The following is a 53959-nucleotide window of genomic DNA, read 5'->3' on the forward strand; positions in this document are numbered from 1 at the left end:
GGCCAGAGCCGAAACTTCCGGAACTTGCGCGAGACCTTTCTCCCAATTTTGAAGAAGGACAGGAGCAATTCCGCGCGCGAGTAGCCGACGCAATTGAGGTGCCTCTTCCCGAGGGCGAATTGATCGAACTACTTATAGAGCAAGGTTTTAGATTGAGCGAATCCGATCGTATGGCAGGCGTTACGCGTAGCCGTTTCCCCTGTCAGCTGCATTGGAGGATTCGCTGGAATGCACAGGCTGGAATTGTACATGAAGTTGCAGCGAACTACGGGTCAGCCTGTTTGTAGGTCGTGCAACTATCTTTTCGGCAATAGTGGTTATGCCTCGATCATATCCACGCGTGTGGCATGACGACCGCCTTCGAATTCGGCAGTCAGAAAGGCATCGACGATATCCAACGCTTGGCCCTCGCCAACAACGCGTGCGCCGATGGACAGCATATTGGCGTCGTTGTGCTGACGGATCATGCGGGCCGAAAACGCGTCTGAGCAGACGCCACAGCGGATACCGGGCACTTTGTTGGCGGCCATCATGATGCCCTGGCCAGTGCCGCACAGAACAATCCCCAACTGGCAATCGCCCGAAGCCACAGACTGTGCGGCGGCTTTGCCGTGCAGGGGGTAGTGGGTGCTTTCAGGGGTAGTTGGGCCGATATCGACCACGTCCCATCCCTGCGCTGCAATGTGATTGGCAACGGCCTGGCGCAACTCGATGGCGGCGTGGTCGCTGGAGAGAACGATGCGTTTGGTGGCGGTCACGGGAATGTCCTGCCTTTGTTTCTGTGAAAGCTATATGGGCGGCCTACAGGGCCGCCCACCCGAATTAGTCCATATTGTACATGGATTCGTAGATCGGGATCAGGGTCTTGTCCTCGAACAACGACGACACGCTGGTGCCGTTCCAGATGTTCAGGATCGCCTGCGTAAAGATCGGTGCGGTCGGTACAATGCGGATGTTCTCGGCCTTACCAATCTCTTTGGTGGGCTGAATCGTGTCGGTCAGCACCAGCGACTTCATTACCGAGTTGGTCACACGTTCGACCGCCGGGCCGCTCATGACGCCATGGGTGATGTAAGAGTGCACCTCTTTCGCGCCATTATCCATCAACACCTGCGCTGCTTTGCACAGTGTTCCGGCAGTGTCGCACATGTCGTCCACGATCAGGCAGATCTTGTCTTTGACGTCGCCGATCACGGTCATTTCGGCCACTTCACCGGCCTTTTCACGGCGTTTGTCGACGATTGACAGCGGGGCGTTGATGCGTTTGGCAAGCTCGCGCGCGCGGGCTACGCCGCCCACGTCGGGCGAGACGACCATAAGCTCATCCAGGCTGTCCTTGAACTGATGCTTCACATCCAGCGCAAAGATCGGCGAGGCATAGAGGTTGTCGACAGGCATGTCGAAGAACCCCTGAATTTGCGCGGCATGCAGGTCCATGGTCAGAATCCGCTCGATCCCGGCACCGGTCAGCATGTTGGCGACCAGTTTGGCACTGATCGGCGTGCGTGCCTTGGTCCGGCGATCTTGACGGGCATAGCCGAAATAGGGGATCACCGCGGTGATGCGCTGTGCCGAAGACCGACGTAGCGCGTCGGCAATGATCAGCAGTTCCATCAGGTTGTCATTGGCGGGGTTCGAGGTCGGTTGGACGATGAACATATCCTCGCCACGTACGTTTTCGAACACTTCGACGAAAATCTCGCCATCATTGAACCGTTCGACCCGCGCATCGACTAGACCCTGATCGACGCCGCGATACAGGCTCATGCGGCGAGCAATGGATTCGGCAAGCGGAAGATTGGCGTTCCCAGCGATAAGCTTGGGTTCGTTGAGTGTCGGCATCGGCTGAGGTCCCCGGGCAGCAAAGGCAAATGTGACAGATTCGTGATGTTGACACCGCTTAGCATGGCCTTACCGTCCAGCAAAGGTAACGCAGCGGAGAAAGTGCACATGCCCACCATTGACTACTATTTTGCGACAATTTCGCCATTCACCTATTTGGCAAGTGAGCGGCTTGAGAAGGTCGCGGCCAAGCATGGTGCAACGATCAACTACAAGCCGCTGGATATCATGGCGCTGTTCGGACGAACGGGGGGTACACCTCCCAAGGATCGGCATCCGTCGCGCAATGAATACAGGGCGCAGGAATTGCTGCGTCAATCTAGGAACCTGGGAATGGATTTTAATCTGCAGCCAGCGCATTGGCCGACTAATATGGCGCCGTCGTCTTATGCGGTGATTGCGGCGGTGAAGGATGGGTCAGGCGATGTAGGCAAGTTGGTACAGTCGCTTTTGCGTGCCTGCTGGGCCGAACAAAAGGACATCGCGCAGGATGACGTGATCCGCGATTGCCTTTCGCAGGCTGGGTTTGATCCGAACCTTGCCGATAGTGGCCTGCTGATCGGGGCCGAGACCTATGCCGCCAATCTGGAAGAGGCCGTTGAACGTGGCGTCTTTGGGGCGCCGTTCTACATTACCGAGGATGGGCAACGCTTTTGGGGGCAAGACCGCCTGGATGATCTGGACCGGCACCTGACCGAAGCCAAGAGCTGAAGGGCGCGACCGTTAAAGCAAGTCGAGGAAACGGTCGATTTCATCGCCTTTGATCGACCAGTCGCAGACCAGACGGCAGGCGAGGATCTCTTGTTCATCCGCCCCGTCCAGTTCGGCACCCCACAGGTGATAAACCGCCCCGGCCTTATGCAATTGCTTGTGCCGGGCGCGGGAAAACTGGGCGAAGATCATGTTGGCTTGCGGTTCGTGCAGGAATGTTGCGCCCTTGGCGCGCAGGCCGTCTGCCAGCCGGGTACAGTTGGCATTGGCCTGACGCGCCATGGTCAGCCACAGGTCGTCCTGCAGATAAGCCGCCATCTGAGCTGACAGATAGCGATGTTTCGAAAACAGATGCGCGCCCCGCTTGCGCCGCAGTTCAAATTCCCAGGCTTTGGATTCATCAAAGAAAACAACCGCCTCGACCCCCATCAACCCGTTCTTGGTGCCGCCAAAGCTGACGGCGTCCACGCCCGCTTTCCACGTCATTTCGGCCGGGGAACAGTTCAGTGCCACCAGAGCGTTGGTGAATCGCGCGCCGTCCAGATGGACAGGCAGATCGTACTCCTTCGCCACGCTACACAGTGCCTGCAATTCCGCCAGCGAATAGACCGACCCGCGTTCGGTCACCTGTGTGATCGACACCGGTCCGCGTTGGGGGCCATGCACGCCGCGGGTTTCCTCTGCCAGAATAGAGCGACGCAGGGCGTCGGGGTCCATCTTGTCGCCTCCGGGCACCAGCGTCAGCTTGGCGCCGCTGTAGAATTCCGGGGCGTTGCATTCATCCTCGTGGATATGGGCGACGGGCGAGCAAAAGATCGTCTCCCACGGATTTGCAAGCGTAGACAGCGCCAGCACATTGGCCGCTGTCCCGGTGGCCACCAGGTATACCGCCGCCCCGGGCGCTTCGAAGATGCCGCGAATACGATCCCGCACCTCGTTCATTAGCGTGTCGGCCCCATAGGCCATCTGATAGCCCTGATTTGCTTCGTTCAACGCGGCCATGACCTGAGGATGAACTGGGCCGGAATTGTCAGAAGCGAAATACATCAGTTGGGCTCCTCGATAATGTAATCTTCCCATTCTTCGATGGGCGTTTCGAACTCGGATACCGTGCGCCCTTGAACCGAGATCCCGGCGGCGTGCACGCTATCTGGCGTACCTGATATCAAAGGATGCCAGTCGTAAAGAGGTTTCCCCTCCCACAGCAACCGATAGGCGCAGGTCTGCGGCAACCAATAGGCGTGATCGTCGATATTGTCGGGTTTCATCACGATACATTCCGGCACGAACTGGTGGCGGATGTCATACTGCGTGCAGCGGCAGGTCTCGTCATCCAGCAGGCGGCAGGCGACGCAGGTCAGCGCAACTGCGCCGGTGTCTTCGTCTTCCAGCTTGTTCAGGCAGCACTTACCGCAGCCATCGCACAGCGCCTCCCATTCCTGCTGGTTCATCTTGGTCAGCGGCTTGCGTTCCCAGAACCGGGGAGACAGGCCGTTGCGATCAATCGGGTCGGCGGTCATAGCGCCGCCAGCACAGTGCGGGCCTTTTCGCAATCGGCATCCATCTGCGCGATCAGGCCGTCCAACCCGTCAAAGGTCATCTCGGTCCGCAAATATTCGACCAGTCCAACCGACAGGGTCGAGCCATAAAGATCGCCTGAGAAATCGAACAGGAAGGTTTCAATATTTGGCACTTCACCATTGAACATCGGGCGTGTGCCAACCGAGGCCGCTCCGTGATAGCTTCCTTGATGCGGGCCGTCCAACACGTCAACCAACACGGCATAGACGCCGAATTTCGGTGGGTGCATACCTTCGATGGACATGTTGGCGGTGGGAAAGCCCAGCTCGCGCCCACGCTGTTCGCCTCCGATCACTTCGCCCTCGATCCGGTGCCAGTGGCCTAACATAGTGGCCGCATCGTGCGGGCGGCCTTCGGTCAGGGCGGTACGGATGGCGGTGGACGACACGACATTCTCGGACCGTTCCATCAAAGGTGCAATAGTGACGCCAAAGCCCATCTGTTGCCCGAACCGAACCAAATCATCTGCCGTGCCGCTGCGCCCTTTGCCAAAACAGAAATCGGAGCCAACAACCACATGGGACAGGCCCAGCCCGTCGCAAATCACGCTGCGCGCGAACTCTTCCGGCGTCAGACCGGCAAGTGCAGCGTTGAAGGGCAGCTCATATAATTTTTCAACGCCTAGCTTTTCCAGCCGGTGCGCGCGGGCATTGTCGCGCATCAGGCGAAAGGGTGGGGCGTCAGGTGCGAAATATTCACGTGGGTGTGGTTCAAAGGTCAGCACGCCTAGGGACGCATCCGGCGCGGTACTGCGCGCCAATTCGATCACCGACTGGTGGCCGACATGGACGCCGTCGAAATTCCCGATCGCGACGCTGGCGCCGCGGTCCTGAGGCTTGATGAACTGATAATCCCGGATAATGCGCATAGCGCCTGCCTAGCGGGACTGCGGGGCGGGTTCAAGCATCTGATTGCCCCGTCATAGCGTGGGCTGGTCGGTAAGAAACCGTCTGACCCAATCCCGGTTCGTCTCATCCGCCAACTTGGCTGTGGGAGTTGCGATCTTGGCAGCTTGTGCCGGATCAAGACCTATCAGGTTTAGTACTCTGCTCAGTTCGCCAATTGGATCGCGTGCAAGATGATCGTACCGTATGGTGTAGGGTGTGATGCGTTGCGCGGCGAACCAATTACGCCAAGCAGCATGCAACGATTCAAGCTCTGCCTTGCGATGGGCTATAGCGATCGGATCATAGATCGGATCTGCAGGCGGAGAGAGGCGCTCAAACTCGGATCCATCTGAGTTTTGGTGCCACAAACCGGTCTGTTCGGCCTTCACCAGCGAAACAGCCTGTTCCAGTTTGTCGCGACGAATGAGGTAGATGAAGCAGATGCGACCAAAGATGGCCTGCAGGTGGGTGAGATCGTTACAGGAGCCGGGATAAAGCTTTCGTATTTGCTGAAGAAAAAAGCCCGGCTTTTTCCTTGCAGGCGCAAACCGAAAAGGTCGGTGCCCGATTTTCCCTGTCGAATGACCTCGGCAAAGATCGCACTCAGGGTGCTCTCTGTGTCAGGAAAATCATCGTCACCCAGATTATAATACGCCATCCAATCCTTCAGAACTGGAGAGTGAAAATACGATTCTGGCGTGCCCGCGCATCCTGTTGCCTTCAACATCTGGCACAGCAACGTGCTGCCGCTGCGGGGAGTTGTACAGATAATGTAGGTCTCAAAACGGCTCATGGCCCGGGTTTAGGCCGGGCCGATGAACGAAACAAGGCAGGTATAGATTTGCTTTGGATCAGTCGAATTTGCGCGACGGGGCCAGAACCATCGCCTCACCCACCAGCACCTTTTTGCCATCCACGGCGCAGTGGCAATCCAGTTTCACCCGACGCTTTGCAAAGTCGATGTCGATCACTTTGACTTCGGCATAGACCATGTCGCCGGGGCGCACGGGGGCCAGGAATTTCAGCGACTGGCCCATATATACCGTGCCGTGGCCGGGCAGCTGTTCGCCAATCACGGCCGAGATCAGGCCCGCCGTCAGCATCCCATGGGCGATGCGTCCCTCAAAGATCGTGTCGCGGGCATAGTCATCATCCAGATGAACCGGATTCCGGTCGGTCGAAACCTGCGCAAACATCTCGATATCCTCGTCGGTCACCACTTTGCGCAGGTGACGGGTCATGCCCATTTCGATGTCTTCAATACAGATCGTGCCGCGCGGAAGATTGTCCAACATGTCGCCCTCACTAGTATCCGGTGAGCAACAAAAAGATCAACGTTGCCCCTGTTCGGCAACTTTATTACTTCGCAAGCGCAGAAAATCAAGCCTTTTCTGCTTATCTCAGGCGGCCGATTGTATAGGTAGGATTTATTTTTTCCCTTGAGATGTAGTCGGTTAGCGATTCGTGGTGCGGATGATGCTCAGTTTTTGTTTCTGCAGCGGCCAATCCTCCCGAGATAAACAGAGAATCAATCCCCTCACCCATGCCGCCCAGAATGTCGGTATGGGGGCCGTCACCGATCACCAAAATGTCGCCGTCGGGAGTATCGTGGCCCAATTCTTGCAACCTACGGCGGGCCAAATCATAGATCGGGGGGTGGGGCTTGCCGAAGTACAGGCTTTCGCCCCCCATCTCGGTATACAGCTTGGCCAGCGCGCCGGCACACCATTCCCGCACCTCGCCCCGGTCGACCACGATGTCTGGATTGGCGCACAGCAGCTTCATGCCCTTTTGCTTGGCATAGAGGAAATCCGCGCGGTTGACGGACGGGTCCGCCATCGGATCAAACGGACCGCAACAAACGATCCCTTCGGCTTCGTCCAGCGGGACCCGTTCGATGTGGATCGGGTGGTGCAGAATTTTCAGCGGCTCAAAGAACCCGGCGTCGCGCTGCCATTCGCCCATGAAATAAACCTTTTCCCCGACAGCTCCCCGGAACATCGCCGACCGCGCTGAGTCGCCACTGGTGGCGATGGTGTCATAAGCATCTGCGGGCACGTTGAATTGCCCCAGTTGCTGCGCCACGCCCGCGCGGGGTTTCGGAGAGTTCGTTACCAGCACCACGATCCCGCCCTTCGCGCGGTAGGCCTGCAAGGCAGCGACGGCCTCGGGGAAGGCGGTGATTCCGTTGTGGACACAGCCCCAAAGATCAACAAACAGCGCTTTGTAGCGGTCGGATACGTCGGACAGGGCGTGGATGATCTGGGTCATTGAGGGCCTCGGGAGAGTTAAAAGCGGGGTTGTGTCAGCTATTGCAAAGCTGACAGGTTTTGGCCATCCCGCAAGGCCATTTGCTGCCGCAATATGGCTGAACCGGTCAGTTTTCTTCGCTGATCTCCTCGACATCTGGTGCTTGCTGTACTGTGTCAGTGCCCAGAATGATCTGTGCGCCAATCCTGTTCTGGAATCGCACCACCACCAGATAACCCGGACCCAGCTGATCCTGAAGGACATCGACCAAAGGTGTCTCGCGCAGGTTCTCTGGAAGCAATCCCGCGATCGAGGAAACTTTGTAAGCCGCCTCGATCGGCAGGTCGACAATCAGCCAGATATCTGCCTGTTTGCGTTTGGCGTTCACGTCGATGCGGATGACCTCGACCGATACCGGGTCAGCCCAATCGCGGATGGCTTGCGCGACCTGAGCCTCGGTCCGGGTTTCGAGATAGCGGTTATATGTGGATTTGCCCAATTGCAGAACGACAAGGGCCAGAAAGGCCAATGTCACCGTCACGCTGGCGGTAAAATTCAGTTTCCGGCGACCTTTGCTAAATACCATCGAGCGGGCCGCGTACACGATGTAAACTGCGCAGGCAGAAAGGATGATCGCGCCAAGGTTTGTGGCGAACAGCAACCCGGCCTCATAGGCCTCACCCGGTTCGCCGAAGTACAACAGTATGCCCGAGGCGGACAGGGGCGGCACCAGCGATACGCCGATGGCGGCACCGGGCAGCAAGCTGGCCTCGGAGCGGTTGATTTGCACGTAAGCTCCGGCCACACCCGCAGCCAGGGCGACGATCAGGTCCTCGGTTCCGGGATCGGTCCGGGCCAAGACCTGATCAGGGATCAGGATACCGCGTGGGACATCGGCGACATAAACGAGAAGCCATGCCAACAGAACGCAAAGAATGGCTGCGCCGCAAACAATCAGAGCCAGATTGAACGCACGTCCCAGCCAGCCCATGACCATTGCAGCCGCCACGCCCAAAATGGGGGTCATCAGTGGGGCCACTAGCATCGCGGCAATCACCACCGCGCCTGAATCGCGCAGCATACCCATCGTGGCGATTATGACCGACAGGGTCAGCAACATGGCAAAGCGCCGCCAATAGGCGGCTTTGTCCTTACCTTCGAACCGCAGGATGTCCCGGGTGGTGCTGAACTTGCGTGTACTCATATGTCGGATCTGATCCGCTACTTGCTGTCCTGATCAGAGTAACAATGGAAGCGGTTCGCGCAAATCCTTCACTTCAATGAAAAAAGGCGCCCTATCAGGACGCCTTTTCTTTGAAATTTCCGAAGATCAGACTTTGAGGTTCGGAATGATCTGTTTTTTTCGGCTCATGATACCCGGCAGAACCACGGCATCGCCGTTGACCGAGGCGCCAAAGCTTTTCTCGGCGACGCTTTTGACCAGATCGTTCGGCACCAGAAGGGTGGCTTCTTCGTTCAGGATGTCGACCACGAACAGAAGAACCTGATCCACACCGTCTTCCTTGGCGACGTCAACCATGGAACCTGCCAAGCTCGCCTTACGGTCCAGCACAACGCCCGGCGCGGTGGTTTCCAGAACCGAGACGCGGAATTTTGTGCCGTCGACTTCGTATTCCTTACTGTCCATGCGGATCAGTTCAGCGTCTGAGAAGGACGATACATCCGATTTGGCCGCAAACATGTCAGCGGCATAGGCTGACACGTCCAGACCCAGTTCAGCGGCCAGCTTTTCGGCCACTTCGCGGTCGTGCGGGGTGGTGGTGGGCGAGCGGAACTCCAGCGTGTCCGACAGGATGCAGGTCAGTGCTGCGCCTTTGATGGCGTCGGGCAGCTTAGCCGCGTCGTCGCCCATCAGGTCAACCATGATAGTGGCGGTGCAGGCCAGCGGGCGCACGGTGATGTCGATCGGGCCTTTGGTTTCCAGGCCGCCGACCAGCTTGTGGTGGTCGATGATGGCGCGGATATCGGCGCCGTTGACGCTGGCGGGCAACTCGGCCGGGTTGTTGGTGTCGACGATGACAACCGGCGTGTCTGCTTCAACGTCGTCAATGATGCGCGGCTTGGGCAGGTCCCAGCGCTGCAGCATGAACGCCGCTTCGGTGTTGGGCTCGCCCAGCAGAACGGGCTCAGCCTGTTCGCCTTTGACTTCGTTCAGGTACCACGACCACAGGATGGGTGAGCCTGTGGAGTCGGTGTCGGGAGATTTATGGCCAAATACAAGGGTTGTCATGTCAGCGTCCTGAGGATGATAATTTGCGCGCCTTATAGGTCGGTCTACCGGTGTTGTCACCCAGCAGACTTCACGCTGCGACGGTTGGTCTGACTTTCGCCCACAGCAGTCAAAAAGGTGCGCGGCTCAGGGTGTAACCGGCCCGCTGCAATTGGTTCAGCAACCCGTGCGGGCCACTTAGATGACCGGCGCCTACAGCGATAACTGCGGTCTGATCCTGTATTTCCAGAATGCGTGGCATCCAATTGTTGTTTCGCTCGATCAGTAGGTGCTGCTCGAACGCATTCCATTCTGCGTCAAACATTTCGTGTGCCATACCCGAAGCCTCGCGCGCAATGATGCGGCCCAGCTCCATGGATTGTGCGTGATTTTCGTCGAAATAGGCGTTTGCCATTGTGGCCATCTGGTCATCGGTGTTTTCGTATGCGTTGACCATTCGTGCCAGAGATTCCGCCTGCTCTTCGATGGTGTGGATTTCGAACATCGCCATCAGTTCCTTGATGCTCTCAAGCGAGAATTGCTGGATGCCGTACGCTTCTGCCACCTCAGTCAGGCGCGCATCCAGACCATGATTGGCTGTGGGGTCCTGCATCAAACATGCAGGCATCGCCAGTGTCATACCTAAAAACCAGGGGCGCATTTTCGCCCCCATCCAGCTGGGAATTCCTCGCTCGACCATTGCTGAAGACAGGGTCGCCCATTCCTCTTCGGGTAGAAGGTCAATCAGAGTGGGGCCGGATGTGATCAAGATAGGGCTCGGATCAAGGGCCAGTTCCTTTTCCCAGGCCTTCATTTCGTCCTGTGTCACTTCGAAATAGAAAGCATCGACCTGGCTGAGCGTTGGTGTCAGGCGCGCGACAATTGCATCCATGCGCGGATAGTTCACGTGCAGCGTGCCGATCAGATGCAGTACTGCGTTACCCTTTGTGGCGACCCAGTGATTGCCTTCCGGATACGGCCAGTCGATCAGAGCCTGATCCAGTTCTGTTCGTATTTCGGGCGTAAAATCTTCTCTCAGATCACGACCCTCGCAAGCGGCGTGAGCAGTCGCTGGCAGCAGCAGTCCAATCAGAAACAGGAATAGGCGCATGTGTGTCATCCTGGTGGTATCGTCTTTGCCCTGAACTTGCCGTGGCGGTGGGTGGTATGCAAGGCGGATCAGAGGTTTGCAGGTGCCCTCTGGCATTTCGCGGCAATTTGCCTAGCATGCGACCATGGACCGCGAGCAGGATCTTTATCCCCCGATCAAAGCGCTGTTAGAGCGTCAGGGCTATACCGTCAAAGGCGAGGTCGGCGCGGCCGATATCGTCGCCGTGCGGGAAGGGGATGAACCAGTGATCGTCGAGCTTAAGCTGCGGTTTTCGCTGGCATTGTTCCATCAGGCGATCATGCGACTGAAAGTGTCGGATCAGGTTTACATCGGTGTCTGCAAGCCCAAAGGGCGTAGTGCGCGGCGGGCCCTGAAGGACAATCTGGCGCTTTGCCGACGTCTGGGGCTGGGTCTGATCACCGTGCGCGCCGATGGTACGGTCGAGGTGCAATGCGACCCTGGCCCGTATGCACCACGCAAGAGCAAGGTCAAAACAAAGCGTCTGCTGCGTGAATTCGACCGGCTAGAGGGCGACCCTAACGCAGGTGGTGCCACGCGGCACGGGATCGTCACAGCCTATCGTCAGGATGCCCTGAAATGCGCAGCGCATCTGGCTGAATGTGGGGCGACCAAAGGTTCCGAAGTGGCCAAGGCAACCGGAGTCCCTGAAGCCACGCGCCTGATGCGAGACAACCACTATGGCTGGTTCGACAAGGTTGAAAAGGGTGTCTACGACCTGACGTCGGCCGGGCAGGACGGTTTGAAACATTGGGCTTACAGCTGGGAACAGTCTGACTGACGCCTATTTGCAAAAAATACTTCACGGCTTGTTGACTCGGGGTTTTGAACTCCCTAGCTATGCGTCGTTATCACTCATGCATACCGAGTGATAACGCCTCGCCGACCGGTGAGGGGAGGATAAACAAACTTTGAGCCCAAGGAGCTGCAAAGATGGCATTGAAACCGCTTCATGACCGCGTGCTGGTTCGCCGTACCGAAAGCGACGAAAAAACCGCTGGTGGTCTGATCATTCCCGATAGTGCAAAAGAAAAGCCCAGCGAAGGCGAAGTTGTTGCAACCGGCGAAGGTGCACGCAAAGACAGCGGCGAGCTGATCGCAATGGCTGTTGCAGCCGGTGACAAGATCCTGTTCGGCAAATGGTCGGGCACCGAGGTTCAGGTCAACGGCGAAGAGCTGCTGATGATGAAAGAAAGCGACATCATGGGGATCATCGAGTAAGCCGCGCGCTTTCTCTGATCTTCATTTCCAACTTATTTCTCAAGGAGAAACAATATGGCTGCTAAGGACGTCAAGTTCGACACCGATGCCCGTAACCGCATGCTGGCAGGTGTGAACATCCTGGCCGACGCTGTCAAAGTGACCCTGGGCCCCAAAGGCCGTAACGTGGTTCTGGACAAATCCTTCGGCGCACCGCGCATCACCAAAGACGGTGTTTCGGTTGCCAAGGAAATCGAACTGGAAGACAAGTTCGAAAACATGGGCGCGCAGATGGTGAAAGAAGTCGCCAGCCGCACCAATGACGAAGCCGGCGACGGCACCACCACCGCAACCGTTCTGGCACAGGCAATCGTTCGCGAAGGTCTGAAGCAGGTTGCAGCGGGCCTGAACCCGATGGACCTGAAGCGCGGCATCGACCTGGCAACCGCCAAGGTTGTTGAAGGCATCAAAGACGCCTCGCGCGAAGTCAAAGACTCGGCCGAAGTTGCTCAGGTTGGCACCATCTCGGCCAACGGCGAAGCCGAAATCGGCCAGCAGATCGCAGACGCGATGCAGAAGGTTGGCAACGAAGGCGTTATCACCGTCGAAGAAAACAAAGGTCTGGAAACTCAGACCGACGTTGTCGAAGGTATGCAGTTCGACCGTGGCTACCTATCGCCTTACTTCGTCACCAATGCCGACAAGATGATTGCAGATCTCGACGACTGCATGATCCTGCTGCACGAAAAGAAACTGTCCTCGCTGCAGCCGATGGTTCCGCTGCTCGAGCAGGTGATCCAATCGCAAAAGCCGCTGCTGATCATCGCGGAAGATGTTGAAGGCGAAGCGCTGGCAACTCTGGTTGTCAACAAACTGCGCGGCGGCCTGAAAATTGCTGCTGTCAAAGCACCGGGCTTCGGCGATCGCCGCAAAGCCATGCTGCAGGACATCGCAATCCTGACCGGTGGTCAGGTCATCAGCGAAGATCTGGGAATGAAGCTCGAGTCCGTCACCATGGACATGCTGGGCACCGCCAAGAAAATCGAAATCACCAAAGACGAAACCACCATCGTCGACGGTGCTGGCGAGAAGGCCGAGATCGAAGCACGTGTTACACAGATCCGTGCGCAGATCGAAGAGACCTCGTCGGATTACGACCGTGAGAAGCTGCAAGAGCGCGTTGCAAAACTGGCAGGCGGTGTTGCCGTTATCCGCGTCGGCGGTATGACCGAAGTTGAAGTGAAAGAGCGCAAAGACCGTGTCGATGATGCTCTGAACGCAACCCGCGCTGCCGTTCAGGAAGGCGTTGTTGTTGGCGGTGGTGTTGCTCTGGTTCAGGCCGGTAAGGCACTGGAAACTCTGACAGGCGCAAACGCTGATCAGGACGCAGGCATCAACATCGTTCGCAAGGCTATCGAATCACCGCTGCGCCAGATCGCTGAAAACGCAGGTGTCGACGGTGCGGTTGTTGCTGGCAAAGTTCGCGAAAGCGACGATGCAGCATTCGGCTTCAACGCTCAGACCGAAGAGTATGGCGACATGTTCTCGTTCGGCGTCATCGACCCGGCCAAAGTGGTTCGTACCGCTCTGGAAGATGCGGCATCGGTTGCTGGCCTGCTGGTCACCACCGAAGCAATGGTTGCTGACAAGCCCGCCAAAGAAGGCGCGCCTGCTGGTGGCGGCATGCCCGACATGGGCGGCATGGGCGGCATGATGTAAGACGTCGAATTCGCATTCGCGAATTCTGACGTTCCCGACTGGCGCTTGGCCTGCAGGCCAAACTGCCGAACGGGCCGCACAGAGAAATAAGAACGGGGTCGCCTTTGGGTGACCCCGTTTCGTTTTGCAGGGCAGGTGTGTATGCAAGCGCTCGCGAAACCGCTATGCGATTGATATGAGATTGTTTCTGCTCACCACCCTGACCATGTGCGCTTTTGCGGCGAACTCGATCCTTAATCGTATGGCCATTGACAGCGGGGCCAGCGACCCTGCCGGGTTTGCCATTGTTCGCGTGCTGTCCGGGGCCGTGGTATTGACCGGCCTGGTCTGGCTCAGATCAGGGCATCTGCCACTGCGCAACCGGCGCAGGATTGCGGGGGCGGGATCGCTGTCGATTTATATGATTGGGTTTTCCGTCGCCTATCTGACGCTAGACGCAGGGCTTGGGGCGCTGATCCTGTTTGGCGTTGTACAGATTACGATGTTCGCAGTGACCTCGGTGACCGGAAATGCACCGACTGCGCGACAAATAGCTGGGGCGGCCATCGCGCTGATGGGGCTGGCCTATGTGCTGTGGCCGTCCGGCACGGTACAGGTCGACCTAACCGGAGCGGTCTTGATGACAGCCGCAGGGGTCGGCTGGGCAATCTATTCGCTGGTTGGGCGGTCTGAGCCGGACGCTCTTGCCGGAACGGCGGCCAATTTCGTCGTTGCTCTGCCGGTCACCGTGCTGGCACTGATGCTGGCCGCGGGGGGCTGGGATATGAACGGCGCTGGCTATTTGCTGGCTATCCTTTCCGGCGGCGTCACCTCGGGGATGGGCTATTCGCTATGGTATCGCGTTTTGCCGCAACTTGCGCCAAGCACAGCGGCTGTGGTTCAATTGAGCGTGCCAATCATCGCCATTCTGGGCGGGGTTCTTCTGTTGGGAGAAGTCGCCAGCCTGCGCCTGATCCTTGGCGCGGCGCTGGTTCTTGGCGGCATTGCGCTGGCCGTCCTGCGCCTGAAGCCGCGCTAGGGGTTTCAACGCAACCGCTTAACGCTTATCTGGCGGCTATGAGATACCTGTTCGCCCTGTTTCTGTTCCTAATCCCTGCCGTGGCGCAGGCGAAATGCGTCGTGCTGCTGCACGGGTTAGCGCGGACCGAGGCGTCGTTCACCGTGATGGAGCAGCTGTTTCAGGCGCATGGATACACCGTGGTACGCCCCAGTTATCCTTCGACCGACTTGCCGATACCCGAGCTGGCGAACCAGACGCTACCGGACGCCTTCGCGGCCTGTGGTGATGACACCGTGAATGTGGTGGCGCATTCGATGGGCGGCATCCTGCTGCGCCATTGGTTGCAGGACCATCACCCAGAAAATCTGGGCCGCGTGGTCATGCTTGGCCCGCCTAATCAGGGCAGTCAACTGGTTGATGAACTGGGCGCGTATGAGGTGTTCGGCATGCTGAACGGCCCCGCAGGGTTGGCCTTGGGTACGGGCCCCGAGGGTATTCCACGCCAATTGCCGCCTGTTGATTTTGAGGTGGGCGTGATCGCCGGTGAAAACTCGTTGAACCCGCTGTTTTCATCCCTGATCGACGGCAAGGATGACGGTAAGGTTTCGATCAAGACCACAAAGGTTGAAGGCATGACGGACCACATCGTCCTGCCGGTGACCCATACCTTAATGATGAACAACCCCCGCGTGATGGCGCAGGTACTGCATTTCATCGAATTCGGGCAGTTCGACCCGCAGATCACCTGGTTGGACGGGGTGATGGATATCATTAACGAAATCTGTATCGGGCAGGATTGCTCGGAACCCGAGTCGGAGCCCACACAATGACCGCATTGAGCCTGACCCTGACCGGTGCACAGGTGCTGTTACCGGAAGATGGCCTTGTGCCTGCCGATCTGTCTCTGGCGGATGGCATCATTCAAACCGACCGGGCCGGGCGGCAGATTGACCTGTCCGGCTTTCTTGTTCTGCCCGGCATCATCGACCTGCACGGGGACGGGTTCGAACGCCACATCGCGCCACGCCGCGGGGCGATGAAACAGATGGACGAAGGCATTCTCTCGGTCGAGGCCGAATTGGCTGCCAATGGCATCACCACTGCCGTTCTGGCCCAGTTCCACAGCTGGGAGGGTGGGGTGCGTGGTCCGGAATTCGCGGATCAGGTGTTTGGTGCCATTGCCTCGGTCAAGGATCGCATCGTGACCGACCTGATGCCCCAGCTGCGGTTCGAGACACATATGCTGGATGATTATACGGATCTGCCCGAACGTATCGCGGGTTGGCAGGTGCCTTATGTGGTGTTCAACGACCACTTACCGCATGACCGTCTGGCCGAAGGGCGCAAACCGCCGCGTTTGACCGGGCAGGCGTTGAAAGCCGGACGCAACCCGGACGCGCATTTCGAGATGCTTTTGTCGATGCATGCCCGCCGTGACGAAGTGCCAGCGGCTCTGGACACGCTATGTGCGGCTTTGGACACGCAGCGTGTGCGCATGGGCAGCCATGACGACGCCACCGCACAAATACGGGCTGATTGGCGGGCGCGCGGAGCGCAGATCTCGGAATTCCCCGAAACGCTCGAAGCTGCCGAGGCCGCGCGTGCCGCCGGGGACTACATCATTTTGGGGTCGCCCAACGTGGTACGCGGTGGATCGCACAAGGGTAATGTCAGCGCGCTTGACCTGATCACTATGGGATATTGCGATGCGCTGGCCTCGGATTATCACTATCCCAGCCCACGCCGCGCAGCGCTGATGGTGGCGAAATCCGGCCTGGTGGATTTCGCCGGGGCCTGGGCGCTGGTGTCATCCGGTCCGGCCCGTGTGCTTGGGCTGCAGGATCGGGGCGCGCTGGCCCCCGGCCAACGCGCCGACCTAGTGATACTGGATGCGGAAACCCACCGTGTCGTCGCCACGCTGGCAGGCGGGCGGGTCAGCTATATGTCAGGCGACATAGCGGCGCGGTTCGTCGGCTGATTTATCGCGAAATGCGGTTGAAGTGCCCCATCTTGCGACCTGCCATGACCTCGGCCTTGCCATAGAGATGCAGGGCAACATCGCGTTCCTGTGCCAGCTCGGGCACGCGGTCCATGTCGGCACCGATCAGGTTCTCCATGACTACATCTGAATGCCGCTGACCGTCGCCCAAGGGCCACCCGGCCACGGCGCGGATATGCTGTTCGAACTGATCCACGGCGCAACCATTCTGCGTCCAGTGACCCGAGTTATGCACACGCGGGGCGATCTCATTCACGATCAGACCGCCGGACGTGACGAACAGCTCAACCCCCATGACGCCGACATAATCCAACGCGTTGAGGATATTAGCGGCCAGCAGAACCGCATCTGTACGCTGCGTCGGGCGCAGACGGGCAGGGACCGTTGTGGTGTGCAGAATACCGTCGCGGTGTATGTTTTCACCGGGATCGAAACAGGCAACCTGACCGTCCAACCCGCGGGCCGCGATGATCGAGACCTCGTGGCTAAACTCAACAAACCCCTCAAGGATCGCAGGTGCCCCTGCCATATCAGATAGTGCGGTCTCGGCGTCCTCGGGCACGCGCAGACGGGCCTGCCCCTTACCGTCATAGCCAAACCGACGGGTTTTCAGGATTGCGGGCGTGCCGATCTGCTCGATCGCCGCATTCAGGCTGTCCAGATCAGTGATATCTGCGAAGGGAGCAGTTTGCAGACCCAAACCTTGCAGGAAATTCTTCTCGGTCAGCCGGTCCTGACTGACGCGCAGCGCCTCGCGCCCCGGGCGGATCGGGCAGTGCGTTTCAAGCAGGTCCAACGCTTCGGTCGGGATGTTCTCGAATTCATAGGTGATAACATCAACCGACCCGCCAAACGCCTTTAGCGCGTCGATATCGTCATAGGCAGCTGTGGTCACATGATCGGCCACTTGACCGGCGGGTGGGTTGGCACCGGGTTCGAAAATGTGGGTTACAAAACCCAGACGGGACGCCGCCACGGACAGCATCCGACCCAGTTGGCCGCCGCCCAGAATTCCGATCCTGGCGCCGGGTTTCAGTGCTTCAGTCATCGACGGGCTCCTCGGGGATCGAGGCCGATAGTGCCTCGCGCCACGCGTCCAGCCGAAGGGCCAGAGCATCATCCTGCAGGGCCAGAATACCGGCCGCCATCAGACCTGCGTTGGCACCGCCGGCCGAGCCGATGGCCATGGTGGCAACGGGGAATCCCTTAGGCATTTGCACGATGGAATACAGAGAGTCGACACCGGACAGCGCCCGCGTTTGGACCGGAACGCCAATCACCGGCACTCGTGTTTTCGAAGCCATCATGCCCGGCAGGTGTGCGGCCCCACCGGCCCCGGCAATGATCACATGCAGCCCGCGCGATGCAGCGGTCTTGCCATAGTCCCACAAGCGATCTGGCGTACGGTGGGCCGAGACGATGCGCTTTTCATACGCAATGCCCAGCTCATCCAGAATGTTTGCGGCTTCTTTCATCGTGGGCCAGTCCGATTGGCTGCCCATGATGATCCCCACTTTTACATCGCTCATCCGCTTGCTTCCCTGCCGTCCGAAAGAGCGCGCACTATAGCCAAATCGGCCCCAGAGGCAATGTGGTTTGGCGACCGTATTACCCCTCTTAGGCCTTGCTGAAAATACATTCAAATTAGTGTATACTTAATGGCGGGACAGTGGTCCCCGAGGAGGAACCCATGACAGATACAGTTTTGAAAAATCGGGACGGCCAAGCCGTGCCGCCAGACAGAATTGAGGCATTCCAATCGCAAATTCGCGGGGCGCTGATATTACCCGGCGACCCCGAATATGACAGTGCGCGCAGTATATGGAACGCGTTGGTCGACAAATATCCCGGCGCAATCCTGCGCTGCCAAGGTACCGCCGACGTCGCCACGGCTGCCAAGTTTGCTTTTGAGAACAACATACTGGTTTCGGTGAGGGGTGGCGGCCACAATGTAGGTGGGCGCGCCGTCTGCAATGACGGTCTCGTCATAGACCTGTCCAGAATGCGCGCGGTTCATATCGATCCCGATGCTCAAACCGTGAGGGCGCAGGGTGGAGCCACGTTGGGCGACGTAGATTGCGAAACACATCTACATGGCCTTGCTGTGCCATTGGGCGTTGTCTCGCAGACGGGTATCGGCGGATTGACGACGGGCGGAGGATTCGGCTGGCTAGCGCGAAAATACGGGCCAACTTGCGACAATGTCATCGAAGCCGAAGTCGTAACGGCTGATGGTTCGATTAGAACCGCCAATGCGAACAGAAACTCGGATCTCTATTGGGGAATCTGCGGCGGCAGTGGCAATTTCGGCATTGTGACGTCTTTCCTTTATAAGGCCTATCCTCTTTCAACGGTGTTGGGTGGAATGATTGCATATCCGCGCTCTGCCGCCGCTGAAGTTCTGCGTGGTTTTCGGGATATTGTTTCGCGGGCACCTGATGAGCTTACGGTTTATGCAGCGTTGCTCTGGGGGCCGGATGGAACACCGCTGACAGCTTTTGTGCCGTGTTGGATCGGTGACGATAAAGAAGCAGGGCGACAGGCCATACAGCCCTTGGCAGAAATCGGAAATCCGCTGGTCGTTGATTTGCAGGAAATGCCCTTCCCGGCGATGCAAAGTATGCTCGACGGAGCCTATGGCCCGGGAAGCCGGAACTACTGGAAATCTGCGTATCTCAACGCGCTGCCGGACGAGGCCATTGATACGATCGTTGCGCAATCAGAGGGAATGACAATACCCGGTTCGGGTATTCTGATCGAACATTGCGCCGGGGCGGCAAAATCTAAACCGAACGGGGACAACGCCTTTGCGCAACGCGGCCACGACTATCTGATCGCGATACTGCCGCTGTGGACTGATCCGGCGGATGATGCGGATCAGATCGCCTGGGCCCGCACAATGCACGATGCGCTGGCGCACTATTCCGCGGGTGGAACATATCTGAATTATTTAGGTGCTGACGAAGACAGTGCGATAGAGACGGCATTTGGTGAAAATCTGGGCCAGTTGAAGGAAGTCAAACGGAAATACGATCCGACCAATTTCTTCAGTGCGAATACAAACGTTTCACCCTGAACAAAGCGTCAATTGTTCAAAAATGTGACGCAGCACATCACACTCGGTTCAATGGCGCTTTGAATGTGCTTATGAACCGGGTGGCCGAGTTTTTACGCAATAATGTCGGGCGTTAAACGATCCTCGATCAGGCGAATGATGTCCTTTAGCCGAAGTTTCTGCTTTTTCAGTCGCTTAATCGTCAGCTGATCGGCTGTGCCGGTGGACTGCAGCGCCTCGATCGCCTCGTCCAGATCGCGGTGCTGGCGGCGAAAAACCTCCAACTCAACCCGCAAAACCTCGTCTGTTTTCATCGAAAGATCGGTTGGCGCATTCATGAGCGACTCAGTGCCTTTTGTGGTGCTTGTGACACAAGATAGTGTGTCAGGGTTTATCCGGCCAGACCTTGTGGACATCCCGCCATATTCCCATATTCTATTGTAGGCGGTTGCCAGAATGGGGCCGATCCACACGTCGCTTTGGCAAAAAAGGACGAAAATAAGTGTCGAAACTTACTCTCGGCTCATACCCGCATCTTTTGGGGTTCGAGCAATTGGAACGCCTTCTGGAACGGTCTGCAAAGGCCGGAAACGAAGGATACCCGCCTTATAATATCGAGCAGACCTCGGACTTTTCATACCGCATCACCCTGGCAGTGGCGGGGTTCGCGGAACAGGATCTGTCGATCACAATCGAGGATCGCCAACTGGTGATCCGGGGGCGTCAACGCGACGACAGCGAAGGGCGCATATTCCTGCATCGCGGCATCGCCGCGCGTCAGTTCCAGCGCATGTTCGTGCTGGCCGATGGTGTCGAGGTGGGCGAAGCGATCATGGAAAACGGTCTGCTGCATGTGGATCTGACCCGCGCTGTGCCTGAAACCGTGGTGCAAACGATCAACATAAGAAAGGGGTAAGAGCTATGAATACACCGATTGAATATAACGCCGAAGGCGACCGTATTGTTTATGTGAAAACCGTCGATGTTGCCGATCTTCCGCGCGATGTCCGCGACAAGGCAGGCGATCTGGACCATCTGTATGCGGTTCACGATTCTGACGGTCAGCAAATTGCACTTGTGACAGACCGCAAGATGGCCTTCTTCCTGGCTCGTGAACACGATTTGTCCCCGGTGGCCGTTCACTGAACGGCCTCGCCGGTTACTTTTCGGCGTGACAATCCCAACAACAAGCGCGACACATACGAACCGGCATCACTTGCCCGGCTGATTTACTCTGCATCAGGGGATTTTGAGTATGAGCTGGTTCGATTTCGATTGGGTAGACGCGTTCAGTGATAGTGCATTCGGTGGCAACGGCTGCGCCGTGGTGCATGGCGGTGCTGTATTGCCCGAGGACGTATGCACGGCCTATGTGCGCGAGACCTCTTTGGTAGAATGTACGTTCACAGGACCGTCCGATGTGGCCGATATCCGGGTGCGCTATTTTCTGGCCAGTAAGGAAATCCCTTTTGCCGGGCATCCTACGATTGCAACCGTCGCCGCGATGCGATCCCGCGGCATGGTTGAAGTCGATACGCTGACGTTGGAAACTGGTGCGGGGATCGTCTCGATCCAACTAAACAGGGATGAGATCGAGATGATGCAGGTCGCGCCGCAATTTGGAAAGCTTGTGCCCGCTGGTCTGGTCGCTGCCGCCGTCAACTTGTCTGAAGATGCAATTATCTCTCCGCCGCAGTTTGTTTCTACCGGGTTGCCGTTCTGTATTACGGTGTTGCGCGATCATAAGGCCTTGCGTGCGGCGAAATTGAACCTTGAAGCTCTACGCAAAGTTGCCGCTGAGGCCGGATTCTCTAGCACGGACATGGCAGAGCCGTTCCTTGTCACGCTGCAGGGAGCGACTGCGGTTGGCGACACGTTCTCGCGCCTGTTGATGGCACCGCCCAGCCCGCCCGAAGACCCGTTCACCGGATCGGCGACCGGTGCCATGTCGGCCTATCTGTGGAAACACGGGCTGATGCCAAAGGACAGCTTCATCGCCGAGCAGGGTCACGATATGGGTCGCCCCGGTCAGGCCGTTGTCACGCGCGTCGGCCCGAGCGATGCGATGATCGGCATCAAAGTCGCAGGGCGCGGCCATGTGCTGATGCGGGGGCAGGTCGATCTACCCGAGACAACACGATGACCCAACCTGCCATTGCCATTCTGCCATACGGGCATCGGTTGGGGCCGAAACTGGCCTCGGTTCCGTTGTCTGAACTGATCTGGCCCGAGGGTTGCCCGGATCGCCTGATCGGTAAGACGATAGGTGAACTTGAGCGTACCGATCACCTGATCATGTATCCGAACTCGACCGTGCATCTGCGCCTGCGTCGCGGCACCCACGCACGGATTTCGCTGATGATGGGCGAGCCTTCGGCGATTCACGCCAAGCACGACCGGATGCTGCGGTATACTTGGCGGCGGTTCTTTCGAGTTCTGACCTTTCACGACGTGCTGCTGCAAAGCATCCCGAATGCAGTGTTCCTGCCGTATGGCGTGACGATGGTGCCCGACTGGCAGAACCTGAAGGTCGAAAAAACCAATTCCTGCTCGCTGATTGCTTCGGCCAAGCGCGACCTTGAAGGACACCAGCTGCGCCATTCGGTGATCGACTGGGTGCGCGAAACCGGTGCGGATGTGGATATCATGGGGCGGGGCTATACTCCGTTCGATCTTAAATCTGACGGGCTGGCATCGTATCGCTATTCCGTGGTGATCGAGAACGTGCGTGAGAAGAACTACTTTTCTGAGAAACTGACAGATGCGATACTGTGTTCTACGATCCCGATTTATTGGGGTTGTCCGAATATTTGTGATTTCTTTGATACATCCGGCATGATCCTGTGCGAGACGGAAGAGGATATCCACCGCGCGGTTCAATCCGCCTCGGTCAAGGATTTCGCCGCGCGTCTGCCGCGTCTTCAAGCCATTCAGCAGCAAGCGGCGGAGTATGGGGATTTCGAGGGCAGGGCCGTGAGGGCTCTATGTGCTGAACTGGGCGCGGCCTCGGACTAGTCCTTGGAACCAGTGGGCGCCAGCCAGCCTTTGGGCAAGATCGGGCGGGCGTTGGGATCAATTCCGTGCCGGTCGCACAGCCGCTGCAGATACGATCCGCGCACCGGCAAACCACCCGTGTTCTGGGCCATCATCCGTTTCTGATGACCATAGACGTGGACGGAATGAACCATGTCGCCTTCAATCTGTTGGTTCGGGATGAACGGGTCGTGTAATTTCCACAGATCATGCTTGGACAGAGGGTAAAACACCTCCGCTTGCATGGCATGGCTGTCTTCTTTGGTCTTTCGCAGGAAATGCGCAAAGGCTTTGGGGCCGGAACTGCCCCAGGGCAGGGTCTCGATCCCCCAAGTCTCGCCGTCTCGAATGCGCCGGCGGTTGCGCCGGCGTAGCGGGCCGCCCCGCCATGGCTGCGTGGGGTTGGCCGTGGTCACAAATTCCAGCATCAGCGACAGTGTTTCCGAGTTCGCCGGTAGGCGCAACACACCGGTCAGAATGTTCCCGGTTTGGGATTGGCCAAAGATATATTGCGATGGAAAGTTGAACGGCCTGACGCAATAGGCGTCCAGATCGACCCAGATGAAACCGGTTGCCTGCATCAGCCGCAGACGGAAAATGTCGGAAAAAACCGCGACGCTCAGCCGGTCACCGGCAAGCATATCAAATGGAGCGGGCCAAAGGATATCTTCGGCATGCCGCAGTTCGGCCCCTGCGGGGACGCCTGCAATCTCGTGCCCGGCATAAAGAACGAAATGATGACCCCGATCCAGATAAGACTGGATGCACAGCGCTTCTAGCCAGCTTAGGTCTGATCCGAACCAAAAGCTGGTAATGGTGGGCAGGGCAGGGGGCATAGAAGTGTCGCGTCCAATTCAGGTTGGGCAACTGCACCAACTGGGCCGCATCTTGTCAATCGCCGCCAATAAAAAACGGCCCCCGGAAACCGGAGGCCGTTCTTTTGAAAAAGTTTGCCTTTAGGACGCAGCGATCAAACCCATGCTTTCCAGCTTGAGCAGCACCTGATGGGCGCAGTTGTCGACGTCGACATTTTCGGTTTCGACGCTCAGCTCGGGGTTTGCCGGTACATCGTAAGGGTCTGAAATGCCGGTGAACTCTTTGATCTTGCCTTCGCGCGCCAGCTTGTACAGGCCCTTGCGGTCCCGGCGTTCGCATTCCTCGATGCTAGTGGCAACGTGGACCTCGCAGAAGGCTCCGAACTGCTCGATGTCTTCACGCACAGCGCGGCGAGTGGTGGCATAAGGCGCGATCGGCGCACAGATGGCGATACCGCCATTCTTGGTGATCTCGGAAGCCACATAGCCGATGCGGCGGATGTTCAGGTCGCGGTGCTCTTTCGAGAAACCCAGCTCAGAGGAAAGGTTCTTACGAACGATATCACCATCCAGCAGCGTCACGGGACGGCCGCCCATCTCCATCAGCTTGACCATCAGCGCGTTCGCGATGGTCGATTTGCCCGAGCCCGAGAATCCGGTGAAGAACACGGTAAAGCCCTGCTGGCTGCGTGGCGGTTTGGTCTTGCGCAGCTCGGTCACGACCTCGGGGAAGCTGAACCATTCGGGAATTTCCAGACCTTCGGCCAAACGGCGGCGCAATTCTGTTCCGCTGATGTTCAGGATCGTGACGTTGTCCTTGTCCGCGATCTCGTCATTCGGCTCGTACTGGGCGCGTTCCTGCACATAGACCATGTGTTTGAAATCGACCATTTCGACACCGATTTCATCCTGGAACTGGCGGAACAGGTCCTGCGCGTCATAAGGCCCGTAGAAGTCCTCACCGACCGAGTTCTTACCCGGGCCAGCGTGATCGCGGCCAACGATGAAATGAGTGCAGCCGTGGTTGGCGCGGATCAGGCCATGCCAGACCGCCTCACGCGGGCCAGCCATGCGCATCGCCAGGTTCAACAGCGACATCGAAGTGGTGGATGCGGGGTATTTGTCCAGAACCGCCTCATAGCAGCGGACGCGGGTGAAGTGATCGACATCGCCCGGTTTGGTCATGCCCACAACCGGATGGATCAGCAGGTTGGCCTGCGCCTCTTTCGCAGCGCGGAAGGTCAGTTCCTGGTGCGCACGGTGCAGCGGGTTGCGGGTCTGGAACGCAACGATACGGCGCCAGCCCAGCTTGCGGAAATAGGCGCGCAGCTCGTTCGGGGTGTCGCGGCGACCGCGGAAGTCATAGTGAATCGGCTGTTGGATGCCGACCACGGGGCCGCCCAGATAAACCTTGCCAGCGACGTTGTGCAGATAGTTCACTGCTGGGTGCGCATCGTCATCGGCACCAAAGACCTTTTCGGCCTCACGCGCTTTGTTCGGGGTCCAGCGGTCGGTCACAGTCATGGTGCCGAGGATGACACCTTCCTGATCGCGCAGGGCAATGTCCTGACCCAGTTCGATGGTCTCGGCGAAATCTTCGCTGACATCCAGCGTGATGGGCATCGGCCACAGGGTGCCGTCAGCGAGACGCATGTTTTCGACGACGTTGTCGTAGTCAGCCTCGCTGAGGAACCCTTTGAGCGGGTTGAACCCGCCATTCATCAGCAGTTCCAGATCGCAGATCTGACGCGGGCTCAGGTCCCAACTGGTCAGGTCGGCAGCTTCCACTTTCAATTTCTGCGCCGACTCGTACGAAACGTACAGTTCGGGGATCGGAGCCAGATTGCTTAACATCGTCATAGGAATACTCTTGTCGAAGTGCGGTTTTATCGGTGATTCAGGGGTGCTTGTGGGGCATGTGCCCCGGCTGCTGGTCGAAGTCCATATACATTCACGAAATTAAGGACGATATGCGCGGTTTTTGACCGGAATGGAAGGATTTTTCGTCTTAAACGGGTTTACCCGACTTGTATCCCGCTGACAGGCGCTTGTCGTGTGAATTCGGTACATCCGTTCCTAAGCAGCCTTATCCGGTAAAAGGTCCGCAGCACTGGTCACCGGCAGAGCCGGAACCGGATGTGTGACACCGCGCAGCTCAAAGGATTGCAGGCCTGTCAGGTCGCCATCGTATCCTGCCGACTGCAGCAACTCGGCCGAGACCAGCAGTTCCGCCCCCAATGCCTTTGTCTGGCCTTCAAGGCGACTTGCCACGTTAACTGCGTCGCCGATAATGGTTCGGGCGGAACTGCCTGCGGCACCGATCTCACCCAGTACCAGATCGCCCAGATGTAAGCCCATGCCTATGCGTATTCTGGGGCTTCCTTCGGTTTGAAGCTGTTGGTTGAAACGTTCTAGCGCGCGGCTCACATCGGCAGCGGCCTTTAGTCCTGCCCGAGCCGAGGCTTCGGCATTCGGGGTTTCAAACACGGCCAGCAGACCGTCGCCCATGTATTTGTCGACCACCCCGCCTTCCGCCGTGATTGCGGGAACGATCGCATCAAAGAATCGGTTCAGCAGAAATACAATATCATATGGCAACTGGCCGGTGGTCCGAGAAGTAAATCCGCGCATGTCCAGAAACAGAACTGCCAGTTTGCTTTCCTGCCCCTGACTGGCATGGGCCCGTCCGCGTTTGCCATTGGGACGGAACATGCGAAACGCCGTAAGAGGTGCAGTTGGCCGAACCTGACAGGCCAGCCGTGCGCCTTCGGGGGCACTGACGGCGGCAAGGCTGCGGGTTTCAACCTCGCCTGGCGCGGGCAGCTGATCTACACCCTCTTCGATGATCACGCGGCAGGTGGTGCATCGCCCTTTGCCCCCGCACAAGGCGGTGTGGGGGATGCCATTAGCCTGCGAAATCTCAAGCAGTGTCATGCCCTTTTCGGCCACAACCTCGGGGCCGTCGACGTATTTTACCCGCACCGAATGCCTGCGCCGCCACAATTTGCGGATTACAAATACCGCCAGCGAAGCCCCCAGTGTTATCCAGAAGGCCATCAACGCATTGTCTTTGACGCTGAACATGGTCTGAAAGGCCTCGGATGAGGGCCAGTTGTAGTGTTCGATATACTGGTCGCGCAGGAACGGATCGGCGAAGTCCACCCAAAGCCGGCGCCCCTCGGTCAGCAGTCCGGCCAGCGCGAACGAGGGTACAAACACCGCCAGACCGATCAGGTAAGGCACCCAGCTGGACCACCAGCGGGTCAGCCGAAGCCACATGTGCAACCCGATGCAACTGTGAACCCAGACCACCAACAGCAACAGGCTTTGCATCCAGATCGCTGAATTGGGCCACATCAGAATGATAATGTACCCCATCTCATCATTGACGTTGTAGATTTCGTGGGCATAGCGCGTTTGCACGATATGCGAGATCAGTTGCAGTGGGATCAGCAGACCCAGAAGCACCTGCAGGCCAGTGCTGAAAGGCATCCGCAGTGTTCTGCGCTGAATGATGGAATACAGCGCAAGGCCGAAATGGACGAATAGCGCCAGATACAGGATGATACTGCTCAGATCATGCCGGGTGACCGCTTGGCGACCATCCTGCATGCCATGCAAATAATCAGTGTGGAATAGACCCAGCCCGATATTGATGAAATGAAAGAAAGCAAAGGCAAACAGGACCAGACCGCTAACGATCCTCAGCCGGGTTGCCCACCCGCCTTGCCATAGAACGCTTTTCAATCAAGCCACCTGTATTCGCCGTGCGTTTGCCCGAGTCTGGTACGCTGATGCCGACGGGTCAAGCTATGGTTGTGCATAGGACGGAACCCACGGGGCAGCCTGCCCATCGGCACGGATTATGGTCGGGGACAGGCTGAATAACACAAGATGGCTGAGCTCGGGGCGGGACCGAGAGCTATAGATCAATCCATCAGCGCCTTTGTCGCGGGCGTGATCGGAAAATCGCCATGTTGGTGAAAACCCGCGTTCTTCGTGGTTGTCCTGCCAGACAATCGACACCTCGGGTCGGCCCCTTAGATCGACCAACTTTGCACCAGTTACCTGGGCCTGCTGCACTATCCGAGGCGGATCGTCGGGTGAGATATAACGCCGAATAGCGATCCCAGCGCCCTCTGCGCTGAGAGAGGCGTAGAGCGCGACTTGCCCCGAATGATGAAAACGCCCCTCGGGTGCCCGGGCAGGGTCTAAAGGGGCGTCACTTTGGGATAAAAAAAGAATTCTCCAGACCGGACCGGAGAATTCCAGCATTGGGTTATTCCTGTTCCGCCAGGAAACGCTCGGCGTCCAGTGCGGCCATGCAGCCCATACCTGCGCTGGTAACGGCCTGACGATAGATATGGTCGGTCAGATCGCCTGCCGCAAACACGCCGGGCACCGAGGTTTCGGTCGAGCCCGGCTTGGTCACGACATAGCCGCCCATATGGGTGTCCAGCGAGTCCTTGACGAGTTCGTTTGCCGGCGCATGGCCGATGGCGACAAAGACGCCCTTACAAGGAATTTCGGTGATTTCGCCGTTCTTGACGTTCTTGACGCGTACAGCTTCGACGCCCAGCGGGGTATCTGTGCCGATCACTTCTTCCAACTCGTGGAACCACAGCGGTTCGATCTTTTCGTTCTTCAGCAGACGGTCCTGCAGGATTTTTTCGGCGCGTAATTCATCGCGACGGTGGATCAGAGTCACCTTGCTGGCAAAATTGGTCAAGAAAAGCGCCTCTTCAACGGCGGTATTGCCGCCGCCAATCACCACGATTTCCTGCCCGCGATAGAAAAAGCCGTCACAGGTGGCGCAGGCCGATACGCCAAAGCCCTTGAATTTTTCTTCCGACGGCAGGCCCAGCCATTTGGCGCGGGCACCGGTGGCCAGAATGACAGCATCGGCCGTGTAGGTCGTGCCATTGTCGCCCTTGGCGGTGAAGGGGCGCTTGCTGACGTCCAAATCGCTGATGATGTCGCCGATCACTTCGCAGCCCATTGCTTTGACGTGGTCCTGCATACGCACCATCAGGTCCGGGCCCTGAACCTCGGTATCGCCGGGCCAGTTCTCGACCTCGGTAGTGGTGGTCAACTGACCGCCGGGTTCGATGCCCTGAACCAGGATCGGCTCAAGCATCGCGCGGCTTGCGTAGACGCCCGCAGTGTAACCGGCCGGTCCCGACCCGATGATCAGAACCTTGGTGTGACGTGTTTCGGTCATGGTACCCCCAACTCGATCTGCCTGTTTTGGGCGCGTGGCCCTTGGCGGATGGATATAGCGACCCCTGTGCTGCGCTTAAAGCCCCTTACTGATTTGCGCCTCTTAATGGCCCGACAAAGGGCAATCGAAAAAGAACATTGAAAATAAACAATATTGCGCACTCACGAAAGATTATTGCGCATCTGCCGGGTGCTGATATAACAACCGAAAAATTCAGGAGTATTTGATGGTCGCGATACGGCTGGACGAGATTGACCGCAAGATTCTGGCGGAACTGCAGGCAGACGGTCGCATGACCAATGTCGAATTGGCAAAACGTGTGGGCATTTCGGCCCCACCTTGCCTGCGGCGCGTGCGCACTCTGGAAGAATCAGGCCTGATCCGCGGCTACCACGCCGAGGTAAACTCGCGCGAGTTGGGGTTCGAGGTTCAGGTCTTTGCCATGGTCGGCCTGGAAAGTCAGGCCGAATCCGAGCTGAGCGCATTCGAGGAACGCTGCCGCGAATGGCCCCTAGTCCGCGAATGCCACATGCTGAACGGCGAAGTGGATTTCATTTTGAAATGCGTGGCGCCTGACCTCAGCAGCTTTCAGCAGTTCCTGACCGGCGAACTGCTGACCACGCCGAACGTGGCCAGTGTCAAAACATCGCTTGTTATCCGCGGCGCAAAAGACGAACCAGGCGTGCCATTCGACGTTCTCGAGGAACGTATGAGCCGAACCGCCTGAATTCCAGATATTTCGGGTGTGGTTTCATCGGTGGCAGGAGTGCCGCCACTGAAACAGAGACCATCCAACTGATTAATAACTGCATAATGCCCCCACATTGCAGAACTCGATTTTAGACTAGGCGGATATTGCGTCCACCTCACCATCCCCCGCACGCGGCATGACCAACGGGCCGAAGTCATTTAGTGATTCGACATGCGAGAAGAGGTTCAGATAGACCGATCTTAGCGACCGGCTAACATGGCGAATTGCATTGGTACCAGGGTGATAAGATTCGAATTGCAATCCATCGACCCGAATTACCGAGTGCCGTTTCAGGCAAATGTGAAACAGCTCGACCGGCGTTGGCGGCAGGGTTTCAATGACGCCCATACCATCCTGAAATTCGTGGACCGGGGTTAGCACCTGTTCGTCCCCGTGCAGATGACGCAAATGCGCGGGCGTGCCCACGATTCGTGCGGCAGGGCCAGCGATCACGCCGGACATCGGTTTTTGCATCCCGAACGTGTCAGCCATGATCCGCGTCAGCGGGCGGGTTCGGCCACGCGAATCTACGCGCCCAGGTATCAAGGTGACGGACCCTTTCCATAAAACCGTTTCCGATTTTCCTTCTTGCGTCAGGACCGTATCGCCAGGCAACAGGTCTTCGATCGCCATTGGACCATATTCTGTTTCAACCAGCGCCCCACGCGTGAATGCACAAAATGCGTCCTCGAACATTGGCAGGGCAGGCGCGATGTGGCGTGTCTGAACCACGTCGCCGTCTTTCATCAGCGTGCTGACTTCATAGCGCCGCAGCTGCGCTTTTTGTTGTGTTGTGGGTCTTGGCGCGTCACGCAGTAATGCCGTGGTTTCAATGGCATTTCTGGCAGCGCGAGAAAAAGAATGTGGGAGAGCCATTACAATTCCGTCCCTTCTAAAAACCGCGCAGACGGGCTATACCCCCGTACAGGCCAGCCTGATCGGTCATTTTCTTGTCGTGGAAGAAGGCGGTGACGCGCAGTGCGACAGAAACGCTGAGCGTAAGTCGCGACGGATATTCCCATATCTTTGGTCAGCACATTGACCCCCCAGACAAACTCATACAAACGCGGGCAAAATTACCGGCGTACACATGCCCCAATATTGGACCGCACGAAACTTCGGCGGATGCTCGCACAACAGACCGGAGCGCCCCTCCACTGTGCGTATTGTGTCCCGGAACCGGCAGCTTGGTTCGCGAGATATTCATGATCAGCGACGAGCCGCCAAGCGGCGTGCAACTCTGACCGAGTCACTGGAAACCCGCTTCCACGGCATCTCTAGCTTATGCTCTCTGGTCGCCAACAGTACGGCGCTAAGAAAGCGTGATTTCGTCTTCATAATTGTGTCCTGCTCGCTAGGGGACTGACGCCCCATCTCCTCTGAAGCCTTAGTCTGTCCGGCCAATACGGCGGCGATAAGGCTGATCCGGGATGAATTCAGGACAAATGAAGCTTTGCGTTTCCTCTTATCTAATCGGGTCACGCTCTGGTGGAATATCGGCTGATAAACATCTGAGAGCGGACAATAAATATCAAATTGTCGAGACTCGAATAGACAAAATAATTGTGGCGAAAAAGCGGCGATTTCGCCACAATTCGGGCTTAGGTTTAAAGTTTTATGGCGGAAATAAGGCGGCCGTAGTCCGCCTCTTTCGCATGGGTCGACCTACGATACGAATAGAATCTGTCGGGGTCCGAATAGGTGCAATGGCGTGTCCACTCAGCCTGACCGACCCCTGCCTGACGCAGTCTGTGCAAGCCAAAAGCAGGCAGGTCAAACTGCAGCCTGTCGCCGGTTCCATTCGCAAAGAACTGCAGGTTTTCAGGTGAATCTGCAACAAACTCGTCCAAGAACTCAGGCCCGACCTCATACGCTGCCTGCGAAATTGAAGGGCCTATTACAGCCACGGTATTTTCCCGCATGGCGCCAAGGGATTCCATTGCGTTCAATGTCGCTTCAAGCACCCCGTCCAATGCGCCGCGCCAACCGGCATGTGCGGCTCCGATCACGTTTGCGTCAGAATCGGCAAACAGGACCGGTTGGCAGTCCGCCGTGAGAATCGTTAGGGCAAGATCGGGGGTTGCCGTGACCACCGCATCTGCTTTGGGTTTGTCGCCGTTGATTGGTTTGTCGATGGTCAGAACGGTGGGGGAGTGGACCTGATGAATGCCAACCAGGGCTTCGGGTGTGACGTCCATCGCTTGCGCCACCCGCTTGCGATTCACCGAGACAGCCTCGGTTTGATCGGACGAGCCGTAGCCGCAATTGAGGCCGGCAAATATCCCTGATGACGCGCCGCCGCGACGGCTGAAGAATCCGTGGCGCACGGGGGACAGCAAATCAGAGGTCAGAATTTCCAAGGTCATGGCTCTAATCCCGGTGGTGGTGCGCAAGGGGAGGGGTACAGGCCCAGCACTTTGAACAGATTTCCCATTTCCTCGGGATGCGTCAACCGGCGATGTGCGGCGATCAGTGCTTCAAGCTCGGACCCGCCGAGAGACGCGGCAAGCGCCTGTGCGCGGGTGGCAATACCCAGCCGCTCCAGAAACACACCCTGCGGTGTCAGGCGTGAATGAGCGCTTCCGGCGGCGCGGGCCGCCAGCGCCAGCGGCTCGAAATCTACATGTGCTGTCAGATCCGCCTGACCGGGCAAGGTCAGGGGATCCGTACGGTTATGCGCCTGCAATGCCTGCAACGTGTCGCCTAGCGAATGCCAGTCGCCGTAATCCACGATCAGCCCTGCGCCGCCAAAGCTGCCGATCTGACCGGCGATGACGGTGATGATGGGAATGGCAGCCGCGCATAATTCGACCAGATCGCCATCTTTAGTGTCGGCCAAACGATCCTTTAGCGCGATCTGTTCCGCCTGCGGTCCCAATCCCCAACTCAGCATGTTTCTGTCGCTGCCGATCAACCGCTCGCGCCAGCCATCGCCGTCGCGCAGATACTGGCGGATCGGCAGGGCGTCGAAAAACTCATTTGCCACTAGAAACAATGGCGCTTCGGGCAGGTCGGTAACCGAGTCGATCCAGCGTGGTTTAAAGCCTTTCAAGGTCTGCGCCTGTATGTCCCGCAGAGGGGACGAGACCTCAAGCAGCACGATCTCGGCTGCATCGTTGAAGCCCGGCACATGGGACGTGGCGCGCAGCATATCAGCCATCAATGTGCCGCGCCCCGGTCCAAGCTCGGCCAGCACGAAATGTTCGGGGTGACCCTGATCCAGCCAGCTTTGGGCCAGAGACAGGCCAATCAGTTCTCCAAACATCTGACTGATCTCGGGGGCGGTGGTGAAATCGCCTTGTGTGCCCAGAGGGTCCCGAGTGGTGTAATAGCCAAGCGTCGGGTGCAGCAGGCATTCGGTCATATAGTCGGCCACGCTCATCGGGCCGTCTTGCGCAATACGCACCAGCAGATGATCCAGCAGACTCATGCCTTCGATCTTGCACGCAAGGCGAACCACAAGCCAAGCGCGATCATTGGCAGCGACAGCATTTGGCCCATGGTCAGGCCATAGCCGCCCACATGCCAGGCCAGCCCAAGCGGGTTCCCGGCCGAGATGAACTGAGCGTCAGGCTGTCGGAAGAATTCGACAATGAATCTTGAAGCCCCATAGCCAGCCAGAAAGACGCCCATGATCAGGCCGGGCTTGTGAAACGCTCCGCGCCGGTAAATGAGCCACAGTAGCGCAAGCCCTAAAAGCAGGCCTTCCAATGCGGCCTCATATAGCTGTGAAGGATGGCGCGCGCACATACCGGCAACAACACCGGGACAATCCTGCGCCGCTCCGCCGGGAAAGATCACGGCCCACGGCAATTCGCTTGGGCGTCCCCACAGCTCGGCATTGGTGAAATTTGCCAGCCGCCCGAGCAATAACCCCGGCGGCACAGCATGCGCGATCAGGTCAGCCATGGAAAGAACTGGGACTTGGTGACGTCGCGCGTATAGGTAAGAGGCGATCACAACACCCAACAGCCCACCATGGAACGCCATGCCACCCTGCCAGACCTTGAGAATCTCAAGCGGGTTCGAAAGGTAATAGGCAGGCTGGTAGAACAGCACGAACCCCAGGCGCCCGCCCAGAATCACGCCGAGGATGATCCAGGTGATCAGATCCTCAAGCTGTTCGGGCTTCATCGGAGGTGTCTTTTCGGGCCACAAGTTTGGGCGCCGCAGCGCTGCAATGCCCAGCCGCCATGCGATCAGAATGCCGACGATATATGCCAGCGCATACCACCGCAGCGCGAACTCCATCCCAAACAGTGAGATCGAGAACAACTCGGGCGACAGATCGGGGAAATTCAGAACAGCCTGCATGTGCGTCTCATTGCCCGGGGTTTGCAGGGCAAGTCAACCTTGAGCCCGGCGTAATCATTCCCCATATAGAGACCAACCGCGATTTCGGAGTAGAACCATGCAAACCCGCAACAAGATCCTTGACGATGTTTCCCAATTGATGACCAACGCCATGGGCGTGGCGCAGGGGGCACGGGAGGAGGCTGAGAATGCGATGAAGTCGATGATCGACCGCTGGCTGGCCGACCGCGATTTTGTCACACGCGAAGAATTCGACGCTGTTCGCGCAATGGCCCAAAAAGCGCGTGAAGAAAATACCGCGCTCGAAGCCCGGATCGCTGCGCTTGAGGCAAAGCTGGACAAGTAACGCCCTAACATTTTTGATTTTTGGCTAAAGATATCCGCCGCGCAATCCAGACTTGGGTTGTGCGGTGATGTGTATCTTGCCGCCTTGCGGAGTTTAATCAAGACAAAGCTACAATTTGTGCCAATATTTTGATCGCCGTTGCCAACTGTCCACAACTTATTGCTGTTATCCCCAATAAATAGGGTTGCCAGAACCCATCTCGCATCGCACCATATTTAGTACAGGCAGACGGGGTAGACCCCGGCTTGTAGAGTAAGCAACTAGCATTGGGGCGCTGCCAGCCCTTAAAAGGCTAGAGATTAGTGAGGTGGCATTATGGCCCTTTCCGAGCAGTTTCTCGAAGAAGACCTTCATCCGATCGATATTGTTGAACACTTGGCGGAACATCACGACTGGGACTTTGACCGGATCGGGGATGATCAGATCGCCATGGCTGTCGAAGGGCAGTGGCGCACATACTCGATCACTTTGGCCTGGTCGAACTATGACGAAACCCTGCGCATGGTATGCTCGTTCGAGATGGAGCCACCATCGGATCGCGAAGCCAAGCTGTATGAGCTGCTGAACAAGATGAACGATCAGTGTTGGGCCGGGGCGTTTACATACTGGGCCAATCAGAAGCTGATGGTTTATCGTTACGGATTGGTTCTGGCCGGTGGTCAGGCGGCCAGCCCGGATCAGATCGACACGATGATCAACGCCGCGGTGCTGAGCGCCGAGCGCTACTATCCGGCGATTCAGTTGGTCACATGGGGCAATCGTACCCCCGAAGACGCGATGCAAGTCGCCATTGCAGAGGCCTACGGCCGCGCGTAAAGCTTTGCCCCGAACCGAATGAGGAGAGGGGCAATCATGGACATGTCACGGGTCGTCGAGCAGGGGCTGGTTCTTCTGGGATGCGGCAAGATGGGATCGGCCATGCTCGCCGGATGGTTAGAGCATGGCCTTCCTGCGTCAGCAGTCTGGGTGATTGATCCGAACCCCTCGGACTGGCTGAAGGCGCAGGGTGTCAATATCAACACACCGCTGCCCGAAGCCCCCGCCGTGGTGCTGGTCGCCGTCAAGCCGCAGATGATGGGCGAGGCCCTGCCTGCGATCAAAGCACTGGGCGGTGGCGACAGCCTGTTTGTATCCATAGCGGCCGGAACGTCGATTGCCACGTTTCAGGCTGTTCTGGGTGAGGGCACCCCAATCGTGCGCGCGATGCCGAACACGCCGGCTGCAATCCGGCAGGGAATCACAGCACTTATTGGCAATGCGAATGCTTCCGACCCGGATGTCGCGTTGGCCGAAAACCTGCTGTCCGCCATTGGCGAGACCGTTCGGCTGGAAGATGAGGCACAAATGGACGCCGTTACCGGGCTCAGCGGTTCAGGGCCAGCCTATGTTTTTCATCTGATTGAAACGCTCGCCGCTGCCGGTCAGGCTCAGGGCTTGCCGCATGAGCTGGCGATGAAGCTGGCCAAGTCCACCGTAGCCGGGGCAGGGGCATTGGCCTTGGCGGCCGAGGAAGATCCCTCGCAACTGCGCGTTAACGTCACCTCGCCCAACGGCACAACGCAAGCCGCGCTTGAGGTTCTGATGCACGAGGACGAGGGCTTTCCCGACCTGCTGCACCGCGCGGTCAAAGCAGCAACTGACCGATCCAAGGAGCTGTCCCGTGAGTGAGATTACATTCGACGAATTCCTCAAGGTCGACATTCGCGTGGGCGAGGTGACCCGGGCCGAGCCTTACCCCGAGGCCCGCAAGCCCGCGATCAAGATGTGGATCGACTTTGGCGATGAGATTGGGGAGCGTAAAACCTCAGCCCAGGTCACCGCGCATTACGATCCATCAACTTTGGTCGGCAAGCAGGTGATGGCCGTCGTGAACTTCCCGCCGCGCCAGATCGGTCGGTTCATGTCCGAGGTCTTGGTGCTGGGCCTGCCCGATGAAAACGGAGAGATCGTCCTGATCGGCCCGGATGGTGAAGTTCCTATCGGCGGGCGGATGCACTGATGAAACTGCTGATTGCCCGTCCAATGACTGCCGCCGTCGAGGCCCGCGCTCGCAGCGCGTTCGATGTTGAAATCCGTAGCAACACCTTGCCTATGTCGTCCGAGGAAATGCTACGTGCATTGAAGGATTTCGATGTTGTCGTGCCAACATTGGGTGACCAGTTCTCGGCTCAGATTTTCGCGGATGTCCCCAACCCTCGTTGCAAGCTGCTCGCCAATTTTGGCGTCGGTTACAACCATATCGACGTTAACGCCGCCCACGCGGCTGGTATTGCGGTCACGAACACCCCTGGCGCCGTCACCGATGCGACGGCCGATATTGCTATGACGCTGTTGCTGTCCACGGCCCGCCGCGCGGGTGAGGGCGAACGGCTGGTCCGCGTAGGTGAATGGCAAGGATGGCACCCGACGCAGATGCTGGGCCACCATGTTACCGGCAAGTGTGTCGGCATCGTTGGTATGGGCCGGATCGGTCAGGCCATTGCCCGACGCTGTCATTTCGGGTTCGGGATGCAGGTTTCGTATCAGTCGCGCAGCCCGAAAGACATGGAGTTTCCCGCAGAATACATCGCCGATCTGTCGGCTTTGGCGGCCTCGGTCGATTTCCTTGTGATTGCCGTACCCGGCGGGGCCGAAACCTGCCACCTGATCAACGTGCAGGTGCTTGAGGCGATGAATCCATCCGGCATCCTGATCAATATTGCCCGCGGAGAGGTCATCGACGAAACCGCCCTGATCGCTGCACTGCAATCCGGTCAGATCGCGGGCGCTGGGTTGGATGTCTATGAATTCGAACCCGTTGTTCCGCAAGCGCTGCGCGATATGGAAAACGTGACCCTGTTGCCGCATTTGGGAACAGCCACCGAGGAAGTGCGCAGTGACATGGGCCATATGGCGCTTGATAACGTGGCGGCCTTTGTCGAAGGTCGGACGCTGCCAAACCCGGTTTAAGACCCGACCGCCTCACGCCAGTGTTTGCGGCAGAGCGAGACGTAAGTCTCGTTCCCGCCGATCTGCACCTGTGCGCCCTCGGTGATGGTGTTGCCGTTTTCGTCCTGACGAATCACCATCGTCGCCTTGCGCCCGCATTTGCAAATCGTACGGACCTCGCGCATCTCATCGGCCAGCGCCAGCAAGGCGGCTGAGCCCGGAAACAGATGCCCCTGAAAATCCACCCGAAGCCCGTAAGCCAGAACCGGCACTTTCAGGTCATCCACTGCACGGGCCAATTGCCAGACCTGATCTTCCGTCAGAAACTGCGCCTCATCAACAAAAACGCAGGTGATTTTACTTTGATCCAGCCGTGATTTGATCATGGCAAAGACGTCATCTTCGTTTGCGAATGTATCGGCTTCGGCGGAAATCCCTATCCGTGACGCGATCTTTCCGACACCGGCGCGCCCGTCAAGCGCTGCGGTCATCAGATAAGTGTCCATGCCCCGCTCACGATAGTTGTGCGAGGCCTGCAGCAACACGGTCGATTTGCCCGCGTTCATGGTGGAATAATTGAAGTATAGCTTTGCCATGCGCCCGGGTCTAAATGGCAAGACCAGACGGGGCAAGGTATCAAAAGCCGTTAAAGAAGCGACGTCGCCGTTGTCATTGCAGGGACTGAGCTTACGCTCAAAAGGGGATGGACCCCCCACGCCTACAACAGCGACGCCGTCGGCCAACATGCGGCCTATACAGAGCAAGGCATAATGACGCCCCGCAATCACTCGTTACCGGCCGGAACGGCCGCCACTCACTCACAAAACCCCTGCATATCTGAGGGATAGCCAATTTATGACATTTCAATTATGAATCGAATATGGGAATTTTCCTGTCCCTTTCCCCCACAGGGGCAGATGTTGTGGGCGAGGCAGGCAGCAAAGGTAAAAACATGGCAGATATCGGGGCCTACCTGAAAAAGCACACAGAGGCGTTGGTCAAAGACGTCGGCATTGAATCCGCGTGCGAGATCACCGGGAAATCCAAGGCAACTCTGGGGCGGTATTATTCAGACAATGCCGAACATGCCGACCGGTTCATGCCCGTGGATGCCGTGGCCCGGCTTGAGGCTGTGTCGAACTATCCTCATGTGACATCGGCGCTCGCCGATCTGAAGAATATTACCTTGTCCTATGACGGCCGTAACTCGGACAAACCGCGCACTGGCGGGGTGAATTCCGACGTCATTGCGCTGAGTCAGCGGTTTGCTATGCTGATGACCGAATACCAGGCTGCCATCGAAGACGGCATCATTACCGTGAACGAGGCCAAGCGATTGCTGAGGGAAACCAGTCAGCTGCAACAGGTGCTGATCGAGATGAAGCTGCATCTAGAAGAGGAAAGCGTGAGTTAGGTCTGATCGCTAACCTTCCCGCGAAAAATACCTGCAGTCACGGGCTTCAAAGGTCCGCTTTGCGGACTTTGCTGTCATTCGATCTGTGGCTTTCGCTGACGCAGCATCGTCTCGCAGGAGCAGCACTGAATTAGTCTTGTCACAGCAAGCCTCGCCACAGCGGCCGTTCAAACCGCGTACAACGACCATGATCGAAAACGTACCTTCGCCACGTGGCCGGTTATGCGAACGACGTGGGACTTTGCCGCCATCGTCCCCGCGGGTATTGGCTGGCACAGTACTTGCTCGCGTGTGCAACACCTTAGTTTGGGCTTCCCGAAGCGTCGGGAGCGCATCGATCAGCAGCTTGTGCCACAAACTCGGTTCGGCATCGATTTCCAACGACATGTCACAGGCGACCGGCAGAGAGATATTGAGCCGTGCTTGAGACCAGGTTCGCACCAACGCCCGGGTGTGCGAAGAAACAGGCTTCCTGCGGGCGTTAACTTTGCTCCGCTCTTCCCGCATTCGAAGACAGGCTGACCTAGCTGATATTCCAGAGGACGAACGCGAATGCTGACCGTTGATTGTGTGATGTGCACCATTTCAGCGGCACCAAAGAAGCTGCCGGTCTCAACCTCCAAGGGGGTTGTTCGTGCAAATTCAATGTCCATACTTACCTATTTGTAGTTCCGATATCATCGTCAACATAAATTTGTTTTTCAAACCATTCGATTGACCCCATATTGTCTGTGTAGCGGTCAGTAGCAGTCACATGTTCGGAACACGATCCATGATATTGTGAGAAGTGTCGCACCCGATCTCTCGTGACGCCGACGCCTGTGTGAGGAGTTTTCACGGTCCCGCGCTTGGGCCGCTACATCAACAATGAAGATCTCAACCTGGGATCCCTTGGATGCCCCATTCATGGAGAAAAACATGAGCCGCGTATCAATAGGTGCACTACTCGCGATGCTGATGGTGACATCGGCTTTTGCAATGCCCGCCGAAATCGATACCGATGGTGATGGAATGGCGTCTTTTGCCGAAATCCAGGCGTTTTATCCTGAAGTGACAGAAGAACTATTCGGAGAGATCGACCTTGATGACGACGGATACGTCAATGATGAAGAATTCCTGGAAGCGGTCGGAGAAGAACTCATCCCTGATCCGGTAACTGACGCGTAGCCAGGAGGTCGCAGAGTGTTTGACACATGTCTAACAGCACACGGATCAAAAGACTGTTCTTAGCTGCTGCAGGCTTCTCGCTGCTCCTGTCCCCCTTCGTCATGCTCAGCCAGGCCAGCACGTCCGCTGGAACCTCGGCCCTGGTAGTTCTTGTTTCGATGTCCATAGGTTTTCAGGCGTTGGTGACCGCAGTATTGAATTCGCAACATTATTGCTGGGTTCGTGGCGCCTTGGGAATGGCATTGGGAATTGCAATACTGGGAGGTACGTCGGCGCTCGGCGACGCCGAACAGTACACGGTCGCACTAAGTGCCAGCATCGCAGGGGTTACTATCATCTCAATCGCAGTTGCCGAGTGTTTTGGTAACAATCAAAACGGCCGCTCCCAGGCAGGTGAAGGGCGGGAAATTGCCCTGTATTCATTGCGCTACTGGCACCGGCTGGGTGAGCCACGGAAGGCTCCAGAGACGATCTTAGCCTTCAGGTCAAGCTGTCAGAGGTCAGGTAAGCCGACAAAATCGATCCACCCTGTGACGATCAGCGGTTGACGTACTGGTAACTGGTGTTTTGCCGTCAAGAGACCTCGTAAGAAAACCACGCCGACAAGTTCACCGAGATCGTTAATTATGTATCGGGAACTTTCTTTCACCCCGTCAACTTAGGAGCCAGATGTCCGAAAATAGACTGCGTCCAAGGAGGATTTATTGACAAAACGAATATCAACGCGCAGATAAATTCGCTTTTCAGAATTCCGTGGCGCGCGTAGCTTTGAGCAATGATGCAATCGTTGGTCTAAGGAATCAGAGATGGCCAAGCAGAAACCCGTAGATAAGTATTTCCGCGACCAGGATCGCAGCCCTACGAGCATCTTGTCTCGCTTGAAGTCAAAAAAACAGATGCGCAAGTTTGCCAAGAAACACGCCAAAACCTGGCGTGAAGATTTTTACGGTTCACCCGCCCAGAACTAGCTTTCCGGCTACTACTTGAGTCCAACAGGGGGCATGAAGCCTGCATGCCGCTAAAAAGCGCATGCAGGTATCTTTTGCTGCATAATCCGAAAATTTGGCTTCAGCGATTGGCACACTCACATACCAAACGTCCTTGAAACACCAAAAGGAGACACTGCAATGACAACACTCACCATGAAAGACAGACGTCTTTGGATCGCGGGTGTCGCGGCGACCGTTGTTCTTGTCGTCGCTGTCGCTTACGTCAGCGGCTACTTTGGCGACGGACCAACTGAGACACTGATACCTACCAGCCCTGAGGTTTCGTCACCGGAGGGATGATCGACTAGCTTAGTGATCGGATGCGCTGACGCAGTATGCGTCAACGCATTCACTTTGCACCGGTCAGCAAGGATCGTGCGACTTCCTTCAGGTAACTGGCCGCCTGGCCTGGAAAGCTGTCACTTTGTTCTCTGTTAAAAACAGCATGAGCTGCGTAGGCAAACCTAGGTGCACTATTTACGATTCGTAGCGATCCGTCCTTGATCCCTGCTTCAACAATTCGGCGCGGAAAGTAACCCGACGCTGGTGTGGACATCAGGTATTGCAGCCCGAGTGTTCCGATTTCCAGGTGCAAGCCTGGCGTGACAAGGTCAGGAAAATTCAGTAGGTGATCCGCCCGAAATTCGGGTCCCCAATCAACAAAAATGTAACGGCCGCCGAGTGGATTTCCCAATTCTTCCATGTCGCTGCTGACGAGGACAAATTCGTCTTCAAAGAGCTGCAGTGCAACAAGCCCAACCGTATTTCTGGGACGGTACATGACTGCGAGGTCTAGAATGCCATCTTCGACTTGCTGGTTCAGATCAACTGCATTGGCCCAGGACGCTTTGACGGCCACGTTTGGCAACGTGTTCTCCAAGCCTGGCATAGCTGTGGTCAAGAACCCATCCCACAGGCTGGGGAATGCACCGATTTCAAGTGAGGCATAGAGTTCGGCAGGCAATGCGGCATCCAGCTTTGCCTGCGTCCATGTTCGCACAAGCGTGACTGCGTGCCGCTGAAAATGCACGCCTGCTGGCGTCAAAGTTGCCCCTGTCTTGCTCCGTTCAAAGACGGGTTGCCCAAGCTGTTGTTCAAGGGTTCTGATGCGCATGCTTACCGTCGATTGGGTAACGTGCACCTTATCTGAGGCTTCGAGAAAGCTACCGGTTTCGACGACGGCAAGGAAGGTTCGGGCGAGTTCGATATCCATACGGCACCTATTTGCATTTACGATAATATCGTCATGTTAAATTCGTTATTCAAGTTTGAACGAATGTGAGAATTTGATCCTGCGAGCGACTCTCGCTCGCTGTGATCAGGAGCATTTCACATGAAATCGACATCCAAACCCAAGCCCAAACCCTCGTCGAAACCGGAGTCCAAGGACAAACCAACGGTCGGCGCTGCCAAAGCCGGACACAACTCGGATCGCTAAGCGCCTCCGAGATCGCCCCAAAAACAACAAGGGCTGCTTGAGGGCAGCCCAATCGAGAAAGGAGAATACAATGAATCGCTTTTTCTACGCTGTTTTCCTCGCCTCTATTCTTGCCACAACGGCTGGCGCAATGACCGCCGATGTTGACACGGATGGCGATGGCTTCGCTTCGATGGCGGAACTTCAGGTGGTCTACCCTGACCTGACAGAAGAGGTGTTTCAGGAAATCGACACTGATGGTGACGGCCTCGTCAATGACGAAGAGATGCTCGTTGCCATCGATGCCGAACTGATCGCTGATCCCGAAGGCGACACGTAAAAGCCGACCGGTGAACGCTTGCCATGCAAACGTCTGATCTGTTCCGATGGCTCTATACCACAACTGGACTCTGGTTGATCCTGTCCCCCTTTTTGATCTTCAGTCGGTTCGCCCTATCCCAAGGTGTGGTAACCAATGAAGCGGTGACCTTGATGGTATTCGGCCTGCTTGCCCTTGTTATCTTATCGCGAGTCTCTGCTGCAAGAGGCACGGTGCAATTCAAATTGCCATTGGCAGCGTTCTCGGAGACGGACTGATCATGTCGCCCTGGTTGTTTGGATTTTCCGGCAATGTCGTGGCGGCGTGGTACACCGGACTGATCGGTCTTGGTGTTTTGGTGACAACTCTGTTTGCATTGGTGAATTGCACCGGTGAAGTCTCAAACCGAGTTGAGTACTTAGTAAGTTTGTTACCGAGGGGTGGGAAACCGCCCCTCACTCCTTTGGACCATTCCGGAACGCATGGAAGTAACTAGATGGACATAGAGTTTGCACGAGCATTTGTCGCGATTGTCGAAACCGGCAGTTTCCGTAAGGCCGCGGCAAGACTGAACCTGGAAGAAGCGACGGTGCGCGATCAAATCGCAGCTATGGAACGTCTGCTGGGCAAGCAGATTTTCAAGGAAAACGGATCTGCGCCAAACCTCACGTCAGCTGGTCGGCATTTCCTGCCGCATGCTAGGGCGTTGATACGCACCTGGACAAAGGCAAAACTGGAAGTTGCGTTACCAGAAGACATCGAAGTTGCGCTGGAGATTGGAACGACCTCCTATCTGTGGGAGCATCTGCTCTTGCCTTCCTTCTTCAGGATCAGAAAAGAGCTACCAAAGATTGCGATCAAGACAATCGTTGGCACTCCGGAAATGCTTGCCCAACAGTTCAAATTTGGAAGCCTGGATGCTGTCATTACGCATGATGCATCGCTCTTTGATGTTGGTGAACGTGCACATCTGTTTCGTGATGAATATGTCTTGGTGGGTCATGACAAGAAGCAGTCATCGCCAGACAATTCCTATGTGTTCCTCGACTGGGGTCCGCAGTTCAGGGCCGAGCATCTTCTGTACTTTCCACATCTTGTGACACCGAACTTGCAGTTGGATGCTAGCCCGGCCGTTGTCGATTATGTGGAGGACGTTGGAGCCAGTGGTTATTTTCCGCATCGTTTGATCTGCGAAGACCTGTCAGATTTGGAGTTCGATGTTGTCACGGACGCACCACGCATTCCCTATTCCGCCTACGCAATTTTTGATCGCGAGATGAGCCAGAATGTGATGGCCGTTCTGAAAGCGATCCTAACCGAGACGTCCAACCCTGCAGTGACAGCAATCCAACGCAAGATGACACTCGTTCATTAGGGTGCTGACGATGGTCAGCCACTGTTCTGGCACAAGCCATCGTCAAAGAGGGCATGAACCCCATGGGTATCAAACGCGGGATCGACAAGGTCGTCGCGGCTGTTGTGACCGAAGTGAAATCGATGTCTCCCCCGTTGGTGACACAACCGGGATCGCAAAAATCGGCACAATCTCTGCCAATGGTGAGGCTGCAATTGGTCGGCAGATTGCTGATGCGATGTGGAAATGCCGACCTGCAGGTGTGAGTGTCGCGCCGGATTTTCCGCGCTCGAACACAAGCTGACCAAGTTACTGCTCAAGCGTTCGAATACGCATGTTTACCGTGGACTGGGTGACGTGCACCTTGTTCGCAGCGTCGAGAAAAGTACCCGTTTCAACAATGGCCAGGAATGTCTGGGCAAGTTCAATGTCCATGGATCACCTATTTAAGTATCCGATATTATCCGCGAGAAAAATTCGTTATTCAACACGATTGGTACGTGCCATATTCACCATGTAGCGCGAAAGTGTCCCCACCAGGTCGGAACGCATTTCAACCGTGCTCATATTGTAATTGAGGTCCCGATCTGCGGAGCCGTTGCAATCTGGGTGCCAGAGAAGCCCAACCGACGCCCACGCGCTACACCAACCCCAAACTGGGCGCGCCATGAAAGGTAGCCCATATTCTCATGGAGAAAAAAATGAGTCGAGTTTCTATTGTGGCTCTGCTCTCTTCAGTGTTTGCCCTTCCGGCATTCGCAATGCCTGCCGATCTTGATATGGACGGTGATGGTCTGGCGTCGCTGGCTGAACTTCAGACGAAGTATCCTGAAGCTTCGAAAGATTTGTTCACTGAGATTGATGAGGATGCCGATGGCTTCATCAACGACGACGAATTCGTTGCTGCTGTCGATGCTGAGCTTCTTCCTGGTACCACGAGCGATCAGTAGGCAAAGGTCGTTACGGTCATGAGAAAGCCAATCCCACCCCGCAAATGGCTGCTTGCAGCGATGGGTATCTGGTTGGTTCTTTCCCCATTTCTCCTGTTTCGTGAGGAAACTCTGTTGCAGGGTATGGCTGAATCTGAAGCTCTCGTCTTCATGGCCGCTGGCTTTGGTGCCTTGGTCATGGCTGGCGCTGGCGACCGGAGCCACCTTCTCGCACGGGTGGCTCCGGTATCGGCACTTGGGGCTTCTCTGATTGCTGCACCTGCGACTCTGAGCTTTACCGGCCACATTGTGGCAACGGCAAATGCATGGCTATCGGGATCGGCGCTGATCGCGCTCGCTGTTTGGGAGGTAAAGGCGAGTCGCAGATTGCGTGCAATCTCGTAGACTGGCGCGGGGCGGTTATCCGCCCCGCGTTTTTAATCAATTCGACACGACCTCCTAAATTATCTCGACTTCTTCGAACATCAGATCGCCTTCAAGCTGTCTGGCAATCACGTCAGCCCGCATTCCAACATCCGCGCTGGTCGTTGCCGCGATGTGAAACAGCGCGTCGCCCTCATGTACGACACCGTCAGCAAGACCCTTTACCCAAGAGACGAAGATGAGCGGCACAGACACCATTCCTGGAGATATTGAAGCGCAACTGCAGCAAGTTTTGTCAGACGGCGATGGGGTAGCGCTTGCGAACCTGCTTGATCCGCTGCCCCTGAGTGACGCGCTGCGCGAATTGCTCAATCTGCCGGTGGAACTGCGGAGCGCCGCCCTGTCATTGTTGCCACCGGAACTCGCCGCCGAACTCGTTGAAGAAGCTCCGAACGCGCTGGCGGTCGATCTGGTCGAAAGCATGGTGACGGAGCAGGCTGCCGAGGTCATCGAGGAACTGGATTCGGATGTACAGGCCGATGTCATCGGTGAGCTTGAAGACGCGGACGCCGAGGCGATCCTCGCGCGCATGGACCCGGAGGACGCTGCGGATGTGCGGCGGCTGGTCGAGTATGACGACGACGTAGCTGGCGGTCTCATGGTCGCTGAAGCCTTCACCTTTTTCGAAACCGACACGGTGGGAAAAGTGCTCAGGCGGTTTGCCGATGAGGAATTCGATCTCGAACGCTACCGGGGCCTGCACCCTTATGTTCTGGATGCAAATGATGCGCCGATCGGTGTGGTCTCGCTGCGCGGACTGCTGTCCACCCGTCGTAGCGCCCGGCTCACCGACATTATGGTGCCGCCAATCACCGTCCCGGCGTCTCTGCCGCTTGAGGAGCTGGAGGATCTTTTTGATGAGCATCCGTTCTTGGGGCTGCCCGTTGTCGAGGCTGATGGCCACCTGGTGGGTGTCATCTCCCGCTCGGCGGTCGATGAGGCCCTGCGGGAACGCGCGGAGTCGACCAGCCTGAAACGTCAGGGTGTTTTTGGCGATGAGCTGCGGTCGATGCCCCTGCCGCTTCGGGCACGAAGGCGTCTTCAATGGCTTTCGGCCAACATCGTTCTGAACGTGATCGCCGCCAGTGTGATCGCTGCCTATGAAGAAACGCTTGCTGCCGTGATCGCGCTTGCCGTATTTCTGCCGATGGTGTCGGACATGAGTGGCTGCTCGGGCAATCAAGCCGTTGCCGTCAGCATGCGCGAGCTTTCTCTTGGCCTCGTGCGGCCCATCGACGCCATGCGGGTCTGGATAAGGGAGGTGTCGGTCGGCGTGATCAACGGGTTCGTTCTGGGTCTTCTGATCGGCGTCGTGGCATGGCTCTGGAAAGGCAACCCGTTTCTGGGACTGGTCATCGGCGGCGCGCTGGGTCTCAACACCATCATAGCTGTGTCGATCGGGGGTGTCCTGCCATTGGCTCTGAAGCGGATCGGTCAGGACCCGGCGGTCGCCAGCGGTCCCTTGCTAACGACCATCACGGATATGGCGGGATTTTTCCTCGTCCTGAGTCTCGCAACCGCGATGATGCCGCTCTTGGTTTGAATGCGACGTGACACTTTAGTCAGACGTGTATTCACCATTCTGAAATCCAGGATGGCTGGCGGTTGAACGGGCACACAGCTTTGGAGCCGCTACGCCCCAAAAACTATCTGTCCAAAAATAAAAAATACGTCGCTTTTGAACGCTTTGGTCGAAAACAGCGCAGCGACACATGCGCGTTGTCGCAATATCCACCTACAGTCTGGAAATGGTGTTCAGAATGATGAAAGTACATTCGATTCCCGGCGCTTTCACGGCGCGGGAATGCGAGCAAATTGTTGCCTCATCAAAGCGGGTCCCTGCAAATGATGCCTTGCTGGTCGGCCAGAACAGAGATCACAACTTGCGCAAGTGCGATGTGACTTGGCTGGACGACGTCACCGGCACCGGGTGGGTCATGGCACGTCTTATAAGTCTGGTGCGCCGCTCCAACACTGATAGGTTTGACTTTGATCTGCGGGAATTCTCCGAGAGCCCACAGGTTGCGCTCTATAAGGCCTCAGATGGTGGCCATTTCGCCTGGCACTCCGATGTCGGAGATGGCCATACCGCTCGAAAACGGAAACTGACGCTGGTTGTTCAGCTCAGCAAGCCGGGAATGTATGACGGGGGCGACCTTGAGATTATGCCTGATGCCTACGCAGTAACCGCCAGTCGGTATCAGGGAAGCGCGACCGTCTTTCCCAGCTTCTTGTTACATCAGGTGACGCCGGTTGAGCAGGGTGAGCGATACTCTCTTACAGTATGGGCGCATGGCCCGGCCTTCCGTTGAGCAATACATAAAGCGGGCTTTTTTCTACTCTTTACTTGCGTACCAAGTGGCGCTCATTGAACCTATCCCGCCCAGTGGTCGGACAATGACGTCGCCTCGGCCGGGGCGCTTCCTCGTCAATGTTCAAACCTCCTTCAAGCTATTAAATACAAACGATTCTATCCGATCTTTGCGAAGCCAAAAAAATATTCAATCATGTCTCTTGAAACTATGCTTTCACATCCCAAAATCTCGTCTGTTGGCACTCTTCAGCCGAAGGTGCCAACTTGTTGAATCGCCAATTGAGGAGCATTCAGAATGGCATTCAAACCTCTACATGACCGTGTGCTGGTCCGTCGCGTTGAAAGCGAAGACAAAACCGCAGGCGGCCTGATCATTCCCGACAGCGCAAAAGAAAAGCCCAGCGAAGGCGAAGTTGTTGCAACCGGCGAAGGCGCGCGCAAGGACAGTGGCGAACTGATTGCGCTGTCAGTCAAGGAAGGTGACCGTATCCTGTTCGGCAAATGGTCCGGCACCGAAGTGAACATTAACGGTGAAGAACTGCTGATCATGAAAGAAAGCGACATCATGGGGATCATCGAGGATTCTGCTGTGGCGGAAGCCGCCTGACCCTACGGATCATCTGGATACAACAAAGATTTATCTAAGGAGCAAGCCAAATGGCTGCAAAGGACGTCAAGTTTACTACCGATGCCCGCAACCGCATGCTGCGCGGGGTCAATACATTGGCCGACGCGGTCAAGGTGACCCTCGGCCCGAAAGGCCGCAACGTGGTTCTGAGCAAATCCTTCGGCGCGCCGCGCATCACCAAGGATGGTGTGACCGTGGCCAAGGAAATCGAACTGGAAGACAAGTTCGAAAACATGGGCGCGCAGATGGTGAAAGAAGTCGCCAGCCGCACCAATGACGAAGCCGGCGACGGCACCACCACCGCAACCGTTCTGGCACAGGCAATCGTTCGCGAAGGTCTGAAGCAGGTTGCAGCGGGCCTGAACCCGATGGACCTGAAGCGCGGCATCGACCTGGCAACTGCCAAGGTTGTTGAAGGCATCAAGTCGGCTTCGCGTGAAGTTAAGGACAGCGCAGAAGTTGCTCAGGTTGGCACCATCTCGGCCAACGGCGAAGCCGAAATCGGTCAGCAGATCGCGGACGCGATGCAGAAGGTTGGCAACGAAGGCGTTATCACCGTCGAAGAAAACAAAGGTCTGGAAACTCAGACCGACGTTGTCGAAGGTATGCAGTTCGACCGTGGCTACCTATCGCCTTACTTCGTCACCAATGCCGACAAGATGATTGCAGATCTCGACGACTGCATGATCCTGCTGCACGAAAAGAAACTGTCCTCGCTGCAGCCGATGGTTCCGCTGCTCGAGCAGGTGATCCAGTCGCAAAAGCCGCTGCTGATCATCGCGGAAGACGTTGAAGGCGAAGCGCTGGCGACTCTGGTTGTCAACAAACTGCGTGGCGGCCTGAAAATTGCTGCTGTCAAAGCACCGGGCTTCGGCGATCGTCGTAAAGCCATGCTGCAGGACATTGCAATCCTGACCGGCGGTCAGGTCATCAGCGAAGATCTGGGCATGAAGCTCGAGTCCGTTACCATGGACATGCTGGGCACCGCCAAGAAAATCGAAATCACCAAAGACGAAACCACCATCGTCGACGGTGCTGGCGAGAAGGCCGAGATCGAAGCACGTGTTGCTCAGATCCGCACTCAGATCGAAGAAACCACCAGCGACTACGACCGTGAGAAGCTGCAAGAGCGCGTTGCCAAACTGGCAGGCGGTGTTGCCGTTATCCGCGTTGGCGGCATGACTGAAGTTGAAGTGAAAGAGCGTAAGGACCGTGTGGACGATGCACTGAACGCGACCCGCGCTGCTGTTCAGGAAGGCGTTGTTGTCGGTGGTGGTGTTGCTCTGGTTCAGGCCGGTAAAGCACTGGAAACTCTGGAAGGCGCTAACGCTGATCAGGACGCGGGCATCAACATCGTTCGCAAGGCAATCGAATCGCCGCTGCGCCAGATCGCTGAAAACGCGGGCGTCGACGGTGCGGTTGTTGCTGGCAAGGTTCGCGAAAGCGACGATGCCGCATTCGGCTTCAACGCTCAGACCGAAGAATATGGCGACATGTTCTCGTTCGGCGTGATCGACCCGGCCAAAGTTGTCCGTACCGCTCTGGAAGATGCGGCATCGGTTGCAGGCCTGCTGATCACCACCGAAGCGATGGTTGCTGACAAGCCCGCCAAAGAAGGCGCACCTGCTGGCGGCAGCATGCCCGACATGGGCGGCATGGGCGGCATGATGTAAGCTAAGTCACAAGAAGGGGGCCCCGGCCCCCTTCGTTTTTTGCGAGCAACGGGCTTCATCGACCGAAATAGGCTGTCCTCACCCGCAGCGAAATTTGAGAAAGCCCGCGACCAGTAAACTCCCCATACCTAGTTCGGGGCACCTGAACGAATGGCCGGTTATCGTACGCATTGCCCTACAAAAAACCATGCTGGTGCAGCATTTTGAGCGACGTTTGCATTTGCAGCACGAAAATGAAATGACCGACATGGGCTCGAAGCGGACAGACTAACTCTTTTTTTACGTGACTTCTGGATACAGGCCTTTACCCGCACCGCTTCACAATCACCGACCCCACCGAATACCCCGCGCCGAACGAGCAGATCAGCCCCACGTCTCCGGCGGTCAGGTCATCCGAATATTTGGAAAACGCGATGATCGACCCGGCCGAGGAAGTGTTGGCATAGTCCTGCAGGATATTGGGCTGTTCACCCGCTTCGGGCTCGCGGCCCAATACCTTCTTACCGATGAAGTCATTCATCGTTTTGTTGGCCTGATGCAGCCACAGACGTTTCAGGTCACCGCTGCCAAACCCTTCGGATTCCATGTGATCCGAGATGTGCTTGCTGACCATCGGTAGTACTTCTTTGAATACTTTCCTGCCGTTCTGCATGAATTGCATGTCTCGACGGTCGACCACACCATCGGGGCGCGAACGGCGCAGGAAGCCGTTATTGTTGCGGATGTTATTCGAGAAGGACGTGGCGCATCGGGTCGAAAGAACTTCGAAATGCGGGCCCGTCGCGTTTTCGATCCGCTCGATCAGAGTAGCCGTCGCCACATCACCAAAGATAAAGTGGCAATCCCGGTCGCGCCATTCCAGGTGCCCCGAACAGATCTCGGGGTTGACCACCAACGCGGACCGGACCGAACCCGAGCGGACCATGTCTGCCGCAGCCTGAATGCCGAACGTGGCCGAGGAACAGGCGACATTCATGTCGAAGCCAAAGCCGTCGATGCCCAAAGCCTGCTGTATCTCGATTGCAATCGCAGGGTAGGCGCGTTCATGGTTTGACGCGGCGCAGATCACCAGATCGACATCCTTGGCGTTGCGGCCTGCCTGATCCAGCGCTTTTTTGCAGGCATCCACGGCCATCTCGGTCATGATGCCGGGTTCGTCATCGCTGCGTTGGCGCAGCAGGGGGTGCATCACGTCCGGGTCCAGTACGCCTGCTTTATCCATCACATAACGGTTTTCGATACCCGATGCCTTGAGGATGAACTCTTCGGACGAATGTTGCATCGGCTCGATCTCGCCCGCTGCAATCGCGTCGGCATTCCTGGCGTTCTGCGCGTCGGCATAGGCATTGAAGGCGGCGACAAGTTCGGCATTGGTGATAACGTTCTCGGGGGTGAAAACACCGGTGCCGGTGATTGCGGGCGTATACATGGCGGGTCCTGAATGTTTCGAATCCGCTTAAAATGCAGTCGCTGCGGGCTTTGATCAAGATAAGGTGACCCAAGGGAATGCGGTGTAAACAGTCAAATTACTGCTTCACATCTTGAATGGTTCATAAACTGAAGTATATGACGCCACGGACACACGGAGCCCCAAATGCCGGAAAACATTAGCGACAGACTTGGCCGTCTAAGCCCCGAAATCCTGTCAATCATGGGAGTGTATGCCCTGTATTGGAAACTGGAAGAGGCGTTCGATTGCATTGAAACGGAACTGAACCACCCGGAATGCCACATGTTGATCAAGCTGGATCAACCCAAGCGTATGGGCGTTCTTGCGGCAGATATGCTGAGTGTCCCTTCGACCATAACTGCCACGGCGGACGGTTTGGAAAAGGCCGGGTATCTGACCCGTGAACGTGACCCCGAAGATCGCCGTGCCTGGCTGCTGGTTCTGACCAAACAGGGCGAAGAGGCTCGGGACATGCTGGTGTCAGAAGCCGGAGACCTTTTCCACCGCGCGTCAGGGCTGGATGCAAAAGAAACTGCCGAATTTGCGCGTTTGGCGCACAAAATCCGAGACAACATCCTGAAATCAGGAATTCCCGAGGGATTGACGAAATGAAACTCCTCTCTTTGCTGAGTGCGATCCTGATCGTACTGACGACCCCGGTTCTGGCACAAGACACCGCCAAGCCAGTCAAACTAATGCAGGTGCGCGAAACCGCACCGGGCTTTTCACGCCAGTTTTTTGGGCGCGTGGCCGCCCGTCAAACCGTCGACCTGGCCTTTCAGGTCTCGGGTCAGATTGTTGACATGCCGGTGAACGAAGGCTTTGTGATCCCCAAGGGTGAGTTAATTGCGCAGCTAGATCAGGCCCCATTCCAGCGTCGGTATGACCGCGCAGTTCTGCAACAGGATCAGGCGGATCGGACCGTGGCCCGCCTGTCCCGCCTGCGGGGCACCACCGCCAGCCAAGTGGCCGTGGACGATGCCGAGACCGAAGCGCAACTGGCCGATATTGCTGTACGGGACGCGGAATACGATTTGGAACATGCCACTCTGACGGCACCGTTCGACGCGCTGGTGTCCAGTCGAGCGGTCGAAGCATTTACCACCGTGTCCGCTGGTGCACCCATAGTGCGCATCCATGATATGTCCGAACTACGGATCGAGGTCGACGTGCCTGAGATTCTGTTTCAACGCTCAGGCCAGGAAGAAGACATCACAATCACTGCGAAATTCCCGGTCAGTGACGAGGTGTTTCCCCTTCAGATTCGTGAATTTGACGCCGAAAGCTCGACCGTGGGGCAAACCTTTCGCATCCAGTTTGGCCTGACCCCGCCCGAGGGGTTGCAAATCCTGCCGGGCTCGTCCGTGACAGTAAATGTTCAGGTGCAGGATGATCAGACCGGTATCGTCATTCCGGCTGCGGCCATCGTCGCGGGTGCTGATGGTGCGCTGGGCGTCATGGTGTTTTCGCCAGTTGGCGCTGACGAAGGCGCCGTCCGATACGTCCCGGTCACCATCGAACCCACTCAGACTGGCGAAGTTCGGGTGCTGACTGGCCTGTCGGATGGCGACGAAATCGTTGTTGCGGGTGGAAGTGCGCTGACCAATGGTCAGGCCGTGCGCCGTTTTGCCGGCTTTGCGAACTGAGGGCACACAGATGAACATCGCGCGCGCCTCTATCGACCGGCCGATCTATACGTGGTTGATTATCCTGATTGCCCTGTTTGGGGGCATCTGGGGTTTCCTGTCGCTGGGTCGTCTGGAAGACCCGGCTTTCACCATCAAGAACGCCGTCATTGCCACTCAATATCCCGGGGCCACAGCGGAAGAAGTGGCGCTGGAAGTTTCGGAACCATTGGAATCTGCCATTCAGCAGATGGGAGAGGTCGATACGATCACTTCGGTTAACCAGCCGGGATTTTCGTTGATCGAGGTCGAGATCAAATCGACCTATGACGGCACAGAGCTGCCTGAGATTTGGACCAAACTGCGCGCCAAGGTGCGCGACGCATCGCGTGCATTGCCATCGGGTGTGAGCCCGCCTTTGGTGAATGACGGGTTCGGTGACGTGTTCGGCCTGTTTTACGCGGTCACAGCCGAAGGATTTTCGGACGCCGAAAAACATGAACTGTCCACTTTTTTGCGACGCGAATTGCTGACTGTTCCCGGCGTTGCGGATGTCGAGGTGATGGGCTTGCCGGAAGAGGCGATCTTTGTCGAACCCGATCTGGCCATTTCCGTGAACCAGAACGTTCCGATCGCGGCCCTCAACGAGGCCATCGCAAACGCGGATTCGGTGAATTCGTCAGGTTCGGTCCGGACGGATAGTGACCGCACCACGATTCTGACCGCCGAAGGATCGGACACCGTGTCAGCCATTGCCGGTTTGTCGCTGGGATCGCAGGGGCAAGTGATCAACCTGTTCGACATGGCGCACGTGTTCCGTGGCCGCCAAACCGACCCTGATGTCATGATCCGATTCAACGGAACCGAAGCGTTCACACTGGGCATTGCGGGCCTGTCGACTGAGAACATCGTCGAAGTTGGTCAGCGCGCCGACGCCAAATTCGCGGAACTGGACGCTCAGATTCCCTTTGGCGTCGAAATCCTGCCGATCTATCAGCAGCATGTGGTGGTCGAGCAGGCCTCGAACGACTTTCTGGTGAACCTTGCCATGTCGGTCAGCATTGTTGTCGCGGTGTTGGCTATCTTCATGGGCTGGCGTGCGGCGGTGGTCGTGGGCTCGACCCTGTTGCTGACCGTGGTTGGGACGCTGCTGTTCATGTCGATCTTCTCGATCGAGATGGAGCGCATTTCACTGGGCGCCCTGATCATCGCGATGGGGATGTTG

The 53959-nt window shown here is 57.0% G+C and carries 62 protein-coding genes and 2 pseudogenes (1 of these 64 running past the window's edge); 35 read left to right on the forward strand and 29 right to left on the reverse strand.

Features of this window, described 5'->3' with window-relative positions; all coding sequences use genetic code 11:
- Positions 1-317: 317 nt before the first annotated feature.
- On the reverse strand, positions 318-758 hold the full coding sequence (gene rpiB, locus RUE5091_RS00990) for a ribose 5-phosphate isomerase B (RefSeq protein ID WP_058280017.1): 441 nt from the start codon (positions 756-758) through the stop codon (positions 318-320).
- A gap of 64 nt (positions 759-822) precedes the next feature.
- Positions 823-1842, reverse strand: coding sequence for a ribose-phosphate pyrophosphokinase (locus RUE5091_RS00995; protein WP_058280018.1), 1020 nt, complete (start codon positions 1840-1842; stop codon positions 823-825).
- 108 nt (positions 1843-1950) lie between these two features.
- On the opposite strand from RUE5091_RS00995, the gene RUE5091_RS01000 reads away from it, so the two are divergent.
- On the forward strand, positions 1951-2553 hold the full coding sequence (locus RUE5091_RS01000; protein WP_058280345.1) for a 2-hydroxychromene-2-carboxylate isomerase: 603 nt from the start codon (positions 1951-1953) through the stop codon (positions 2551-2553).
- Between the two features lie 12 nt (positions 2554-2565).
- Here RUE5091_RS01000 and RUE5091_RS01005 read toward each other — a convergent pair whose 3' ends face one another.
- The 9 genes and pseudogenes from RUE5091_RS01005 to RUE5091_RS01050 form a co-directional block, all read right to left on the reverse strand.
- Entirely contained in the window at positions 2566-3600 is a 1035-nt protein-coding gene (locus RUE5091_RS01005) for a threonine aldolase family protein (RefSeq protein ID WP_058280019.1), read from the reverse strand.
- Positions 3600-4073, reverse strand: a complete 474-nt coding sequence (locus RUE5091_RS01010) for a YcgN family cysteine cluster protein (RefSeq protein ID WP_058280020.1) — start codon at positions 4071-4073, stop codon at positions 3600-3602. The genes RUE5091_RS01005 and RUE5091_RS01010 overlap by 1 nt, the downstream gene beginning before the upstream one ends.
- Positions 4070-5002 (reverse strand): bifunctional riboflavin kinase/FAD synthetase, encoded by a 933-nt coding sequence (locus RUE5091_RS01015; protein WP_058280021.1) that lies wholly within the window; start codon positions 5000-5002, stop codon positions 4070-4072. Before RUE5091_RS01015 ends, RUE5091_RS01010 begins: the two co-directional genes overlap by 4 nt.
- 51 nt (positions 5003-5053) lie before the next feature.
- Positions 5054-5814, reverse strand: a pseudogene (locus RUE5091_RS01020) (Stf0 family sulfotransferase).
- A 58-nt stretch (positions 5815-5872) separates the two neighbouring features.
- The gene (locus tag RUE5091_RS01030; protein WP_058275996.1) at positions 5873-6316 is read right to left on the reverse strand and encodes a MaoC family dehydratase; all 444 of its coding nucleotides are present in this window, start codon (positions 6314-6316) and stop codon (positions 5873-5875) included.
- A gap of 100 nt (positions 6317-6416) precedes the next feature.
- A complete protein-coding gene (locus RUE5091_RS01035) occupies positions 6417-7292 on the reverse strand; it encodes a TIGR01459 family HAD-type hydrolase (RefSeq protein ID WP_058280024.1) in 876 nt (291 codons plus the stop codon).
- 106 nt (positions 7293-7398) lie between these two features.
- Positions 7399-8475, reverse strand: coding sequence for a DUF389 domain-containing protein (locus RUE5091_RS01040; protein WP_058280025.1), 1077 nt, complete (start codon positions 8473-8475; stop codon positions 7399-7401).
- Between the two features lie 126 nt (positions 8476-8601).
- Positions 8602-9522, reverse strand: a complete 921-nt coding sequence (locus RUE5091_RS01045) for a manganese-dependent inorganic pyrophosphatase (RefSeq protein ID WP_058280026.1) — start codon at positions 9520-9522, stop codon at positions 8602-8604.
- A 109-nt stretch (positions 9523-9631) separates the two neighbouring features.
- Positions 9632-10612 carry a TraB/GumN family protein gene (locus RUE5091_RS01050; RefSeq protein ID WP_058280346.1) on the reverse strand — a complete coding sequence of 327 codons (981 nt, stop codon included), beginning with the start codon at positions 10610-10612 and terminating at the stop codon, positions 9632-9634.
- 124 nt (positions 10613-10736) lie between these two features.
- Here RUE5091_RS01050 and RUE5091_RS01055 point away from each other — a divergent pair, with 124 nt between their 5' ends.
- The 6 genes from RUE5091_RS01055 (at position 10737) to RUE5091_RS01080 (ending at position 16527) form a co-directional block, all read left to right on the forward strand.
- Positions 10737-11411, forward strand: coding sequence for a DUF2161 domain-containing phosphodiesterase (locus tag RUE5091_RS01055; RefSeq protein ID WP_058280027.1), 675 nt, complete (start codon positions 10737-10739; stop codon positions 11409-11411).
- A gap of 152 nt (positions 11412-11563) precedes the next feature.
- Positions 11564-11851, forward strand: a complete 288-nt coding sequence (locus tag RUE5091_RS01060; RefSeq protein WP_058280028.1) for a co-chaperone GroES — start codon at positions 11564-11566, stop codon at positions 11849-11851.
- A 54-nt stretch (positions 11852-11905) separates the two neighbouring features.
- Positions 11906-13549, forward strand: a complete 1644-nt coding sequence (gene groL, locus RUE5091_RS01065; protein WP_058280029.1) for a chaperonin GroEL — start codon at positions 11906-11908, stop codon at positions 13547-13549.
- A gap of 175 nt (positions 13550-13724) precedes the next feature.
- Entirely contained in the window at positions 13725-14567 is an 843-nt protein-coding gene (locus RUE5091_RS01070) for a DMT family transporter (RefSeq protein ID WP_058280030.1), read from the forward strand.
- Between the two features lie 38 nt (positions 14568-14605).
- Positions 14606-15379: an esterase/lipase family protein gene (locus tag RUE5091_RS01075; protein ID WP_058280031.1), complete on the forward strand. Its 774-nt coding sequence runs from the start codon at positions 14606-14608 to the stop codon at positions 15377-15379.
- Positions 15376-16527: an alpha-D-ribose 1-methylphosphonate 5-triphosphate diphosphatase gene (locus tag RUE5091_RS01080; RefSeq protein ID WP_058280032.1), complete on the forward strand. Its 1152-nt coding sequence runs from the start codon at positions 15376-15378 to the stop codon at positions 16525-16527. Before RUE5091_RS01075 ends, RUE5091_RS01080 begins: the two co-directional genes overlap by 4 nt.
- A gap of 1 nt (position 16528) precedes the next feature.
- Here the strand turns inward: RUE5091_RS01080 and RUE5091_RS01085 are convergent, their stop codons facing one another.
- A complete protein-coding gene (locus tag RUE5091_RS01085) occupies positions 16529-17596 on the reverse strand; it encodes a 5-(carboxyamino)imidazole ribonucleotide synthase (RefSeq protein ID WP_058280033.1) in 1068 nt (355 codons plus the stop codon).
- Entirely contained in the window at positions 17589-18077 is a 489-nt protein-coding gene (gene purE, locus RUE5091_RS01090) for a 5-(carboxyamino)imidazole ribonucleotide mutase (protein WP_058280034.1), read from the reverse strand. Before purE ends, RUE5091_RS01085 begins: the two co-directional genes overlap by 8 nt.
- A gap of 161 nt (positions 18078-18238) precedes the next feature.
- Here purE and RUE5091_RS01095 point away from each other — a divergent pair, with 161 nt between their 5' ends.
- Positions 18239-19624 carry an FAD-binding oxidoreductase gene (locus RUE5091_RS01095; RefSeq protein WP_058280347.1) on the forward strand — a complete coding sequence of 462 codons (1386 nt, stop codon included), beginning with the start codon at positions 18239-18241 and terminating at the stop codon, positions 19622-19624.
- 92 nt (positions 19625-19716) lie between these two features.
- Here the strand turns inward: RUE5091_RS01095 and RUE5091_RS01100 are convergent, their stop codons facing one another.
- Positions 19717-19941: a YdcH family protein gene (locus RUE5091_RS01100; RefSeq protein WP_058280035.1), complete on the reverse strand. Its 225-nt coding sequence runs from the start codon at positions 19939-19941 to the stop codon at positions 19717-19719.
- 164 nt (positions 19942-20105) lie between these two features.
- Here RUE5091_RS01100 and RUE5091_RS01105 point away from each other — a divergent pair, with 164 nt between their 5' ends.
- The 4 genes from RUE5091_RS01105 (at position 20106) to RUE5091_RS01120 (ending at position 22618) form a co-directional block, all read left to right on the forward strand.
- Complete coding sequence (locus RUE5091_RS01105; RefSeq protein ID WP_058280036.1) at positions 20106-20519, forward strand: Hsp20 family protein; 414 nt, start codon at positions 20106-20108, stop codon at positions 20517-20519.
- A gap of 5 nt (positions 20520-20524) precedes the next feature.
- A complete protein-coding gene (locus tag RUE5091_RS01110; RefSeq protein WP_058280037.1) occupies positions 20525-20749 on the forward strand; it encodes a DUF1150 family protein in 225 nt (74 codons plus the stop codon).
- Positions 20750-20858: 109 nt separating this feature from the next.
- Positions 20859-21746 carry a PhzF family phenazine biosynthesis protein gene (locus RUE5091_RS01115; RefSeq protein WP_058280038.1) on the forward strand — a complete coding sequence of 296 codons (888 nt, stop codon included), beginning with the start codon at positions 20859-20861 and terminating at the stop codon, positions 21744-21746.
- Positions 21743-22618, forward strand: coding sequence for a glycosyltransferase family 10 fucosyltransferase (locus RUE5091_RS01120; protein WP_058280039.1), 876 nt, complete (start codon positions 21743-21745; stop codon positions 22616-22618). Before RUE5091_RS01115 ends, RUE5091_RS01120 begins: the two co-directional genes overlap by 4 nt.
- Here the strand turns inward: RUE5091_RS01120 and RUE5091_RS01125 are convergent.
- The 5 genes from RUE5091_RS01125 to trxB form a co-directional block, all read right to left on the reverse strand.
- Positions 22615-23472, reverse strand: coding sequence for a glycosyltransferase family 32 protein (locus tag RUE5091_RS01125; RefSeq protein WP_058280040.1), 858 nt, complete (start codon positions 23470-23472; stop codon positions 22615-22617). The genes RUE5091_RS01120 and RUE5091_RS01125 overlap by 4 nt on opposite strands.
- Positions 23473-23592: 120 nt before the next feature.
- Positions 23593-25311, reverse strand: a complete 1719-nt coding sequence (locus tag RUE5091_RS01130) for a bifunctional sulfate adenylyltransferase/adenylylsulfate kinase (protein ID WP_058280041.1) — start codon at positions 25309-25311, stop codon at positions 23593-23595.
- Positions 25312-25527: 216 nt separating this feature from the next.
- On the reverse strand, positions 25528-27198 hold the full coding sequence (locus RUE5091_RS01135) for an adenylate/guanylate cyclase domain-containing protein (RefSeq protein WP_058280042.1): 1671 nt from the start codon (positions 27196-27198) through the stop codon (positions 25528-25530).
- Positions 27199-27261: 63 nt separating this feature from the next.
- Entirely contained in the window at positions 27262-27726 is a 465-nt protein-coding gene (locus tag RUE5091_RS01140; RefSeq protein WP_058280043.1) for an RES family NAD+ phosphorylase, read from the reverse strand.
- Positions 27727-27730: 4 nt separating this feature from the next.
- Positions 27731-28672, reverse strand: coding sequence for a thioredoxin-disulfide reductase (gene trxB, locus RUE5091_RS01145; RefSeq protein WP_058280044.1), 942 nt, complete (start codon positions 28670-28672; stop codon positions 27731-27733).
- 226 nt (positions 28673-28898) lie between these two features.
- Between trxB and RUE5091_RS01150 the strand changes: the two genes are divergently transcribed.
- A complete protein-coding gene (locus RUE5091_RS01150) occupies positions 28899-29399 on the forward strand; it encodes an Lrp/AsnC family transcriptional regulator (protein WP_058280045.1) in 501 nt (166 codons plus the stop codon).
- 117 nt (positions 29400-29516) lie between these two features.
- Here the strand turns inward: RUE5091_RS01150 and RUE5091_RS01155 are convergent, their stop codons facing one another.
- The 4 genes from RUE5091_RS01155 to lgt form a co-directional block, all read right to left on the reverse strand.
- Entirely contained in the window at positions 29517-30299 is a 783-nt protein-coding gene (locus RUE5091_RS01155) for a Hint domain-containing protein (RefSeq protein WP_082643513.1), read from the reverse strand.
- A 731-nt stretch (positions 30300-31030) separates the two neighbouring features.
- Positions 31031-31789 (reverse strand): peptidoglycan editing factor PgeF, encoded by a 759-nt coding sequence (gene pgeF, locus RUE5091_RS01160; protein WP_058280046.1) that lies wholly within the window; start codon positions 31787-31789, stop codon positions 31031-31033.
- Complete coding sequence (locus RUE5091_RS01165) at positions 31786-32853, reverse strand: class I SAM-dependent methyltransferase (RefSeq protein WP_058280047.1); 1068 nt, start codon at positions 32851-32853, stop codon at positions 31786-31788. The genes pgeF and RUE5091_RS01165 overlap by 4 nt, the downstream gene beginning before the upstream one ends.
- Positions 32850-33737 (reverse strand): prolipoprotein diacylglyceryl transferase, encoded by an 888-nt coding sequence (gene lgt / locus RUE5091_RS01170; RefSeq protein ID WP_058280048.1) that lies wholly within the window; start codon positions 33735-33737, stop codon positions 32850-32852. Before lgt ends, RUE5091_RS01165 begins: the two co-directional genes overlap by 4 nt.
- Positions 33738-33834: 97 nt before the next feature.
- On the opposite strand from lgt, the gene RUE5091_RS01175 reads away from it, so the two are divergent.
- From RUE5091_RS01175 to RUE5091_RS01195, 5 genes are all read left to right on the forward strand, one after another.
- Positions 33835-34083, forward strand: a complete 249-nt coding sequence (locus RUE5091_RS01175; protein ID WP_058280049.1) for an accessory factor UbiK family protein — start codon at positions 33835-33837, stop codon at positions 34081-34083.
- A gap of 315 nt (positions 34084-34398) precedes the next feature.
- Positions 34399-34899 carry a type III secretion system chaperone family protein gene (locus tag RUE5091_RS01180; protein ID WP_058280050.1) on the forward strand — a complete coding sequence of 167 codons (501 nt, stop codon included), beginning with the start codon at positions 34399-34401 and terminating at the stop codon, positions 34897-34899.
- 36 nt (positions 34900-34935) lie between these two features.
- On the forward strand, positions 34936-35751 hold the full coding sequence (gene proC / locus RUE5091_RS01185; protein WP_058280051.1) for a pyrroline-5-carboxylate reductase: 816 nt from the start codon (positions 34936-34938) through the stop codon (positions 35749-35751).
- Positions 35744-36082, forward strand: a complete 339-nt coding sequence (locus RUE5091_RS01190; protein WP_058280052.1) for a tRNA-binding protein — start codon at positions 35744-35746, stop codon at positions 36080-36082. Before proC ends, RUE5091_RS01190 begins: the two co-directional genes overlap by 8 nt.
- Complete coding sequence (locus RUE5091_RS01195; protein ID WP_058280053.1) at positions 36082-37032, forward strand: 2-hydroxyacid dehydrogenase; 951 nt, start codon at positions 36082-36084, stop codon at positions 37030-37032. Before RUE5091_RS01190 ends, RUE5091_RS01195 begins: the two co-directional genes overlap by 1 nt.
- Here RUE5091_RS01195 and RUE5091_RS01200 read toward each other — a convergent pair.
- Positions 37029-37607 carry a thymidine kinase gene (locus RUE5091_RS01200; RefSeq protein ID WP_058280054.1) on the reverse strand — a complete coding sequence of 193 codons (579 nt, stop codon included), beginning with the start codon at positions 37605-37607 and terminating at the stop codon, positions 37029-37031. The genes RUE5091_RS01195 and RUE5091_RS01200 overlap by 4 nt on opposite strands.
- A gap of 356 nt (positions 37608-37963) precedes the next feature.
- Between RUE5091_RS01200 and RUE5091_RS01205 the strand changes: the two genes are divergently transcribed.
- On the forward strand, positions 37964-38425 hold the full coding sequence (locus RUE5091_RS01205) for a hypothetical protein (protein WP_058280349.1): 462 nt from the start codon (positions 37964-37966) through the stop codon (positions 38423-38425).
- 338 nt (positions 38426-38763) lie between these two features.
- Here the strand turns inward: RUE5091_RS01205 and RUE5091_RS23830 are convergent, their stop codons facing one another.
- The gene (locus RUE5091_RS23830) at positions 38764-39078 is read right to left on the reverse strand and encodes a helix-turn-helix domain-containing protein (RefSeq protein ID WP_082643515.1); all 315 of its coding nucleotides are present in this window, start codon (positions 39076-39078) and stop codon (positions 38764-38766) included.
- Positions 39079-39343: 265 nt separating this feature from the next.
- On the opposite strand from RUE5091_RS23830, the gene RUE5091_RS01215 reads away from it, so the two are divergent.
- The 4 genes from RUE5091_RS01215 to RUE5091_RS23180 all read left to right on the forward strand — a co-directional run bounded on the left by RUE5091_RS01215 (position 39344) and on the right by RUE5091_RS23180 (position 40881).
- The gene (locus RUE5091_RS01215; protein ID WP_058280350.1) at positions 39344-39592 is read left to right on the forward strand and encodes an EF-hand domain-containing protein; all 249 of its coding nucleotides are present in this window, start codon (positions 39344-39346) and stop codon (positions 39590-39592) included.
- A 26-nt stretch (positions 39593-39618) separates the two neighbouring features.
- Positions 39619-40140, forward strand: coding sequence for a hypothetical protein (locus RUE5091_RS01220; RefSeq protein ID WP_058280056.1), 522 nt, complete (start codon positions 39619-39621; stop codon positions 40138-40140).
- Positions 40141-40398: 258 nt separating this feature from the next.
- Positions 40399-40560 (forward strand): hypothetical protein, encoded by a 162-nt coding sequence (locus RUE5091_RS23175; RefSeq protein ID WP_165590736.1) that lies wholly within the window; start codon positions 40399-40401, stop codon positions 40558-40560.
- A gap of 159 nt (positions 40561-40719) precedes the next feature.
- Positions 40720-40881, forward strand: a complete 162-nt coding sequence (locus RUE5091_RS23180; protein ID WP_165590737.1) for a hypothetical protein — start codon at positions 40720-40722, stop codon at positions 40879-40881.
- A gap of 49 nt (positions 40882-40930) precedes the next feature.
- Here RUE5091_RS23180 and RUE5091_RS01225 read toward each other — a convergent pair whose 3' ends face one another.
- Entirely contained in the window at positions 40931-41794 is an 864-nt protein-coding gene (locus RUE5091_RS01225; protein ID WP_058280057.1) for a LysR family transcriptional regulator, read from the reverse strand.
- A gap of 295 nt (positions 41795-42089) precedes the next feature.
- On the opposite strand from RUE5091_RS01225, the gene RUE5091_RS01230 reads away from it, so the two are divergent.
- From RUE5091_RS01230 to groEL, 3 genes and pseudogenes are all read left to right on the forward strand, one after another.
- Positions 42090-42338, forward strand: coding sequence for an EF-hand domain-containing protein (locus RUE5091_RS01230; RefSeq protein WP_058280058.1), 249 nt, complete (start codon positions 42090-42092; stop codon positions 42336-42338).
- 475 nt (positions 42339-42813) lie between these two features.
- Positions 42814-43692 carry a LysR family transcriptional regulator gene (locus tag RUE5091_RS01240; RefSeq protein WP_058280060.1) on the forward strand — a complete coding sequence of 293 codons (879 nt, stop codon included), beginning with the start codon at positions 42814-42816 and terminating at the stop codon, positions 43690-43692.
- 14 nt (positions 43693-43706) lie between these two features.
- Positions 43707-43936, forward strand: a pseudogene (gene groEL / locus RUE5091_RS01245) (chaperonin GroEL); the annotation flags it as partial.
- Positions 43937-43980: 44 nt separating this feature from the next.
- On the opposite strand, the gene RUE5091_RS22495 reads toward groEL, so the two are convergent.
- Entirely contained in the window at positions 43981-44106 is a 126-nt protein-coding gene (locus RUE5091_RS22495) for a LysR family transcriptional regulator (RefSeq protein WP_082643516.1), read from the reverse strand.
- A gap of 266 nt (positions 44107-44372) precedes the next feature.
- Between RUE5091_RS22495 and RUE5091_RS01250 the strand changes: the two genes are divergently transcribed.
- A complete protein-coding gene (locus tag RUE5091_RS01250; RefSeq protein ID WP_058280351.1) occupies positions 44373-44621 on the forward strand; it encodes an EF-hand domain-containing protein in 249 nt (82 codons plus the stop codon).
- 18 nt (positions 44622-44639) lie between these two features.
- Entirely contained in the window at positions 44640-45005 is a 366-nt protein-coding gene (locus RUE5091_RS01255; protein ID WP_131726260.1) for an SPW repeat domain-containing protein, read from the forward strand.
- A 54-nt stretch (positions 45006-45059) separates the two neighbouring features.
- On the opposite strand, the gene RUE5091_RS23185 is transcribed toward RUE5091_RS01255, so the two are convergent.
- Positions 45060-45233 carry a hypothetical protein gene (locus RUE5091_RS23185; RefSeq protein WP_165590738.1) on the reverse strand — a complete coding sequence of 58 codons (174 nt, stop codon included), beginning with the start codon at positions 45231-45233 and terminating at the stop codon, positions 45060-45062.
- Between RUE5091_RS23185 and mgtE the strand changes: the two genes are divergently transcribed.
- From mgtE to groL (RUE5091_RS01275), 4 genes are all read left to right on the forward strand, one after another.
- Positions 45223-46587: a magnesium transporter gene (mgtE, locus tag RUE5091_RS01260; RefSeq protein WP_058280063.1), complete on the forward strand. Its 1365-nt coding sequence runs from the start codon at positions 45223-45225 to the stop codon at positions 46585-46587. The genes RUE5091_RS23185 and mgtE overlap by 11 nt on opposite strands.
- A 217-nt stretch (positions 46588-46804) precedes the next feature.
- The gene (locus tag RUE5091_RS01265; RefSeq protein WP_058280352.1) at positions 46805-47356 is read left to right on the forward strand and encodes a 2OG-Fe(II) oxygenase; all 552 of its coding nucleotides are present in this window, start codon (positions 46805-46807) and stop codon (positions 47354-47356) included.
- A 297-nt stretch (positions 47357-47653) separates the two neighbouring features.
- On the forward strand, positions 47654-47965 hold the full coding sequence (gene groES / locus RUE5091_RS01270; protein ID WP_058280064.1) for a co-chaperone GroES: 312 nt from the start codon (positions 47654-47656) through the stop codon (positions 47963-47965).
- 50 nt (positions 47966-48015) lie between these two features.
- Entirely contained in the window at positions 48016-49659 is a 1644-nt protein-coding gene (groL, locus tag RUE5091_RS01275; RefSeq protein ID WP_058280065.1) for a chaperonin GroEL, read from the forward strand.
- Positions 49660-49963: 304 nt separating this feature from the next.
- Here groL (RUE5091_RS01275) and RUE5091_RS01280 read toward each other — a convergent pair whose 3' ends face one another.
- Positions 49964-51088 carry a beta-ketoacyl-ACP synthase III gene (locus tag RUE5091_RS01280; RefSeq protein ID WP_058280066.1) on the reverse strand — a complete coding sequence of 375 codons (1125 nt, stop codon included), beginning with the start codon at positions 51086-51088 and terminating at the stop codon, positions 49964-49966.
- A 165-nt stretch (positions 51089-51253) separates the two neighbouring features.
- On the opposite strand from RUE5091_RS01280, the gene RUE5091_RS01285 reads away from it, so the two are divergent.
- The 3 genes in view from RUE5091_RS01285 to RUE5091_RS01295 are tightly spaced (at most 10 nt apart) and all read left to right on the forward strand, a layout consistent with a single transcriptional unit that may run on beyond the window.
- The gene (locus RUE5091_RS01285) at positions 51254-51721 is read left to right on the forward strand and encodes a MarR family winged helix-turn-helix transcriptional regulator (protein ID WP_058280067.1); all 468 of its coding nucleotides are present in this window, start codon (positions 51254-51256) and stop codon (positions 51719-51721) included.
- Positions 51718-52755: an efflux RND transporter periplasmic adaptor subunit gene (locus RUE5091_RS01290; RefSeq protein ID WP_058280068.1), complete on the forward strand. Its 1038-nt coding sequence runs from the start codon at positions 51718-51720 to the stop codon at positions 52753-52755. Before RUE5091_RS01285 ends, RUE5091_RS01290 begins: the two co-directional genes overlap by 4 nt.
- Positions 52756-52765: 10 nt before the next feature.
- A protein-coding gene (locus RUE5091_RS01295) for an efflux RND transporter permease subunit (protein WP_058280069.1) crosses the window boundary here: on the forward strand, positions 52766-53959 show its 5' end (the start). 1848 nt of this gene lie beyond the right edge of the window; only the first 1194 of its 3042 coding nucleotides appear in the window; it begins with the start codon at positions 52766-52768; the stop codon falls past the right edge of the window.

It is taken from the genome of Ruegeria denitrificans (assembly GCF_001458295.1).
GTDB classification, from domain to species: Bacteria; Pseudomonadota; Alphaproteobacteria; order Rhodobacterales; family Rhodobacteraceae; genus Ruegeria; species Ruegeria denitrificans.

Excerpts from the sequence above, each read along its gene's own strand:
- RUE5091_RS01125 (WP_058280040.1), bottom strand. The coding sequence starts at position 23,472 with ATGCCCCCTGCCCTGCCCACCATTACCAGCTTTTGGTTCGGATCAGAC.
- pgeF (WP_058280046.1), bottom strand. The coding sequence starts at position 31,789 with ATGACCTTGGAAATTCTGACCTCTGATTTGCTGTCCCCCGTGCGCCAC.
- groES (WP_058280064.1), top strand. The coding sequence starts at position 47,654 with ATGGCATTCAAACCTCTACATGACCGTGTGCTGGTCCGTCGCGTTGAA.
- RUE5091_RS01285 (WP_058280067.1), top strand. The coding sequence starts at position 51,254 with ATGCCGGAAAACATTAGCGACAGACTTGGCCGTCTAAGCCCCGAAATC.
- RUE5091_RS01120 (WP_058280039.1), top strand. The coding sequence starts at position 21,743 with ATGACCCAACCTGCCATTGCCATTCTGCCATACGGGCATCGGTTGGGG.
- RUE5091_RS22495 (WP_082643516.1), bottom strand. The coding sequence starts at position 44,106 with ATGGACATTGAACTTGCCCAGACATTCCTGGCCATTGTTGAAACGGGT.
- RUE5091_RS01195 (WP_058280053.1), top strand. The coding sequence starts at position 36,082 with ATGAAACTGCTGATTGCCCGTCCAATGACTGCCGCCGTCGAGGCCCGC.
- proC (WP_058280051.1), top strand. The coding sequence starts at position 34,936 with ATGGACATGTCACGGGTCGTCGAGCAGGGGCTGGTTCTTCTGGGATGC.
- RUE5091_RS01045 (WP_058280026.1), bottom strand. The coding sequence starts at position 9,522 with ATGACAACCCTTGTATTTGGCCATAAATCTCCCGACACCGACTCCACA.
- RUE5091_RS01070 (WP_058280030.1), top strand. The coding sequence starts at position 13,725 with ATGAGATTGTTTCTGCTCACCACCCTGACCATGTGCGCTTTTGCGGCG.
- RUE5091_RS01015 (WP_058280021.1), bottom strand. The coding sequence starts at position 5,002 with ATGCGCATTATCCGGGATTATCAGTTCATCAAGCCTCAGGACCGCGGC.
- RUE5091_RS01010 (WP_058280020.1), bottom strand. The coding sequence starts at position 4,073 with ATGACCGCCGACCCGATTGATCGCAACGGCCTGTCTCCCCGGTTCTGG.
- RUE5091_RS01130 (WP_058280041.1), bottom strand. The coding sequence starts at position 25,311 with ATGACGATGTTAAGCAATCTGGCTCCGATCCCCGAACTGTACGTTTCG.
- RUE5091_RS01085 (WP_058280033.1), bottom strand. The coding sequence starts at position 17,596 with ATGACTGAAGCACTGAAACCCGGCGCCAGGATCGGAATTCTGGGCGGC.
- RUE5091_RS00995 (WP_058280018.1), bottom strand. The coding sequence starts at position 1,842 with ATGCCGACACTCAACGAACCCAAGCTTATCGCTGGGAACGCCAATCTT.
- RUE5091_RS01035 (WP_058280024.1), bottom strand. The coding sequence starts at position 7,292 with ATGACCCAGATCATCCACGCCCTGTCCGACGTATCCGACCGCTACAAA.
- RUE5091_RS23175 (WP_165590736.1), top strand. The coding sequence starts at position 40,399 with ATGGCCAAGCAGAAACCCGTAGATAAGTATTTCCGCGACCAGGATCGC.
- groL (WP_058280065.1), top strand. The coding sequence starts at position 48,016 with ATGGCTGCAAAGGACGTCAAGTTTACTACCGATGCCCGCAACCGCATG.
- RUE5091_RS01110 (WP_058280037.1), top strand. The coding sequence starts at position 20,525 with ATGAATACACCGATTGAATATAACGCCGAAGGCGACCGTATTGTTTAT.
- RUE5091_RS01095 (WP_058280347.1), top strand. The coding sequence starts at position 18,239 with ATGACAGATACAGTTTTGAAAAATCGGGACGGCCAAGCCGTGCCGCCA.
- RUE5091_RS01240 (WP_058280060.1), top strand. The coding sequence starts at position 42,814 with ATGGACATAGAGTTTGCACGAGCATTTGTCGCGATTGTCGAAACCGGC.
- RUE5091_RS01030 (WP_058275996.1), bottom strand. The coding sequence starts at position 6,316 with ATGTTGGACAATCTTCCGCGCGGCACGATCTGTATTGAAGACATCGAA.
- RUE5091_RS01280 (WP_058280066.1), bottom strand. The coding sequence starts at position 51,088 with ATGTATACGCCCGCAATCACCGGCACCGGTGTTTTCACCCCCGAGAAC.
- mgtE (WP_058280063.1), top strand. The coding sequence starts at position 45,223 with ATGAGCGGCACAGACACCATTCCTGGAGATATTGAAGCGCAACTGCAG.
- RUE5091_RS01100 (WP_058280035.1), bottom strand. The coding sequence starts at position 19,941 with ATGAATGCGCCAACCGATCTTTCGATGAAAACAGACGAGGTTTTGCGG.
- RUE5091_RS01155 (WP_082643513.1), bottom strand. The coding sequence starts at position 30,299 with ATGGCTCTCCCACATTCTTTTTCTCGCGCTGCCAGAAATGCCATTGAA.
- RUE5091_RS01230 (WP_058280058.1), top strand. The coding sequence starts at position 42,090 with ATGAATCGCTTTTTCTACGCTGTTTTCCTCGCCTCTATTCTTGCCACA.
- RUE5091_RS01205 (WP_058280349.1), top strand. The coding sequence starts at position 37,964 with ATGGCAGATATCGGGGCCTACCTGAAAAAGCACACAGAGGCGTTGGTC.
- RUE5091_RS01165 (WP_058280047.1), bottom strand. The coding sequence starts at position 32,853 with ATGAGTCTGCTGGATCATCTGCTGGTGCGTATTGCGCAAGACGGCCCG.
- RUE5091_RS01250 (WP_058280351.1), top strand. The coding sequence starts at position 44,373 with ATGAGTCGAGTTTCTATTGTGGCTCTGCTCTCTTCAGTGTTTGCCCTT.
- groL (WP_058280029.1), top strand. The coding sequence starts at position 11,906 with ATGGCTGCTAAGGACGTCAAGTTCGACACCGATGCCCGTAACCGCATG.
- RUE5091_RS01150 (WP_058280045.1), top strand. The coding sequence starts at position 28,899 with ATGGTCGCGATACGGCTGGACGAGATTGACCGCAAGATTCTGGCGGAA.
- purE (WP_058280034.1), bottom strand. The coding sequence starts at position 18,077 with ATGAGCGATGTAAAAGTGGGGATCATCATGGGCAGCCAATCGGACTGG.
- RUE5091_RS01220 (WP_058280056.1), top strand. The coding sequence starts at position 39,619 with ATGTCTAACAGCACACGGATCAAAAGACTGTTCTTAGCTGCTGCAGGC.
- RUE5091_RS01225 (WP_058280057.1), bottom strand. The coding sequence starts at position 41,794 with ATGGATATCGAACTCGCCCGAACCTTCCTTGCCGTCGTCGAAACCGGT.
- RUE5091_RS01175 (WP_058280049.1), top strand. The coding sequence starts at position 33,835 with ATGCAAACCCGCAACAAGATCCTTGACGATGTTTCCCAATTGATGACC.
- RUE5091_RS01005 (WP_058280019.1), bottom strand. The coding sequence starts at position 3,600 with ATGTATTTCGCTTCTGACAATTCCGGCCCAGTTCATCCTCAGGTCATG.
- RUE5091_RS01200 (WP_058280054.1), bottom strand. The coding sequence starts at position 37,607 with ATGGCAAAGCTATACTTCAATTATTCCACCATGAACGCGGGCAAATCG.
- RUE5091_RS01255 (WP_131726260.1), top strand. The coding sequence starts at position 44,640 with ATGAGAAAGCCAATCCCACCCCGCAAATGGCTGCTTGCAGCGATGGGT.
- RUE5091_RS01080 (WP_058280032.1), top strand. The coding sequence starts at position 15,376 with ATGACCGCATTGAGCCTGACCCTGACCGGTGCACAGGTGCTGTTACCG.
- RUE5091_RS01215 (WP_058280350.1), top strand. The coding sequence starts at position 39,344 with ATGAGCCGCGTATCAATAGGTGCACTACTCGCGATGCTGATGGTGACA.
- RUE5091_RS01075 (WP_058280031.1), top strand. The coding sequence starts at position 14,606 with ATGAGATACCTGTTCGCCCTGTTTCTGTTCCTAATCCCTGCCGTGGCG.
- RUE5091_RS01180 (WP_058280050.1), top strand. The coding sequence starts at position 34,399 with ATGGCCCTTTCCGAGCAGTTTCTCGAAGAAGACCTTCATCCGATCGAT.
- trxB (WP_058280044.1), bottom strand. The coding sequence starts at position 28,672 with ATGACCGAAACACGTCACACCAAGGTTCTGATCATCGGGTCGGGACCG.
- RUE5091_RS01140 (WP_058280043.1), bottom strand. The coding sequence starts at position 27,726 with ATGCTGGAATTCTCCGGTCCGGTCTGGAGAATTCTTTTTTTATCCCAA.
- RUE5091_RS01265 (WP_058280352.1), top strand. The coding sequence starts at position 46,805 with ATGATGAAAGTACATTCGATTCCCGGCGCTTTCACGGCGCGGGAATGC.
- RUE5091_RS01000 (WP_058280345.1), top strand. The coding sequence starts at position 1,951 with ATGCCCACCATTGACTACTATTTTGCGACAATTTCGCCATTCACCTAT.
- RUE5091_RS01040 (WP_058280025.1), bottom strand. The coding sequence starts at position 8,475 with ATGAGTACACGCAAGTTCAGCACCACCCGGGACATCCTGCGGTTCGAA.
- RUE5091_RS01055 (WP_058280027.1), top strand. The coding sequence starts at position 10,737 with ATGGACCGCGAGCAGGATCTTTATCCCCCGATCAAAGCGCTGTTAGAG.
- RUE5091_RS01050 (WP_058280346.1), bottom strand. The coding sequence starts at position 10,612 with ATGCGCCTATTCCTGTTTCTGATTGGACTGCTGCTGCCAGCGACTGCT.
- RUE5091_RS01290 (WP_058280068.1), top strand. The coding sequence starts at position 51,718 with ATGAAACTCCTCTCTTTGCTGAGTGCGATCCTGATCGTACTGACGACC.
- RUE5091_RS01060 (WP_058280028.1), top strand. The coding sequence starts at position 11,564 with ATGGCATTGAAACCGCTTCATGACCGCGTGCTGGTTCGCCGTACCGAA.
- RUE5091_RS23180 (WP_165590737.1), top strand. The coding sequence starts at position 40,720 with ATGACAACACTCACCATGAAAGACAGACGTCTTTGGATCGCGGGTGTC.
- RUE5091_RS01115 (WP_058280038.1), top strand. The coding sequence starts at position 20,859 with ATGAGCTGGTTCGATTTCGATTGGGTAGACGCGTTCAGTGATAGTGCA.
- RUE5091_RS23830 (WP_082643515.1), bottom strand. The coding sequence starts at position 39,078 with ATGGACATTGAATTTGCACGAACAACCCCCTTGGAGGTTGAGACCGGC.
- lgt (WP_058280048.1), bottom strand. The coding sequence starts at position 33,737 with ATGCAGGCTGTTCTGAATTTCCCCGATCTGTCGCCCGAGTTGTTCTCG.